The following is a 56,989-nucleotide window of genomic DNA, read 5'->3' as shown; positions in this document are numbered from 1 at the left end:
GTCGGGGTTGCCCATCGACAGGTCGATGATGTCTTCGCCACGACGGCGCGCCGCCATCTTGAGCTCGGCGGTGATGTTGAAGACGTACGGGGGAAGGCGATTGATGCGCGCAAAGCTGCGCGAGCTCTGGGAGCCTGACATGTTGATCCTGGAACGTAAGCGCCCGGAACCGTCCGAGCGACGCCGGTGTGCTGGCCACACCGTGACGGCGACTTTAGCAAGGCGGCGTGAGATTGCGCAAGACAATTTTGCGAGGGCTGTCGGTTATGATGGGCGGCCTTGAAAACCCGGAGGTTGGCGATGGCGTATCTGTACTTGCTGGTGGCGATCGTGGCGGAGGTGATTGCCACGTCGGCGCTCAAGGCGTCGGACGGCTTCTCGCGTGCGGGGCCGGTGGTGCTGGTGGTGGCGGGGTATGGCGTGGCGTTCTACATGCTGTCGCTCACGTTGCGCACCATTCCCGTGGGTATTGCTTATGCGATGTGGTCGGGGCTGGGCATCGTGCTGATCTCGATCGCGTCGCGCGTGCTGTTCGGGCAGAAGCTCGATGCGGCGGCGATGCTTGGCATGGCGCTGATTATTGCCGGCGTGCTGGTGATGAATCTGTGGTCGAAGTCGTCGGCGCATTAAGCCGTGACTTGCTCGGCTTCTGCTTCTGCGAGCACCGCCTTGAGCGCGCCGACACACATATCGATTTCAGCGCGCTCGATGATGAGTGGCGGGGCGAGGCGCAGCACGGTCGAGCGCGTCTCCTTCGCGAGGATATGACGACGCAGCAGCCGCACGGCGAGATCGTGGGCGTCGGCGAGTGCGGGATCGATTTCGATGCCGACCCAGAGGCCGCGTCCGCGTACTTCACGGATGACGGGCGAATGGATCGCCCGCAGACGTGAGAGAAAATATTCCCCCAATTCCGCACTTCTGCCGGGCAGGTCTTCGTCGGCCATGACGTCGAGCGCTTCGAGTGCGACGGTGGCCGCCAGCGCGTTACCGCCGAACGTTGACCCATGACTGCCGGGTTCGAACAGATCGATGATGTCGTGTATTGCGACAAATGCTGACACTGGCAGCAATCCGCCGCCGAGTGCCTTGCCCAGCATCACCCCGTCGGGGACGATGCCTTCGTGCTGATAGGCGAACCATCGCCCGGTGCGTCCGAGTCCTGATTGAATCTCGTCGAGCAACATCAGCACGTTCTGCTCTGTGCAAAGGTCGCGTAGCGAGCGCAGGAAGCCGTCGGGTGGCACGACGACACCGCCTTCGCCCTGAATCGTTTCGAAGAGGACGGCGCAGGTGTTGGGGGTGATGGCGGCGCGAACGGCGTCGATATCGCCGAACGGGACGCGTACGAAGCCGGGGGCGAAGGGGCCGAAATCGGCGCGATAGGCGGGTTCGGACGAGAAGCCGACGATGGTGGTGGTGCGGCCATGGAAATTACCGTCGGCGACGATGATTTCGGCTTTCTCTGCGGGAATGCGCTTGACGCTGTAGCCCCAGCGGCGGGCGGCTTTGATGGCGGTTTCCACGGCTTCGGCGCCGGTGTTCATCGGCAGGGCGCCGTCGAGCGTGGTGAGATCGCAGAGGCGTTCGAGAAAGGCGCCGAGCTTATCGGAATAGAAGGCCCGGGAGACGATGGCGAGCCGCTGCGCCTGCGCGGTGAGCGCCGCGACAAGGCGAGGGTGGGCATGGCCGTGGCTGACGGCAGAGTAGGCGCTCATCATGTCGAGATAGCGGGTGCCCTCGACATCCCAGACCCAGACGCCCTTGGCGTGCGAGAGCACGACGGGGAGCGGGGCATAGTTGTGTGCGCCGTAGCGTTGTTCGCGTTCGATCTCGTTCATGAGCGCGTCCCTCCACGTCAGTAGTCTAGATGGGAAGGGAGGGACACGTAAAGAGGACATCTCCTGAGGGCACGCGGATGAATTTGGCATGCGCGTGCGCTATAATCGCCGATTCCTCGGGCATTTCAGCGCATTCTTGCAATTGCGAATCATCCGCAGCAAAGTGCACTAGTCTCAGGAACCTTCCGGCAGCGACACTCGGTCGCCGCCAACACGCACTGCCCATAGCTCAGTTGGATAGAGCATCGGCCTTCTAAGCCGACGGTCGGGGGTTCGAATCCCTCTGGGCAGGCCAGCTACTCTCGCGAGCTGACCGCGTCATACCGCGAAGTCACCCCGCAGCACCTCCCGCATTCAGTACCCCGCAACGCCTCCCCCTGTCACATCCCCGACACACCGCACATCTAAGCTACCCGGTCATCGTGCTGGCGCGGCCACTTCTGCGCTGGCCTCTCTTGCGTACCCGCTCCCATTGTTTCGATGACCGACAAAGAAAAGAGCTGGGCGATTGCCGAGGATGTGGCGCGCATGGCCGGGGTGTCTCGCTCCGCCGTTTCGCGCACTTTCACGCCCGGTGCCAGCGTCTCTCCGAAGACGCGGGCCCGTGTGCTCGAAGCCGCGAAGACGCTGAACTACCACGTCGACATCAACGCCCGGAACATGATTCAGGGCCGCAGCACGTTTGTCGGCGTCGTCACCTCCGCGCTGGTGAGTCCCTTTCGCGCGCAACTACTCGCCCCGATCGCGCACCATCTGGCCGCTCGCGGCCTGCTGCCCATTCTTATGAATGCGGACGATCCGGACCAGACCAGCTACGCCCTGCAACGGCTGCTGAGCTACCGCATCGCGGGCGTCATCATGACCTCCGGCGCGCCGCCGCTCTCGCTGGCGCGCGAATACATCGAGCGCAAAGTCCCCGTCGCGATGATCAACCGTGCCCCCGAGTTGGAAGGCGCGGACGTCATCAACAGCGATAACCACGCTGGCGCCGCACTCGCCGCGCGCGAACTGTTCGATTCGGGCGCAACGCGCTTCGCCTTCATCGGCCCGCACGCCACGCACTTCAGCGGACGCCAGCGTTGCGAAGGTTATGTCGACGCACTCGCGCGTCTGGGCGTGCGCAAGAACCGGATCACGTTGTGCAACTCCACCATCTCGTCGTACGAAGCCGGGCAACTGGCCGCGCGTGAAGTGCTCGCCGATGCGTCGAGTGCACCAGACGGGGTCTTCTGCGCCACGGACATGGTCGCGCTCGGCTTCATGGATGAGGCCCGCCGCGCGTTCGGCCGCCGTTTCCCGGAAGACATTCGCATTGTCGGCTTCGACGACATCCAACACGCCGCACTCGACAGCTACCGCCTCTCGACCATTGCCCAGAACACCGACGCGCTAGCCCATAGCGTGGTCGACATGCTCACCCAACGCATCACCGACTTCTCGCGTGCCGCGGAAGTCCGCATCGCCCCCGTCACCTTCGTGCGCCGAGCCACCACCGGCTGACCCGCGCCCCACACGGACCGACTCCGACCCTTCCCATGCTGACGAAGCCCAAACCTCCCGCCATTTCGCCCAACATTGCAAACGAGTGCAACGTGCGAAAACACCGCGACCGCAGCGGCCTGACATCGCGTCTGCTGCGCGCCGCGCGCGGCTCGGTGGCCGCCGTCCTGAGCGTCGTCGCCGTCGCCGCGATGCTCCCGCCATCGACCGCCCACGCCGCCGATCGCCTGAGCCTGCTTTGCTCGGCAGATCTCGAATGGTGCCAACTGATGAAGAAGCGCTTCGAGAAAGAGACCGGCGTCGGTGTGGCCATGATCCGCAAGAGCGCCGGTGAAGCGCTGGCGCTGCTGACCGCGCAACGCGCACGCCCGCAGTTCGACGTATGGTGGGCTGGCTCCGGCGATTCGCATCTGCAAGCCGCATTCGAAGGCCTGACCGAGGCCTACCGCTCCCCGGCATTGGCACAGTTGCAGCCGTGGGCGCAACGTTTCGCACAGACCGGCCGCGACCGCACCGTTGGTGTCTATCAGGGGCTGCTCGGTATCGGCTACAACGCCGCAGAGCTGCGCAAGCGCCGTCTTGAACCGCCGAAATGCTGGCGCGATCTGCTTTCGCCCGCGTGGAAGGGCGAGATCCAGATCGCCAATCCGAACGCCTCCGGCACGGCCTACGTGGCGCTCGCCACCCTCGTGCAACTGATGGGCGAAGACGAAGCGTTCCGCTACCTTCGCGCGCTCAACTCGAACGTCAGCCAGTACACTGCAACCGGCGTCGCGCCGGGCGAAGCGGCATCGCGCGGCGAAGCGAGCATCGCCATCGAATTTCTGCACGACCTCGTAAAGCAACGCGTGGCTGGTTTCGACATCGCGACCGTCGCACCGTGCGAAGGCACCGGCTTCGAGATCGGCGGCATGAGCCTGATCGCCGGGGCAGCGCATCCGGCGCTGGCGAAGCAGTTCTACGAATTCGCGCTGCGTGCCGATGTTCAATCGCTGGCAGAACAGGCGCACGCTTACCAGATGCCGTCGAACCGCGATGCCGCTGTGCCGAAGCTGGCACCGCAGCCGTCAAGCATCAAGTTGATCGACTACGATGCCGCGCGATTTGGCGACCCGGCGACGCGCAAGCGTCTGTTGCAGCGCTGGAACACCGAAATCTATGCCCACGCTCGCTAAGCTGCCGCACGACGGCTTTACGCGCGGCGTGCTCATCGCCACAGTGCTGGCGTTGGGCGTATTCGTCGCGTGGCCGCTCGCAAACAGCTTCTTTTCGCTGGTACCGGCATGGCGTAACGCCGGGGGCGACCTGCCCGCCGCATGGTCCACGCTGGCGCCCGACGTCTGGCGGCTGGGCTGCGTGCGCGGCGCCGGGGCGTGTGGCAGTGGCTGGCACAGCATTGCGCTGGGCATCGCCTCCGCCGCGACTTCGACGATCCTTGGCGCCGCATTGGCGTTGCTCGCCACCCGTAGCGCGCTGACGCGCTCGCGCACCGGCGCGGCGTTGTTGCGCGGCGTTGCGATGTTGCCTGCCATCACTCCGCCGTTTGCCGTGGGCCTCGCACTGATTCTGCTGCTCGGCAGAAACGGCGCGATCACACAGGCTGTGGCCGATTGGCTCGGTGTAAAGCCCGGCCGCTGGCTGTATGGCCCGCTAGGACTCTGGTTAGCACAGTGTCTGGCCTTCACACCGGTCGCATTCCTCACGGTGCTGGGTGTCGTGCAGCGCTTGCCTGCCGTGCTGGAAGAGGCCGCTGCCACGCTGCGAGCGACGCATTGGCAGACCTTCCGCACCGTGACGTGGCCGATGATGCGTCCGGGTCTCGCCAACGCGTTGCTGCTGTGCTTCATCGAAAGCCTCGCCGACTTCGGTAACCCGCTGGTGCTGGGTGGCAACTTCCGTGTGCTGTCGTCCGATCTGTACTTCGCAGTCGTCGGTGCCGAACAAGACCCGGGGCGCGCCGCCGCGCTCGCCGTCTGGCTGTTGCTGATGGCGTTGGCGGCGTTCGCGCTGCAACGTCGATGGCTCGGCGAGCGCAGCTACGTCGCCGTGAACGGCAAGGGCGGCGGCGGTCGTGCGGCACCGCTCGACGCGCGTCTCTCGTGGTCGCTGGCGGCGCTCGTCACACCGTGGTGCCTGCTGACGCTGGCCGTCTACGGCACGTTGCTGGCTGGCGGCTTCGTCACACTGTGGGGCGTCGATTTTCATTGGACGCTGGCGCATTTGACGGATGTATTCGGCGTCGCGATGGAAGACGGCTCGATATCACTCACGGGGCAGGCATGGCCGTCTGCACTGGAAACCCTGCGCCTGTCGGCGATTGCCGCACCGCTGACCGCCGTCGCTGCTGTGTTCGGCGGCTGGCTGATCGCACGTCGTCAATTTGCGGGCCGCCGCTGGCTTGAGGGCGCTCTCGTCGCCGCGTTTGCGATTCCGGGCACTGTGATCGGGCTCGCGTACGCGCAGACGTTCAACGCCGCACCGTTGGCGCTCACCGGCACCGGCGCGATTCTCGTGCTGTCGTTCCTGTTCCGGAATATGCCGATGGGCTTGCGCACGACTGTCGGCGCGCTGGCGCAGATCGATCCGAGTCTGGATGAAGCGTCGGCCACGTTGCGCGCCGGTAGCTGGACGACGCTGCGACGCGTGCTGCTGCCGCTGCTGCGCCCCGCCTGTGCGGCCGCGCTGATCTACGGCTTCGTGCGCGCGGCAACGGCGGTGAGCGCCGTCGTGTTCCTCGTGAGTGCCGACCATGATCTCGCGACGACTTACCTGATCGGTCTCATCTCGAATGGCAGCTATGGCCCGGCGTTGGCGTATGCCGGCGTGCTGGTGGTCGCCTTGTTCACCATCGTCGTTTCGCTGGAAACCGCACTGCGTGTGAGTGAAACAAAACGCACACGGACTATGGCGTCGGCGATTGAATCGACGCCTGAGGGTCTCGGCAACACGCCACGCAATGGCCGGAAATCATTAGCATGAACGCAAACAAATCCGCATCCTCATCCACGCCGCGCGGCGCGCTTGTCTTTGAAAACGTCCGCAAAGGGTGGGGCACGCACGTCGCCATTCCCGACTTGTCTTTCACGGTCGCCCCGGGCACGCTGACGACGCTGCTGGGGCCGAGCGGCTGTGGCAAGACGACCACGCTGCGTCTGATCGCCGGGCTTGAGTTGCCGGACGCGGGACGCATCACACTCGGCGGCCGGGACGTGACACGTCTCGGTGCTCGTGATCGCGACGTGAGCATGGTGTTCCAGTCGTACGCGCTGTTTCCGCACATGAGCGTGTTCGAGAACGTGGCCTATGGCCTCACGGTCACGCGCGTGCCCCAGCAGGAACTGCGCGACCGTGTCTCCGAATCGTTGACGCGTGTCGGTCTCGCTTCCATGGCGCAGCGCATGCCCGCCGAACTGTCGGGCGGACAGCAACAACGTGTTGCCGTCGCCCGCGCGCTGGTGCTGGAACCCGAAGTGATGCTGTTCGACGAGCCGCTGTCGAATCTCGATGCGCGTCTGCGCGTGCGAGTGCGAGAAGACATTCGCGATCTCCAGACACAACTCGGCCTGACGGTCGTCTACGTCACGCACGATCAGGAAGAAGCGCTTGCCATCAGCGATCAGGTCGTCGTCATGCACGACGGACGAATTGCCCAGCAGGACGCGCCGCGCACGCTCGTCGAGCAGCCCGCCGATGCGTTCGTCGCCACATTCATCAGCAACGCCAACCTGATCGATCTGCCCGTCACCGAACAACGCGATGGTCACGCGCAATGCGATTTTCACGGACTGCCGCTGAGGCTTCCCTATGCCGGACCGGCGTTGACCAACGCTCGCGTCGCCATCCGGCCGGAAGCGTTGACGTTGCAGCCCGTCCCTCATACCGAAGACCGTGCCGACGCGCTGCACGGTCCCATCGGTGAAATCCGGCGCGCCACCTATCTGGGGCGCGCCACGCAGTACTTCGTTCAAACCTCCGCAGGAGACCTCGTGGTCTTGTCACATCAATTCGAACCCCCGTTCCCCGTCGGCACGCGCGTCGCCGTTGGCTTGCATGCGCGCGGCGCGGCTATCGTAGGAGCCGCGCAATGACCGGAACCACCCATCAAATAGGCTCACCGGAAAACGTCGGCAACAACGACGATTCCCTCGATGAGCGCTATCAACTCGCTCAAATCATCGCCCGTGAAGCCGGGCTGCGTGCACTCGCCATGTTTCGCACGCGCGATGCACTCACGGTGGAATACAAGGGCGTGCAGGATGTCGTGAGCGTGGCCGATCGCGCTATCGAGCAACTGGTGCGTGAGCGCGTAGCCGCCGCGTTTCCGACGGACGCCTTCCTCGGTGAAGAAAGCGCAGCCGCAGGCAACATGCCCGCAGCGTCACGTGTCACGTGGGTGGTCGATCCGATCGACGGCACCGCCTGTTTTCTCCACGGTATGCACGCGTGGTGTGTCTCAATCGCCGTCATCATCGACGGCGTGCCGGCCATCGGCGCGATCTACGATCCGAATGCCGACGAACTGTTTCACGGCGCAACCGGGCGGGGCGCATTTGTCGACAACGCAGTGATGGCCAGTGCCTCGACACCGCGCTTGCCCGATGGCGGCGAGCCTGATGTGCTTCGCGTCAGCACGGCGTTGAACGTCGCCGACGTGAATGCACCGACACAAGGCGTGCTGGGCGTGGGCGTGTCGCATCGCGTCGATCGCGCTGACTTTCTGGCGTTTCTCGACGGCTGGCTCGCACGTGGCGGCATGTTCGTGCGCATCGGCTCGGGCGCGCTGATGATGGCGTACACCGCAGCGGGACGGCTCATCGGCTATTACGAGCCGCATATTCATGCGTGGGATTGTCTGGCCGGTATCGTGCTCGTGCAGGAAGCAGGCGGGCAGGTCAGCGACTTCCTCGCCGACGATGGACTCACGCGCGGCAACCCGATTCTCGCTTCGAGTAAGGCGCTCTACAACACGCTGGACGATGTGGTGAACGCATCGACACAGCGGCATGCGTCATCTCCTGACTAAGCGTTTTCACGGCATTGATTTCACCGTGATTGCATTCGATTGCAATTTCTCGCGTGAGCAAGACGACGACAGACCCGATGCGAACGATGTCCGGACGACACGAAAAATTCACCGACCACGGCCAGCCATGTCACGGTGAGGTCACACTGAATTTCTACAATTCGTCTCGTTGTCCGAATCGCATTTCTTCTGCGTCGTTTTGCACACGTGTGCAAATGATTTGCAAAAACACGGAATGGGATTCGGTGCCGTTGATGACCTGCGTCTGCCTAGACGCACAAGGAGAGTTCGATGTCTGGAGCGAATGGCGTCATGCCGGCGCTGCAAGTCCCGGCGTTGCCCAGTTGGTTGGTGGCGCCGCGTGCTTCGCAAGCGCTGCGATTGGGTGGCGTGATCGCATTGCACGTTGCGGCCCTCATGCTGGCGCTGCAATGGCATAGCGAACCGACGGTGATCACGCCGCCTGCGCCCATTTACGCCACGCTCGTCCAAGACACCCCGGCACCCGCCGTCGCGCAGCCGCAGCTACAGCCACAGCCTCAACCCCAAAAGCCGGAACCGAAGCCACAAGTCACGCCGAAGGCAACGCCGCGCCCGGTCGCCCCGTCGCCGAAAAGCGAACCCGCGCCAAGTGCTCCGGCGACCGACCCGACACCGGCAGCCCCGGCAACGGCCGCGCCGAGCGCCGCAGCCGCACCGGCAGCAACGCCGTCACCCGTGGTCCCGGCGACACCGCGGACCATCACGCACGGCGTGCAGTACCTGCGCGCCCCGGTGCTCACCTATCCGGAGTCGTCGCGCCGCATGGGCGAGGAGGGTGTCGTGACGGTGCGCGTACTCGTGGGTGCCGACGGACTGCCGCGCGAAATTACGGTGCGCCAGTCGTCCGGCTCTGCCGCACTCGATGCCGCCGGCATTCGCGCCGTGCAGCATGCCGTGTTCAAACCCTATACCGAGGACGGCAAGCCGCAAGCCGTCTATGTGATCGTGCCGCTGCGTTTTTCGCTCGACACCTGACCTCACCTGACCCGCCTATTTCTACCGAGGCTTTTATGGCAACTCCTCAATTCGGATTCGAAACACTGTGGGCGCAAGCCGACGGCGTGATCAAGGGCGTCGCCCTTCTGTTGTTCGTGATGTCGGTGGCGTCGTGGTACGTCATCGTGACGAAGGCGTTCGCCAACTGGCGCTTGCGCCGCATGGCCGATCAGGCGACCGGCGCGTTCTGGAAGGCGGGCTCGCTGCGCGACGGTGTCGCCACGCTCGACGGCGACGCGCGCGGCAACCCGTTTGTCGAACTCGCGCACACGAGTCTGGACGCCACGCTGCAACATCATCAAGCCACCGCCGCCGGACGCACGCCGCCGGTACTGTCCGACTGGTTGACTCGTGCGCTGCGCGAGCGCATTGCGCGCCGTCAGGTGCGCATGCAAAGCGGTATGCCGGTGTTGGCTACCGTTGGTTCCAGCGCACCGTTCATCGGTCTGTTCGGCACCGTGTGGGGGATTTATCACGCGCTGATGACCATCGGTGCATCGGGGCAGGCCAGCATCGGAGAAGTGGCGGGCCCGGTCGGCGAAACGCTCGTGATGACCGCGCTCGGTCTGGCTGTCGCGATTCCCGCCTCGCTGGCTTACAACGCCTTGCTGCGCGCCAACAAGACGTCGGTGGCCGCGTTGTCCGCGTTCATCTACGAACTGCACGACATGATTGTCGTCGGACAGCGTTTGCCGGAAGGCGGTGAACGTATCGACGCCGGTGCCGACGCCGAGGTGAAGGCGCTCGTGACGGCCAAGGAATCGCGCCGCCGTGAAGCCATGCCGGAGGCTGCGTAAATGGCCGGTGCCGTGCATAACGACGTCGAAGACGACTTCAACCCCGAGATCAACACCACGCCGCTGGTGGACGTGATGCTGGTGCTGCTCGTGATCTTCATCATCACGATGCCCGCCCTGCAACACGCCGTGAAGATCGATTTGCCGCGTGCGGCGTCGGCACCCGCCGAAGTCAAACCGGAAACGATCGACGTGGCGATCGATGCCGCGGGCGTCATTCACTGGAACGACCGTGTCGTCGACCTCGACGGCATGCGTGCCTTGATTACCGACGCCGCCCGTGCGCAGCCGCAACCCGAACTGCATCTGCGCGCCGACCGCAAGACGGCTTACGAGGACGTCATGCAGGTGATGTCGGCGGCGCAGTCCGGCGGCCTCGCCAAGATCGGTTTCGTCAGCGAGGCGGCGAAACGCTGAAGGCCCAACGGCCGGAATCCAGATCTCGCGTCTTCGTGCGCGGCTTCGCAAAGACTCACCGAGTTCCATCCATTTCGATAAGGCACACCGGCCGCTGCTGCGGCACCGGTGGGGGCGTTTGCGCGCCCGCATCGGTGCCAACGGCAACACCAACGTAGCCGGTTGCCAGATAACCACAACCCTTCGCACACCACTTCGATCACCATGCGCCACGATCTATCGCAACGCCTGACGCATCGCAAGACTGCACCCGCGACCGCATTTGCCGCTTCACACGTGTCTCCCCATACTTCGACGCTGTACGCGCGCCTCGTCGCGGCTGGACTCTGTCTGGCAGGCTTGCTGCCGCTTGCCGCGCAAGCGCAGGCAAAGGCAGACGCCGCCGCCACAACCGTAGTGGCAGCGGCCGGCAGTGAAGCCACGCTGCCGGAAGTGAATGTCTCCGCCGCCCAGATCACGTCGCCCACGAGCCTCAAGCGCAGCGCCAGCGCCGGTGCACTCGGCGATCACCCGGAAATCGAAACGCCGTTCTCGATCAAATCGGTGTCCGGCGAAGAGATCGAAGACCGTCAGGCCAACATCCTCTCGGAAGCGGTCAAGTACGACGCATCGGTCACGTCGATCAGCACGAGCTACAGCACGCACCCGGCCACGCTCGCCGTGCGTGGCCTGCCGCTCGACGACCTCAACGGCTACAAGATCGACGGTCTGGCGAGCGTGAACCGTGGCGTGGAAATGCCGCTGGAAATGTTCGACCGCATCGAAGTGCTGAAGGGCCTGACCGGCTTCATGTACGGCTTTGGCAGCCCCGGCGGTATCGTCAACTACGTGACCAAGCGGGCGACCGAACAATTCACGCTGAGCTATGACCAGGGCTGGTCGGAAGACGGCGTGTGGAAGGAGCACCTCGACACGGGCGGGCGCTTCGGCAAGGACGACCGCTTCGGTTTCCGCTTCAACGCGGTGCACGAGGAAGGCAACGCGGCCGCCGACAGCGCCAAGATCAATCGCACGTCGGTGGGCCTCGGCCTCGACGCGCGCCTGACCAATGACCTGACCGTCACGCTCGACACGATGTGGCAAGAGCGCCGCACGTCCGGTGGCGTCGACATCATCACCAGCCCGAAGTACTCGGTGCCCGATCCGATTTCGGGCCGCTCGAAGCTGTATAGCAACGGCTCCTACACCGACGTGACCTACAAGATGGCCACGCTCGGCGTGCAGTACAAGATCGCGCCGGAATGGGTCGCCAAGGTGGCTTATCGCTACTCGGATTCGGTGCGCCAGTACAAGAAGGACCAGTACTACATTTCGAGCAACAAGGGCGACTACTCGGACCGCATCAGCGCTGAGTACCACAGCTACGAGTTCGATGAAGTGCAGGCAACGGTCGAGGGTAAGTTCAAGACCGGGCCGCTCACGCACGAAATCGTCCTCGGTGCGAGCAACCTGGTGCTGCTGTCGAACAAGTCGGTCAATACGCCGAAGGTGGTGGTCGGTAACGGCAACCTGTACTCGCCGACGATCTACTCGGCCAACAACGTGAACTTCAGCGGCGGCACGTACGGTGACGACAAGCTGACGCAACGCGCGATCTTCGCGAGCGACCGTATCTCGTACGGCTCGTGGTCGTTGCTCGCCGGTGTGCGTTACCAGACGTACGACGAAATCGCGCATGCGTCGGCAACGGCAGCGGCCACCACGTACCACGCCTCGCCGGTCACGCCGACCGTGGCGTTGATGTACACGCCGCGCAGCGATCTCACGTTCTACACCAGCTATGTCGAATCGCTGGAGCAGGGCGGCACCGCCGACAGCACGACGAAAAACGCCAACCAGCAGATGGCCCCGATCAAGAGCCATCAGTACGAAGTGGGCGTGAAGACGGATCAGGGGCGCTGGCGTGCGACGGCGGCACTGTTCCGTGTGGAGCGCGGGGCGGAGTACGTCAACAGCGCGAACTACTTCGTGCAGGACGGCAAGGTGCGCTATCAGGGTGTTGAACTGGGTGGCTCGGTCGACGTGCTGCGCAGTCTGACGCTCGATGCCAGCGTGATGGGGCTGAATTCGGAATACGTCAACGCGGCCGCCGGCGTGAACGGCAAGCGTGCCGTCGGTGCGCCGAACTGGCAGGCCGCTTTCCAGGCAACGTGGCGCGTGCCGGCCGTGCAAGGTCTGTACTTCCAGTTTGGCGTGCGCTACCTCGGCGGCATGGCGATCGACTCGGGCAACGTGAATTACATCAACCCGTCGGCATTGCTCGACGCCGGTGTGGGTTACCGCACGCGCATGTATGGCAAGCTCGTGACCCTGCGTGCCAACGTGACGAACCTGACCGATCGCCGCTACTGGTCGTACTACCAGGAGAACTACCTCCAGGTGGGGGCACCGCGTACGCTCAGCCTGAACGCGCGTATCGACTTCTGATGGGGAGACAGAAATCCATGCAACGACATTGCCGGAATAGCGGCGGAATGTGGGCGGCGCTGGCGGTGGTCATCGCCAGCGGCCTGACGACGGCGCTGGTGTCGCCGGCTGCGATGGCTGCGGAGGCATCCGCCGCAGATTCGGCGGCGAAGGCATGGGCGCCTTCGGGGATGCGTCTGGAGCGCGCCGTGATCGTGATGCGTCATGGCGTGCGCGCAGCAACCGACACGCCCAAGATGGACGCGGCGTCTGCGCAACCGTGGCCCGCCTTCGAAGTCGCCGATGGGCAACTGACGCCGCATGGCTACAAGGCGGTGACGTTGCTTGGCGCGTGGGAACGTCAGACGCTCAATCGCGCCGGGCTGCTCGGCAAGGCGGCCTGCGCGGGGGCGGCGGACACGTTCGTCTGGACGAGCCCGTCGCCACGAACGCAGGCGACGGCCAAGGCGATGCTTGACGGCATGTTCCCGGGCTGCGGTGTACCGGTGCGGCACACCACCAACGCGTTGGACACGCTGTTCCATGGCGCAGAGATCGGCCTCGGCACCCCGGATCCGAAGCAGGCGAACGAGGCCATTCTGCAAGCCATGGGCGGCTCTCCCGAGCTGGCGCGCAAGAAGTATGAGGCGGAAGTCGCAGCGATGGTCGCGGCGGTCGGTGTACCGGCGGACTGCGCCGCGAAACGGGGTGCGGATGCCTGCGGTCTGTATGCGAAGGCGTGGGGCGTGAAGGACAGCGGCAAGATCGGACTGACCGGGCCGGTGTCGGTCGGCGCGAGCATGAGCGAGACCATCCGCATGCAATACGCCGATGGCTGGCCGCTCGAGCGCATCGCCTTTGGGCATGTGAAGGGCGAAGACGATGTCATCCGTCTGATGGGCCTGCGCAGCGCCAAGTACGACCTCGTCAACCACACGCCTTATCTGGCGCGACGCGGTGCCTCGCAGTTGCTGAGTCAGGTGGCCATGGCCATCGAATCGGGCCCGGGCGTGGCGAAGGCCAAACCGGTGAAGGGCGGGCCGCCGCCCGCGCGCCTGACGCTGTTCGTGGCGCATGACACCAACATCTCGCAAGTGCGCGCGATGCTCGGTTTCGACTGGAAGCTGGGGGCGTATCGCGAGAACGATGTGGTGCCGGGCGGCATGCTGATGTTCGAGCGATTCGTGCGTCAGCGCGACGGCAAGCGTTTCGTGCGCGTGTCGTATGTTGCGCAGAGCCTCGACCAGACGCGCAATCTCGTGCCGCTTGACGAGGCGCATCCGCCGTTGCGCGCCGTCTATCGACCGAAGTCCGCCGGCAACGATTGGCTGACGTTGGCGCAGTTCGAATCGCTGACCGATGGCGTCATCGATCGGGAGGCTATCGCGCCGGAAGCTTACGTCGAGACGAAGTAAGCGGGTAAATTTGTAAGCCTCAATGCAATGGGCGGCGCTTTGTGCGTCGCCCATTGTTTTTATGGTGTGGCCGCGCTGCCACGCAGTAATTCCCCAAATCGACCTTCGCACCAGCGCATCACGTCGTTGGGTTCTCTCCCAAAACGCCACAGCATACGCACGGGCAGTTGCGGTAATCCCAAGTCGTCGCAGCGCAATTCGTGCAGGTCTTCGTACTGGGCGATGTCGATGGGCAGCACGGCCCAGCCGAGCTTGTCGACCACCATGCTGGCGATCACGTACGAGCTATCCGCCCGCCAGATCGACGGGCTCAACTGCAACGGCGTGAAGTCGCCCATCTGCAACAGAATCTGCCGGTATTTCGCCAGATCGCCACGCGTCACGTGATCGCGGAAGGCCAGCGGGTGGTCGCCAGCCACGAAGACGCCCTGCACGGCGGAGCCCACGTACTTGTGCCCGAGCGCCGATGAAATTGCACCACGGTCGACGTGAAAGCCAATATCTGCGCGCTGTTTCTCCACGTACTCGGCCACTTCCGTCGACGTGCCGTTAAGCAGCGTCAGCTCCAGATAGGCAAACTGGTGCGCGAGATCGCGAACCAGTTCGCTCACGGCCTGATAGGGCAACGCTTCGTCGATGGCGAGCGAGAGCTGCGGCTGCTCCCCGTACGCCAGCGCATTTGCCCGGTGATTCAGCCCTTCGGCCTGACGCAACAACTCTTTGGCTTCAAGCAACATGACGTCGCCCTGATCGGTCAGACGGGCATTGCGCCGGCTGCGGTCGAACAGCTCGAACCCCAAATCGGCTTCGAGCAAGGCAATGGCCGTGCTGACCGCCGATTGAGCTTTGCCCAGACGACGCGCGGCAGCCGATATCGAACCTTCTTCGGCCGCCGCCACAAAATAGCGCAATTGTTCAATTGTCCAGTTCATCCATCCATTCTATAGATAGGTTCCAACTTTTTCTAACATCGTTTTCAGGTCAGAATCGCGGTTCTCCTAGTGAAACGCCGAATTGAAACGCCGAAACAGGCGAGGCGGCAGACGACCGGATCTCCCGGTCCGGTGGTCTCAGGTTCAGACCCCTTCGCGCAACGCGCACCTGCCACCCACGGCGACCCATGAAAGAGACGCAGGTGCCCGGTTCCCCATCGCCGGCCCTGCCACCGGGTCGATGCAGCGCTCCCAACGCCGTGTCGACACCCCCCCGACCGGATGTCGTAAATCCAAGTTTCTACATGTCATCGAAAATCGAATACCGAACCCGCTTCGGAATGCTAACGGGCGCGCTCGCGGGCCTGCTCCTGCTCGCTGCCTGCACGGATCGCGGCAAAGAAGACAAAGCCGACGCTACGCCGGAGGCCGTCGTGCGCACGGTCGAACGTCGTGCCGAGCCACTCACGACCCAGCAGCCGGGACGCCTTGAGGCTTACCGCAGCGCCGACGTGCGCGCGCGCGCTGGCGGCGTGGTCATCGAGCGTCGCTATCAGGAAGGCCAGAAGGTCGCGCGCGGCGACGTGCTGTTCCGCATCGACCCGCAGCCGCTCTCGGCGGCGCTCGATGCCGCACGTGGTGCGCTCGCCAAGGCACAGGCCGAACATGACTCCGCCAAGGACAAGATCGAGCGCTATCGCGGTCTGCTCGAAGAGCGTGCCATCAGCGCCCGCGAAGACGCCGAATCACGTGCTGCGGAAGCCCGCACGCGTGCCGACGTGCTGGCCGCGCGCGCCGAAGTTCGTCGCGCCGAGTTGAATCTTGGTTACACGAGCGTCGTCTCGCCCATCGCGGGCCGCGTGCGTCGTGCCGAGGTGACGGAAGGCGCGTTGGTCGGTCTCGATTCGCCGACGTTGCTCACGCGCGTCGAGCAGATCGATCCGATCTACGTGAACTTCTCGCAACCGGCCGCCGAGGTGTACGCCATGACGCGCGATCTGCGCGCCGGCAAGTTGCAGAACGGCAACGAAGCGGCCGCGCCGAAGGTGCATGTCACGCTGCCCGACGGCCGCGAATACGACCTGCCGGGCAAGCTGCTCTTTACCGATCTCGCAGTCGACCCGGGCACCGACACCATCGCCATGCGCGCACTGCTGCCGAACCCGGACGGCGTGCTGCTGCCCGGCGCTTTCGTACAGGTGCGCATGCAGGGGGCGGTCAATCCGAACATCGTGCGGGTGCCGCGCGAGTCGCTGCTTCGTACGGGAAATGGCGCGGTTGTCCGCGTGGTCGATGCGCAAGGCAAGGTGCACGACACCAAGGTGCGCGCCGAAGCGATCGAGGGTCGCGACTGGCTCGTGACGGATGGCCTCAAGGGCGGCGAGCAGGTGATCGTGCACAACGTGGCGCAGTTCGCCGACGGCATGCAGGTCAAGGTGAAGGCAGACGGCGAGCCGAAGGTTGCCGCCAAGCCGGCCAGCGCTGCGGCAGCTGCTACCCGCGATACCTCCGAAGCCCAAGCCAAACTTGAAGCCGATCCGGCGCGTGCCGGACCGGCCTCCAAAGCGGAGACGCTCTAACAATGGCTCGTTTCTTTATCGATCGCCCGGTATTCGCTTGGGTGATCGCGTTAATCATCACGCTGGTCGGTCTGTTGTCGATCCGGTCGCTGCCGGTCGCGCAGTACCCCGACATCGCGCCGCCTGTCGTCAGCATCTGGAGCAGCTATCCGGGCGCGTCGGCCAAAGTGGTCGAAGATTCGGTGACTGCCGTGATCGAGCGCCAGATGAATGGCGCGCCGGGGCTGATGTACATGTCGGCATCGAGCGGCAACGGCGAATCGTCGATCAGCCTGTCGTTCCGTCAGGGCACCAGTCTCGATCTGGCCGCTGTCGAAGTGCAGAACCGACTGAAGACCATCGAATCGCGTCTGCCCGAAGTCGTGCGTCGCTACGGCGTGAAAGTCGAACGCGCGGCCGACAATGTGCAGATGGTGGTCACGCTCTCGTCGAGCAATCCGTCGGTCGATGAGTTCGATCTCGGCGAGATTGCTGCGGCGCAGGTCATGAACCAGCTCAAGCGCGTGCCCGGTGTCGGGCAGGTGCAGTTCTGGGGCACGGAGAAGGCCATTCGTATCTGGCCCGATCCGTCCAAGCTGGTGGCGCTTGATCTCACCGCCTCCGACATCGTCTCGCGAGTACGTGCTTACAACGCGCGTGTGACCATCGGCGATCTCGGTGCCGGGGCAACGCCCACGGCAGCCCCCATCAACGCCAACATCGTCTCCGACAGCGCGCTGTCGACACCGGAGGAGTTCGCCAATATTCCGTTGCGCGTGCGCGCCGACGGTTCGGCGATCCGGCTGGGCGATGTGGCGCGCGTGGAGCTGGGTGCGTCGGATTACAACTACTCGTCGCGCGTCGACGGTCTGCCGGCCACGGCCATGGGCATCAAGCTCGCCGCCGGGTCGAATGCCATCGAAGTGATGAAGGCCGTGCGTGCCGTCATGGACGAGCAGGCGAGCCTGTTCCCGGCCGGGGTGTCGTATCAGATCCCGTACGAAACCGCGTCGTTCGTGAAGGTGTCGATCCAGAAAGTCTTCAAGACCTTGCTCGAAGCCGTGGTGCTCGTGTTTCTGGTGATGTACCTGTTCATGCAGAACCTGCGGGCCACGCTGATCCCGACACTCGTCGTGCCGGTCGCGTTGCTTGGCACCTGCGGCGTGCTGCTCGGACTGGGCTATTCGATCAACACGCTCACGATGTTCGGGATGGTGCTGGCCATCGGCATTCTGGTGGACGATGCCATCGTTGTGGTCGAGAACACCGAACGGATCATGGTCGAGGAAGGGCTGCCGCCTTATGCCGCGACGGTCAAGGCCATGCGGCAGATCAGCGGCGCCATCGTGGGTATTACGGTCGTGCTGGTGACGGTGTTCGTGCCAATGGCATTCTTCTCGGGCGCCGTGGGCAACATCTATCGCCAGTTCGCGGTCACGCTGGCGGTGTCGATCACCTTCTCGGCGTTCCTCGCCCTCTCATTGACGCCCGCGTTGTGCGCCACGTTGTTGCGCCCGATCTCGGCCGATCACCACGAGAAACGAGGTTTCTTCGGCTGGTTCAACCGTACGTTTGCGTTGGGCACGGAGCGCTACACGCGAACGGTCAGCAATACGCTGCGTCGTCCGTGGCGTGCCATTGTGGTCTACGCGGCGGTGTTGATTGCCGTGCCGCTGGCGTTCATGCGCTTGCCGTCGGCCTTCATCCCGGAGGAAGACACCGGCAGCTTCATGGTGATGGCCTCGGAGCCGCAAGGCGCGACGCTGCCCGAAGCGATGACGGCTCTCACGCGTATCGAGTCCTATCTGATGAAGGACGAGCCGGTCAAACACGTCTTCGTGCTGGGCGGCTGGAACGAGTTCGGTGCCGGGCCGGGCGGCGGCATGTTGTTCGTCACGCTGAAAGACTGGCACGAGCGCACATCGAAGCACGACGGCGTGAATGCCATCGTCGATCGCGTGAATGCGAAGTTCGGCGGTCAGCCGGACCGCATGGTGCTGGCGATGAACAGCCCGGCGTTGCCGGAACTGGGTTCGTCGAACGGCTTCAGCCTGCGCTTGCAGGACCGTGCCGGGGTGGGCAACGAAACGCTCATCGCCGCCCGCGATCAACTGCTCAAACGCGCGGTCGACGACCCGGTGCTCAAGAACGTGATCTTCGCCGGTCAGGGCGACGTGCCCCAGATCGACGTCACGCTCGACCGTCGCAAGATGGAAGCGCTCAAGGTGAGCATGGACGAGGTGAACACCACGCTCGCGACGATGTTCGGTTCCGACTACGTGGGCGACTTCATGCTCGGCGCGGAGAACCGACGTGTGATCGTTCAGGCCGATGGCCGTCAGCGCGTGTCGCCGGAGAACGTCGGCAATCTGCGCGTGCGCAATGCCAGCGGCGAGATGGTGCCGCTGTCGTCCTTCGTGTCGCTCAAGTGGAAGCTCGGTGCGCCGCAGTTCAAGCGTTACAACGGCTATCCGTCGTTCACGCTGCAAGGGGAATCGGCACCGGGCAAGAGCAGTGGCGAAGCCATGGCGCGCATGGAGCAATTGATGGCCGACATGCCGAAGGGCATCGGCTACGAGTGGAGCGGCCAGTCGCGTGAGGAGCGTATTTCCGGCGCGCAGGCACCGATGCTGTTCGCGTTGTCGATCCTGGTGGTGTTTCTCGCACTCGCCGCGCTCTATGAAAGCTGGGCCATTCCGGCGTCCGTCATCATGGTGGTGCCGCTGGGGGTGATCGGTGCGTTGAGCGCAGTAAGCCTGCTTGGCATGCCGAACGATATTTACTTCAAGGTCGGTTTGATTGCGACCATCGGTCTGTCGGCGAAGAACGCGATTCTGATCGTGGAAGTGGCAAACGATCTGGTCAAGCACGGCATGAGCTGGATCGATGCGGCGGTGGAAGCCGCGCGTCTGCGCCTGCGCCCGATCGTGATGACGTCGCTTGCCTTCGGCTTCGGCGTGGTGCCGCTGGCGATCGCAACGGGCCCCGCGTCCGGCGCGCAGCGCGCGATCGGTGTCGCGGTGCTGGGCGGGATCGTGACGGCCACGGTGCTGGCGATCTTCCTCGTGCCGTTGTTTTTCCTGTGGGTCGGGCGCTTCGTGCGCCGGCCGAATCCGAATCAGGCGGACGCTGCGGTTGATGTGAAGCCGGCCGCCGAGGGGAATGTATGACGAAGTTTCGACCCCGCAATCGCGGGATGACCGTGGGCCGCATCGCTAGTCTGGCGCTGTTCGCCTTGCTGGCCGGTTGCACACTGGCGCCGACGTACGAGCGTCCGGCGGCACCGATGCCGACGACTTATGAAGCTTCGCCGGACGGCTCGGTGCCGGCTTCGGCGTCGCTCAGTTCGATGACGGCACTCACTGCCGCCCCGACGGCCGATGCCGATTGGGCGGAGGTGTTCACCGACCCGGGCCTGCAAGCGTTGATCCGCAAGGCACTGGTGCAGAATCGCGACCTGCGGCTGGCCTCGCTGCGTGTGCAGGAAGCGCGCGCGCTGTACGGCATCGAAGCCGCGAACCTGCTGCCGAGCGTGCAGGCAGGCGGTGCCTTCGGCCGCCAGCGGTATGCCGGGACGTCGGACGGCAACGGCGGCACGACGGGCAATTACGTCGCCAACGACTTGCGTGCGACGGTGGGCGTGAGCGCATTCGAACTCGACTTCTTCGGTCGTGTGCGCAGCCTGCGCGACGCGGCGCTTCAGGAATATCTCGCCAGCGAGGAAGCGCAGCGCGCGGCGCAGGTGAGTCTGGTCGCCGAGGTCGCCACGTCGTACATCGGTCTGGTCGCGCTCAGCGAGCAGATTTCCTATGCCCGCGACGTATTGGCGGCACGCGAGGAAGGCATTCGCGTCATCCGTCTGCGGGCCGAACGAGGTCTGGTCGACGATCTCGATCTGAACACCGAGACGACGCAGGTCGAAGTCGCGCGTGCAGCGCTTGCCGAACGGGAGCGCCAACGCAGTCAGGTCGTGCACGCGTTGCAGGTGCTCACGGGCGACGTCGGCACCCGGCCGGTGGCCGCTGCCACGCTTGACGACGCGTTCGTCGTGCCGGTGGCGGCAGGGTTGCCGTCGTCGCTGCTGATGCGCCGTCCGGACATTCGCCGCGCCGAAGCGCAGTTGCGTGCGACCAATGCCAATATCGGGGCAGCGCGCGCAGCGTTCTTTCCGTCGATCAAGCTCACCACGGAGATCGGCACGGCCAGCACGCGCTTTGCCGATCTGTTCGGTGCAGGCTCAGGCGTTTGGTCGTTCCTGCCGCAGATCACCGTGCCGATTTTCGACGGTGGCCGCAATATTCAGGGCCTGAACCTTGCCGAAGTGCGCAAGGAAATGGCCGTGCTCACGTACGAGCAGACCATCCAGACGGCGTTTTCCGAAGTGGACGATGCGCTGACGGCACAGACGCAACTGGCGCGTCAGTTTCAGGCGCAGAAGCGCGTGTCGGATGGCGAGCGCGAGCGGCTGCGGCTGGCCAAGCGCCGTTATGTCAACGGCGTAGCGAGCTACCTCGAACTGCTCGACGCGCAGCGCAGCGAGTTTCAGGCGGCGCAGCAGTTGATCGACGTGAAGCAGCGCGTGCTCGTCAATCACGTGGCGTTGTATCGCGCGTTGGGCGGTGGCTGGGAGCCGCAGCCGTCAGCGTCGTGATCTGCTGATCGACGCTCAAGCAGTCGCTGTCAAAGAAAAACCCCGCCGGTTCGAAAGACCCGGCGGGGTTTTTTTTTACATCAGGCGATGCGCTTTAGAACGCGAAGCGGCCTTCGGCAGCAATCTTTGCGAGCGGCTCACGCGGGCTCGGCACTTCACGCGAACGCAGGCCTTCCGGCAGCGTGGCGGGGTCGCCCGGGCGGCCGATAGCGACGGCGGCTTCGATCGTGTACTTCGACGACAGGTCGAGCTCGTTGCGGATCTTGTCGTGCTCGATGCCGGCCATGGCGTGCGTTGCCCAGCCCGAAAGCGAGGCTTGCAGGGCGAGGTAACCCCACGCGGCGCCCGTGTCGAGCGCGTGCGTCGGTGCCGGCACTTCCTGCTGCGAGCCCGGGGGCGTCAGCGTCGACTTCGAGATCACGATGACGATGGCGGCCGCGTGCTTGGCCCAGCTTTGGTTGAATTCGTTGAGAAAGCCGACGAACTGTTCCCAGTGCGGCGTGCCGCGACGGGCATACACAAAGCGCCACGGTTGCGCGTTGTAGGCCGACGGCGCCCAGCGGGCGGCTTCGAAGAACGTGTTCAGGGTGGCTTCCGGCAGCGTTTCGTCGGTGAACGCGCGCGGCGACCAGCGGGCCACGAATTGCGGGTCGATCGGATGGTCGGCTTGGCGGGGCGTCGTGTCGGTCATACGGAGAGTCTCGTAGGCAAAGAGAAGTCGAAGGATGAAGCTGGACTATCGGGGCGCTAGGATACCAAGCCGGCGCGCCGATCCCAACCAATATCGGGGCGCGTGCATATATCATGACGCTCCATGAACACCCTCAAGAACATGCGGATCTTCGTGCGCGTGGCCGATGCGGCAAGCTTTGCCGGTGCGGCGCGTGCGCTCGACATGACCACGCCACAAGCCTCGAAAGCGGTCTCGGAACTCGAAGCGCATCTGCGCACCCGCCTGCTCCATCGCACGACGCGAAAGCTGGCGCTGACCGACGCCGGTCATCGCTATCTCGCGCGTTGCCGCGAGATTCTCTCGATGGTCGAAGACTCCGAGGCGGAGGCCGGTGCCGCAAGCGCTGCGCCGAGCGGCACGCTGCGTCTGCACGCGCCTGCCAGCTTCGGGCAGGTATTCGTCATCCCCGCACTGGCGCGATTTCTTGAGCAACACCCCGACGTACAGGCCGATCTCATTCTGTCGTCACGGGTGCCTGACCTGCTCGAACAGAACATCGACGTGTCGCTGCGGCTGGCGACGGCGCAGTTGCCCGACTCTGGCCTCGTCTCGACGCGTATCTGCCGCATGGCTTCGGTGTTGTGCGCTGCGCCGCTCTATCTGGAAATGCACGGTGCCCCCGGCTCACTGGACGAACTGGCACAGCACACGCAAGTGCGGCTTATCGCGCCGCACTATTCCGTCGATCACTGGCATTTCGAAGGGCCCGACGGGCGCGTGAAGATCCCCGTGCCCGCAGGGCGTCTGCGCGTGAATACGGCCGACTCGCTGGCGGCCGCGCTGATCAGCGGTTGCGGCGTGGGCCCGGTGCCGTTGCTCTCGGCGTTGCCCGCCTTGCGCAGCGGCGCGTTGGTGCGGGTGCTGCCCGACTATGAATTGCAGGGCACCAACGTGTACGCCGTCTATGCCTCTCGGTTGTATCTCGACGCGAAGGTCAAATCGTGGATTGAGTTTCTGCGGGTGTTTGTGGAGCAGGCGCTCGCCGCACCTGACGCAGCAACGCTACTGCCGCGCACGCGATAAGCAGGCCGATGCCGAGCGATACCCAGAGAATGGCGAGATCGCCCCAGTGCTCTCGCGCCAGTGCATAGCCCCAAGGGGCAATGGCCGAGAAGGCAAACGCGGGCGTCAGCAACGTGCCTAGCGCACGGGCATAGGCACCGGGTGCAAAGAGTTCCAGCGGCAGGCTGGCGCGCAGCAGCGTGGCCAGCCCGTTGAGTGCGCCGTAAGTGAAGATGAACACGGCCGCCACCACCAGCGACGACATGCCCGCCAGTCCCAGCGCGAAGCACAACGGCAGGCCGCAGCCGACGATCACGTTGAGCCTCACCGCACTGGTCTGACGCGGTTGCAGCCACTCCAGCATGCGCGCACACACTTGCCCCAGCCCCCATAGCGCGGCGAGACCGACCGGCAGTCCTTGTGCGCCGAGCAACGCGGTCAGATGGGCGGCGAGTCCCGACGACAGGATCGACACCAGCGCCATGACGCTGCCGTAAAGCAGGGCGGGGTGCCACGGCAAGGCCGTCGATGCCCTGTGTGTCTCACCTGCCGTCGCTGCACGCGGTGGCGTCGGCGGCAGGCTGCACAGCAACCCCCACGCGATCAAACCGAACCCGCCGTACACCCACACCCCCGCGCGCCATCCCCATGCATCACCGAGCCAATTGCCCAACGGCCAGAACACGGTCGTGGCGAGCCCGCCCATCAACGTGATCTGTGTCATCGGCCGGCGTGCGGCAGCGCCATAAAGCGCGGCGAGCGTCGCGAAAGCGGCATCGTAGAGCGACAACCGCATGCCGACGCCAAGCAGGCACCACGCGCCATAGAACTGCACCAGCGTCGTGCTGGTGGCGAGCACCGCGCAGCCTGTCGAACAGATGAGTGTGCCGGCGCACATCACGCGCCGGCCACCGAAGCGTTCAAGCCAGCGGCCCGAATACGGCGAGACGGCGGCCATGACCAGCATGGCGAGCGACGGGCCGGCAAACACGACGGTCTGCGCCCAGCCGGTCGACTGCACGATGCGCCAGGCAAAGGCGCCGGGCAGATAGAAGCTCACGCCCCAGTTGATCAGTTGCGCAAGACCTAGCGTGACGACGGTGGGCATGGTGATGTAGGGCGCATGCCGGGACGGGCAGCAACGAATGGCTGGGGGAGGCTGCCATGGTGCGCGCAACCCATCTCTTGGTAAAGTCTTGGCATCTTATTCGATCCATAAGGAAAACTTTGAGATGCGCCGCCTGAATCTGGATCAACTTCATACCTTTGCCGAGGTCATCGAAGCCGGCAGTTTCTCCGCTGCCGCCGATCGCCTCGATCTCTCGCAACCGGCCGTCAGCCTTCAGGTGCGGCAACTGGAGCAGCGCCTGAACGTGCGCCTGATCGAGCGTGTGGGCAAGCGGCTCAAGCCGTCGTCGGCCGGACTGACATTGCTTGAACACGCGCGGCGTATCGATGCCGTCGTCGAAGAGGCTTTGCAGGCATTGTCCACACATGCCGAAGGTATCGCGGGAGAGGTCGCCATCGGCACGGGCGCCACCGCTTGCATTCACTTGCTGCCGCCCATGCTGCGAACGATGCGAAAGCGCCACCCGGCGCTCGACATTCGCGTGAGCACCGGCAACACCGATGATGTTTTAGCAGCCGTAACGGAGAACCGTCTCGACGTGGGGCTGGTGACGTTGCCCGCTGCCGGACGCAGCTTGCATATCACGCCGGTGTTGCGTGATGAGTTCGTCGCCATCGGTGCATCGGGCGCGCAAGACTGGCCTGAAGAAGTGACGCCGCATGCGCTGGCGGCGATGCCGATGGTGGCGTTCGAAACCGGCAGCAGCACACGGCTTTTGATCGATGAGTGGTTTTTGCAAGCGGGGTTGCGTGTGCGTCCGGTCATGGCGCTCGGCAGCATCGAGGCGATCAAGGAAATGGTCGCTGCGGGGCTCGGCTACAGCATCGTGCCGCGCATGGCCGTGAGCGCCGCGCACCATCGACGAGGCCTGCGCATTGCCGCGTTAACGCCGGAACTCTCGCGCACGCTGGCGATCGTCGTGCGGCAGGATAAACCGCTCGCGCCCGGTTTGCGCCGCGTGTTGCAAGCGCTGGAAGGTCTGGGCAGCGCGACATGATGTCGCATGTTAATAATTGGCAGTCCACGTCAATGGGGCGTGTTGTTTTACTGCTCAAAATAAACTATCCGCAAAATGCGAAGCTCGGACTACAATGCGCCAACATCGGCATCTAACAAGAAAGTGCAATTGGAAATGCATCACAATCTTTACCGATATGAGGGGCTCCTCAGCGCCCGCTCGGTCGAGGCGCTTGACGCAGAATTTCAGCAACTGACGCACGTACTGGGTTATCACGCGCTGTTCTATGCACCGTTGCTGCCGCGCCGCGAGCGCGAGGCGGCGGCGTTTCACGCGGGTGACGAGCGCATTACCGCCGAGGGCATGCCGAGCCGGCACATCTTCACGACGTTTCCGGGCGCGTGGATCGAGCGCTACCAAGTGGCCGGCTACGCGGAAGTCGATCCGGTGCTCATCGCCGCGAACCTGTCGCCGCTGCCGATTCTCTGGCGCTCGTTTCTCACACAGAAACGGCCACATCCGATTTTCGCGGATGCGCGTGAGCACGGGCTCGGCTGCGGTGTGACCGTGCCGCTGTACGGTGCGGCCGGCGAGCGTGCCATCTTCACTGCGGCAACTTCACAATCGCCGGACGAGTGCGCCGAACACGAAGCGCGCATGATGGGCGAGATTTATCTGGGCGCGTTGTATTTCCATCAGGCCGTGCAGCAACTCGACATGCAGTGGGTGGCCAGCCGCAGTGCGGGCAAATTGAGTCCGCGCGAGATCGAGAGTCTGCTGTGGGCGGCGCGCGGCAAGACGGCATGGGAAATCGGACTGATTCTGAAGATATCCGAGCACACCGTGACGTTCCACATCAATAACGCCAAGCGCAAACTGGGTGCCGTCAATCGGCATCAGGCCATTGCCGCAGCCATTAGCAGCGGATTAATTGCCCCCTGAATTCACGGGCGACGTTGATGCATCGCCCTGAATTCCCCTGTATTTCCCCGGAAACTTCGCCTTCCCATTCCCATGGGATGAAATGGCTCGATCTTCGAGAGATCGATGCCATCTGGCCGTCGCTTGTTCGCCATTCCGGCGCCATTTAGCGCGCAATTCGCCCCGATTTAACAGCTTTTGCGAAACAGTGTGTTGTCGCAATCGGGCTGGCTCATTGCTAGGGGAAAACTATAATTTACTCAGGACGAAAGCTGGCTCGCATGCGGTTTTCGCTCCCTGAGCGTCAAATTAACGATAAAAGGAGTTTTCCATGAAAATGAACCTGCTGACTGCCGTCGCGCTCGTTGGCTTTGCCATGGCCGCCGGTTCGGCATTTGCCGACCAGACGCAAACGGGTGGTGTGACGCGTGCGCATGTACGTGCCGAACTGCAAGCCGCGCGTGAACTCGGTCTCTCGCCGGTGACGGAATTCAACTTCCCTTACACCTACGAGCAGTCGATTCAACTGCAAAAACGTACGGCCGAAATTGAAGCCGCACAGCAAGGTGTCGCAACGCAACCGATGACCAACTAAGCACGCAAGCCTACGTTGTCAGTTTGACCCGCTGTTAGCTGCACCCGATTCGCCGACGGCCCGCCTGACCTTTGCGTCCCGCCCGCGCCGCGCGAATCAACCCGACGCCGTACCGCGTCACTTACCACAGCCCCGCCCGAGGATTCGTTCCCGACGGGGCTTGTGTGTTTCTGGGGCCCGGTGTTTGAGGCCGAGGCAAAGAGAAAGCGGATGTGTCTTGCGACGACATCCGCTTTTTTGCGTCCGGCTTTCCCGGTCGGCTCAGTTTGTCTTGACGACCGGTGCCTCGGGGGCGTTCTGCGAGCTTTCCGCCTTCTCGTGCTTTGCGTGCGATTCCGCCAGCGAAGTCGCATCGTTGGCGGCACTTGATTGCCAGCCACCGCCCAGGGCCAGAAACAGGTTGATCTGGTCCATGGCGACTTGTGTCTGCGAGGCGGCCAGTGCCGCTTCCGTGCTGGCGTGCGTGCGATCGGCGTCGAGACTCGTGAGGTACGGCGCGCGCCCGGCCTGATACAGCCTGCGGTTCTGATCCGCCGCGAGACTCGACTTGTCGCGGGCGTCGCGCAGGGCGTCGTCGCGTTCGAGTTCGTGGGTGTAGGCCGACAGGGACGTCTGCGTTTCCTGCAAGGCCTTGAGCACCACGCCGTCGAAGTGCGCGAGCGCAGCATCGGCGCCGGCTTCCATGCCCTTGATGTGGGCGCGCACGCCGTTGGTCGGCAGCGACCACGAGATCATCGGGCCCACGCTCCATTGTTCCGTACGGCCTTGCCCGAAGTGTTCGAGCATGCCGCTGGCACCCACCGACGCGCCGATACGGATGGTCGGATACAGGTCCGCCGTTGCCACGCCGATCTTGGCCGTGGCCGAGGCCAGCTCGCGCTCTGCCTGACGCACGTCGGGGCGGCGTTTGAGCAGCGCCGTACCGTCACCGACGGGCAGGGCCTGCTTGAGTTGCGGAATCTGACGGCACTCGGTCACCTTCGGATCGAGCGAGCCCGGCACCTTGCCGAGCATCACGGCGAGCCGGTACGTGGCGGCTTCGTGCTGCGCCTTGAAGTGGGGCAGGGCAGCGCGCAGCGTGTCGGCCTGCGACTGGGCGCGCAGCAGATCGGTCGGTTGATCGCGGCCGACGTCGACGAGCTTGCGCGTGATCGCCACGCTCTTTTCCTGCAACTTCAGTTGATCGTTGGCAATGTCGAACTCGTGATTGGCCGCGCAGCTTTGCACGTAGGCGCGCACGGTTTCGGCGGCCACGCTGACGCGGGCCACATCGAGCGCGGCGTGGCTGGCTTCGGCGGCGGCGAGCGCGGCTTCATCCGCACGGGCGAGTCTGCCGAAGAAGTCGATCTGATACGAAATCGACAGCGCTGCGGCGGCCAGATTGATCACCGGCAGCTTTTCTTCCTGAAGGAAGCTCTCGCCCGAAAGCTGCGCACGCGCCGCGTTGGCTTCGACGCCGCCTTGCGGCAGATTTTCCGATTCGACTTCGTGATACATCGCAATCGCGCGCTGCACGTTGGCCACGGCCACGCGCACGTTGGTGTTCGCGGCGAGGGCCTGCTTCACGAGCGCGTCGAGCTTCGGGCTGTCGTAGAGTTGCCACCAGTCGTCCGGCACCTCACCGATCGACACGGCACGCTGGTTGGCCGTCGCGATCGGGCCATTGGCTTGCGCCGAGCGCATCACCGAGTTCTCCGGCAGATGGTAGTCGGGACCGACGGTGGTGCAGCCCGCGACGAGTGCTGCGGCCGCAGCCACTGCACTCATCAAGATCAATCTGGTTTTCACTGCTGTGCTCCCTGAAGGGAACCTGTCGTGCGCGCGGCGGCAACGGTGGTGTGCGCAGCGCTGTCAGTGGCCTCGGCGGCCTTGGTGGACTTCGACGGATTGCCTTCTTTCGATCCTTCTTCCGATTTATGGCCCTGTGCTTCCACGACCGTCACGGTGGCGGTGCGGCCGGCGACGAGCCGCATGTCCTTGGGCACATCGTCGAGCGCGATGCGCACCGGAATGCGCTGGGCAAGACGCACCCAGTTGAACGTCGGGTTGACGTTCGGCAGCATCGACGCGCCGCTGGTACGGTCGCGGTCTTCGATGCCGGCGACGATGCTCTGCACATGACCGTGCAGCACGTGACGCTCACCCATCAGGCGCACTTCGACTTTGTCGCCGATGTGGATGCCGCGCATCTTCGTTTCTTCGAAATAACCTTCCACGTGCAGCGAATTCGCATCGACCATCGAGAGCACCGGACGGCCCGTGCTCACGTAGTCGCCCACGCGCGGCAGGCGATCGTTCAGATAGCCGTCGGCCGGTGCCAGCACGCGGGTGCGTTCGAGATTGAGCTTGGCGAGTTGCACGGCGGCATTGGCTTGCGCCACCGCAGCTTCACCTGACTCGACCTTGGCCTGACCGGCTTCGACGACTTCCTTCGCGACGACTTCGGTCAGTTGATGATTGCGGGCGTTTTCGCGGCGCGATTGCGCCAGCGTGGCGCGCAGTGCGGCGGCGTTGGCTTCGGCCTGTTGCAGCGCCAGCGTGTAGCGGTCGCGGTCGATCACGAACAGCAGGTCGCCGCGATGCACGGGCTGGTTGTCCTTGACCTCGACATCGGTGATGAGGCCGGAGACGTCGGGCGCCACCTGCACGATGTCGGCGCGAATGCGGCCGTCGCGGGTCCACGGGGCGACGGTGTAGTAGTCCCACAGATGCAGGAGAACAAAGACCGCAACGACCGAGACGGCGAGCGTCAGGATGACGGGCCCAAGGGAGCGAAGTTTCAGTTTCATGATTGGCAGGCGCGCACGATAGCGACAATGCCGCCCAGCGCAATGATGTACACAGCAAGGTTGAATAACGAACGGTGCCAGACCAGCTTGTAAAAGCCGGTGCGCGCAAGCACGAAGCGCAGCGCACCTGTCAGCACGAAGGCCACGATCATCAGGGCCAGCAGCATCGGCACGAATACGCCGTAGATGTCGATCTCTCCGCTCATTGGGCACTCTCAGGTCGTGTGGCCGGGAACAGCGCAATGTGGATATCCATGAGCGAGGCGCGCGCACTGCGCGAGGCCTGATCGCTATGGGCAACCAACGAGCGCACAGCGCCCAGCAGTTTGTCGTGCAGCGTGGTGTCGGGCTGGCTCACTTGTTCGTCGAGTCGCGACTGATAAAAGCGCGCCACGTCGGTGAGCACGGCCTGTACGGCATCGCGCTGCGAGGAATTCAGATGCGGCAGCTCTCGCTGCAACGCCAGCGCCGAGAGTTCGACGCGCACTTCGGTAAAGCCGTCGCTCGACGTCTCGCTCTCGCTGGCGGCGAGTCGCGGCACCAGTTGACCGAGCCGGTCGAGCAGGCGCGCACGCAGGCGGCCGTGTTCGGCCACCGAGCGGCCGACGGCGTTCTTCGCAATGTCGCGCCAGCTCGAATGAATCAGCCGCCGCATCGCCACGCGTGTGCCGAACGGGCGCGTCTGCAAGGTCCAGAGCAGCGCGAACAGCACGCCGGCAAGGCCCGCGATGTTGCTGTTGAAGAACGCCGAGAAGTCGGCGCTGTAGCCGCCCTGAATGCCGACGAAGCTCGCCGTGTTCACGGCAACGAGCATCGCGACCATCGTGAAGCGCGGCTGCGGGATGAACGTGCCGAGCAAGAGATACGGCACGGCAAACATCGCCACCAGCAGACCGAAGTCGTGCGCATTCGTCAGGATGAAGAACACGTACACGGCAGCGAAGACCACGCACACGGCCGTCGCCCAGAAGAATGAGCGGATGAACGGGGCGGGCTCATCCATCGCCGCGAAGAAGCAGCAAGCCACGGCACCGAGCGAGACGCCGGCGGCGCCGTCGTTCCAGCCCGTATAGATCCACGCCATGCCCATCAGGAACGTGCACAACGCTGCCGACACCGTCGAGAACAGCAGCAAGCCGTGGTCGTAGTGGCGGGCACCGCCCAGTTCCCAATACGGAAACGCCGGTTTCCACTCGGGCGCCTCGTCGGTCTGACCGAAACGGCGTTGCAGCGACACGCAGTCCTGCCACAACTGCACGAGCGAGCGCAGGCGGTCTTCGGTCGCCGAGACGAGCGCGGCATACCAGTCGGAGGCCTCGCCGGGCAACGCCGCAGGCTTGAGCAGATGCGCCGGTGCCGGTGACGGTGCGCCCTGACGCAGCCATGCGACCACGTCGGCCATCTTGGCTTCGAGCGCCTCAGGGGCACCCTGCGGGTGCTGGCGAAGCGTCTGCACCAGCGATGCGACGGTCGAGAGCACCGGCATCATCATCGTCATGCGCCCGCGCAGTTCTTGCGCATCGCGCACGCGCGCCGAGGTATCGGCGTCGTACGAGAGCTGGCTGATCAACTGATCGAGCGCCAGAATGTCGGCCGCCATCCGGTGGCGGCTCATGTGGCGCGAGGCCTTGCCGTCGGGGTCGGCCGAGAGCATGTCCATGGTCCAGCGCGCGGCATCGACCAGCCAGCGGCCCGAGCGGTCATGCAATACCTTCGCCACACTGGTGGGCAAGATGACCGCGCCGACGACGCTCGCACAGACGATGCCGAGAATGATCTCTTCCGAGCGCGCCACGGCGATGTCGAAGATACCGTCGGGCGTCCCCACCGCAGGCAGGGCGATGAGCGGCAGCGTGTACGACGCGAGCAAAAACACATAGCTGCGCGGCGAGCGATGGAGCAACGAAATATAGAGCAGCGTGCCGGTCCAAAGGCCGACGGCTGCCATCAGCAATTCAGGCGTATTGACCAGCGCGGGAACGAAGACGATCGACGCGGCTGCGCCGAGCAGTGTGCCCAGCACCCGGTACAGGGCCTTGGAGCGCGTGGCGCCCGTGAGCGGATGCGACACGATGTAGACCGTGGCCATCGCCCAGTAGGGGCGGGGCAGGCCGAGCGCGAGCGCGATGTAGAGCGCCAGCATCGAGGCGACAAACGCCTTGATCGAGAAAATCCAGTCGCGTGAGGATGGCCAATTGAACACGGTTTACTTCTTGGGGGGCACCATCGCGAGAATGGTCGCATCGGGACCCGTCGCGCTGGAGAGGATTTCGAACACGCGCAACACCGCTTCGAAATCCTCGCGGGGCACGTTGGCGAAAACCTTCGCGCGCAACTGGCTGAGTTCGATTTCGAGCTTTTCGGCGAGCGCTTCGCCGGCCTCCGTCAGCCGCAGCGCGTTGGCGCGCCGGTCGCTGGCATCGACTTCGCGCAGCACGAGCCCGGCCGCGCACAACTGATCGAGCAGCCGTACCAGCGAGGCGCCTTCGAGCCCGACATATTCGGCGAGCTCGACCTGACGCACACCCTGGCCAAGACGGCGGATGAACAGCAGCGGCCCGGCGCTGGCGGCAGAAATGCCGTACTCGACGATTGCGCTTTGCGATAACTGGCGCCACTGCTTACCGGCCAGCAACAGGTGGCTGGTGAAAGCGAAGCGGAGCGATTCTAGGGAGGTCATGGAGAAAGATTATATGTTAACTAATAATTAGGATGCTAGTTAATATGGTATTGCTTCAGACGAAGGAATGCCATCGCCCACACCCGTGGGTAAGATACAGACACTAAAATGGCGCCACAGGCACTCAGGAAACACGGCTTATGACATCGAAAGGACTGGATAGCGAATCGTTCGCGCTGCTGCTCGCGACCGTGCAACGTTTTATTCGCGAGCGGCTCGTGCCCGCCGAGAACGACGTCGAAGAACACGACGAAGTGCCTGCCGCACTGGTCGAGGACATGAAGGCCATGGGCCTCTTCGGCCTGTCGATTCCCGAGGAATACGGCGGCATCGGCCTGTCGATGGCACAGGAAGTGCGCGTGGCCTACGAGTTCGGTCAGACGTCGCTGGCGTTTCGCTCGGTCTTCGGCACCAACGTCGGCATCGGCTCGCAAGGCATTCTGATGGACGGTACCGAAGCGCAGAAAAGCGACCTGCTGCCGCGCGTGGCGAGTGGCGAACTGGTCATGTCGTTCGCGCTGACAGAACCCGATGCCGGCTCCGATCCCGCCGCACTCAAGACGCGCGCTGTGCTCGACGGCGACGCCTATGTCATCGACGGCGTGAAGCGCTTTATCACCAACGCGCCGCGCGCCGGAGCGTTCACGTTGATGGCGCGCACGGGCGGCGAGGGGGCGGGCGGCATCTCGGCTTTCATCGTGCCGGCCGATACGCCGGGGCTCTCGCTCGGCAAGCCCGACAAGAAGATGGGCCAGCGCGGCACGAAGACCTGCGACGTGGTGCTCGATGGCGTGCGCGTGCCAGCAGCCAATATCATCGGCGGCGAGGCAGGCAAGGGCTTCAAGACGGCCATGAAGGTGCTCGATCGCGGCCGCCTGCATGTGGCGGCGCTCTCCTGCGGCATGGCGCAGCGCATTCTCAATGAGGCGGTGGCGTATGCGCGCGAGCGCAAGCAGTTCGGTCAGCGCATCGGTGACTTCCAACTGGTGCAGGCCATGCTGGCCGACAGTCAGGCCGAGCTTTATGCCGGCTGGTCGATGGTGCAGGACTGTGCGAATCGATACGACGCGAAACCGGCCGGCAAGCGCGACGCCGAGGTGAGCATGCTGGCGTCGTGCGCCAAGCTGTTCTGTACCGAGATGGTCGGGCGCGTGGCCGATCGCGGCGTGCAGGTGCATGGCGGCGCGGGCTACATCAACGAGTACAAGGTCGAGCGCTTCTATCGCGACGTGCGCCTGCTGCGCCTTTACGAAGGCACGACGCAGATTCAGCAACTGATTATCGGCCGCGCGTTGATGCAGGACGATTGACGTTTCAGGCGGCATTCGCCCTGATACACTCGCTGGCGTTCGCTGCCCCCAAGAGCTGCCGTCGTGTCCGACCCGTCATCGCAAGGCCCGCAATCGCCATCAACATCCCAGCCGCCGGCACCATCCGCCCGGACGGTGTCGCAAACGGCCTTGCCGTTGCTCGTCGCGTCGACCTTCTTCATGGAGAACCTCGACGCGACGATTATCACCACGTCGCTGCCCGCCATGGCGCACGACTTCGGCGTTGCCCCTTCCTCGCTTTCCATCGGCTTGTCGGCCTATCTGGTCGCACTGGCCGCGTTTATTCCGGCGAGCGGATGGCTGGCTGACCGGCTCGGACCGCGCCGCGTGTTTCCGTCGGCGATTGCCTTGTTCACGCTCGCCTCGGTGCTGTGCGCGATGAGCACCAGCCTCGACATGTTCACCGTGTGCCGTGTGTTGCAAGGGCTGGCGGGCGCGATGATGGTGCCCGTCGGACGGCTCGTCGTGTTGCGCAACACCCCCAAACCGGCGCTCGTTCGCGCCATCGCCACCATCACATGGCCCGGGCTCGCCGCGCCGGTGCTCGGGCCTGCGTTGGGCGGTTTCATCTCGTCGACGTGGAGCTGGCACTGGATCTTTCTTATCAACGTGCCGCTGGGTATCGCTGCGTTTGCGGCGGCCTTGTGGCTGGTGAAGCCGTCGCCGGGGCAGCGTAAGCCGTTCGACTTCGCGGGCTTCGTCGCGAGCGGGGTCGGCGCGAGTGCGCTGATGTTCGGCGTGGAACTGGCCAGCCGCACACCGGCGGACTGGCCGATGGTGATCGGTTGTCTCGTCGTGGGCGGTGTCGCCATGGTGTGGTCGGTGCGGCACTTCCTTCGCACGCCGCATCCGCTGATCAATCTGGGCGCGATTCGGGTGCAGACGTTCGCGGTGGTGGTCTGGGGTGGCTCGCTGTTCCGGATTGCCATCGGCAGCGCGCCGTTTCTGCTGCCGCTCATGTTCCAGTTGGCGTTCGGCATGAGTGCGGTGACGTCGGGGCTGCTGATGCTGGCGCTGTTCGCGGGCAACCTTGGCATCAAGCCTGCTACGACGCCGATCATGCGGCGCTTCGGTTTTCGCGGGGTGTTGCTCGGTAATGGCGTGCTCGTGGCGATCGGCTTCGCGTTGTGTGCGCTGCTCACGGCAACCACGCCGCTCTGGATCAGTGCGCTTGTGCTGCTCTTCGGCGGTATCTGCCGTTCGGTGCAGTTCACGACGTTGGCGACCATGGGTTTTGCCGACGTACCGCCCGAGGACATGAGCGGGGCATCGACCCTCTTCTCGGCGTTGCAGCAGATGACCTCGGGGCTGGGCATCGCGCTCGGTGCGCTGGTGCTCAAGATGACCGAAGTGGCCGGCGCCACGCCCTACAGCGCGGCAAGTTTCCGGTGGACGTTTGTCGTGATGGGCGGTCTGGCGTTGCTCGGCCTGATCGATGGCGCACGCCTCCCGGCAGATGCCGGCGCGCAAGTCAGCGGACATTCACCCCGCACCGCTCGCTGATCAAGGCGTGCAGCATCATGGTTCGCCCGCGTCATCGTGGTGCGGGCGAACCGGGTTGTGCACTGCTGCGGTGCAGCATGTTGCCCCTGCCTCTTGCCTCGCTCCCTCTGTTCTTCCTCCCCTCCTGCCTTATCCGGCAACGCTTTGCCGATGACCGCACCCTCGCTGGCATGCTTGTTGCGTAGTGACTAACGCTAGCGGCAAAGGCGTCGCGAGCATTGATACCGGTGCGACGTCAGGGGCAAGCCTGCGTTGCACCCAACGGACAACGGCGTCCCTCCGTGCTGCGGCACGGACGGACGCCGTTTTGTTTTTCGGGCGCTGCCACAGGAGCTGTCAACATGCGCAAACCTCGTCTGGTCGTCATCGGCAATGGCATGGCCGGTATCCGCACGCTCGAGGAGCTGCTGGAGATCGCGCCGAATCAATACGACATCACCGTGTTCGGGGCGGAGCCGCATCCGAACTACAACCGCATCCTGCTCTCGCCGGTGCTCGCGGGCGAACAGGCGTTCGCCGACATCGTGCTCAACCCGCTCGATTGGTATGCCGGGAAGGGCATCACGCTGCACTTGGGCAAAGAGGTCACGCAAATCGACCGCCCGCGCCGCGTCGTGCGCTGTGCCGACGGCAGCGAAGCGCCTTACGATCGCCTGCTGATCGCGACCGGATCGAGCCCGTTCATCCTGCCGGTGCCGGGCAAGGATCTCGATGGCGTGATCAGTTATCGCGACATTCGCGATACCGAAACCATGATCGAGACCGCACGCGTCAAGCGTCACGCGGTGGTCATCGGCGGCGGCCTGCTCGGTCTGGAAGCGGCCAACGGTCTGAAGCTGCGCGGCATGGAGGTCACGGTGGTGCATCTGGCCGAGACGTTGCTTGAGCGCCAGCTCGATGCCACGGCGGGCAAGCTGTTGCAGCAGTCGCTGGAAGAACGCGGCCTGACGTTCCGGCTGTCGCATCAGACGGCAGCAATTCTCGGCGACGGTGAAGACGGCACGGCCGGTGCTGTGCGCGCCGTGCGCTTTGCCAATGGGGAAGAGATCGCGGCCGATCTGGTGGTGATGGCCGCCGGCATTCGCCCGAACACGACGCTCGCTGAAGCGGCGGGCTTGTACTGCTCGCGCGGCATTGTCGTCTCCGACACGCTCCAGACTTACGACCCGCGCATCTACGCGGTCGGCGAATGTGTGAGTCATCGCGGCGTGGCCTACGGTCTCGTCGCGCCGCTGTTCGAACAGGCCAAGGTCTGCGCGAATCACCTTGCGTTGATGGGCATCGGCAGCTATCGCGGCTCGGTGCTCTCGACCAAGCTCAAGGTCACCGGCATCGATCTGTTTTCCGCAGGCGATTTTCTGGGTGGGGACGGCACCGAAGAAATCGTGTTGTCCGACCCGGCCGGTGGCGTCTACAAGAAGCTCGTGATTCGTGACGACAAGCTCGTCGGGGCCTGCCTCTACGGCGACACCGCCGACGGTGCGTGGTACTTCAAGCTGCTGCGCGAAGGTCGCGCGCTGGGTGAGTTGCGCAATAGCATCATGTTCGGCGAATCGAGCGTGGGCGACGTCGGCACACAAGGGCAAAGCCGCGCGGCAGGCATGGCCGATACGGATGAGGTGTGTGGCTGCAACGGCGTGTGCAAGGGCACCATCGTCAAGGCCATCACCGAGAAGGGGCTGTTCACGCTCGACGACGTGAAGAAGCACACGAAGGCCGCCAGCTCCTGCGGCTCGTGCGCCGGATTGTGCGAGCAGATTCTGATGAGCACGCTGGGCTCGACCTACGACGCCGCACCCAAAGAAAAGGCGATCTGCGGCTGCACCGACCTGTCGCATGCCGACGTGCGTCGTGCCGTGCGCGAGCATCGGCTGACGTCGCATCGGGCAGCCTACGACTTTCTCGAGTGGCGCACGCCCAACGGTTGTGCGACCTGCCGTCCGGCGCTGAACTACTACATGCTCAGCACGTGGCCCAAGGAGGCCGTTGACGATCCGCAAAGCCGCTTCGTCAACGAGCGTGTGCACGCCAACATTCAGAAAGACAACACGTTCTCGGTCGTGCCGCAGATGAAGGGCGGCGTGACGAACGCAAGCGAACTGCGTCGCATCGCGGACGTCGCGGACAAGTACCAGATTCCGATGGTCAAGGTCACGGGTGGGCAGCGTATCGACTTGCTCGGCGTGAAGAAGGAAGACCTCGTGAGTGTGTGGCGCGATCTGGGCATGCCGTCGGGACACGCCTACGGCAAGTCGATCCGCACCGTGAAGACTTGTGTGGGCAGCGAGTTCTGCCGCTTCGGCACGCAGAACAGCACGCAGATGGGTATCGATCTGGAGACCATGCTCGCCAACATGTGGTCGCCGCACAAGGTGAAGCTGGCCGTGTCGGGGTGTCCGCGAAACTGCGCCGAGGCGGGTATCAAGGACGTGGGTGTGATCGCCGTCGACTCGGGCTGGGAACTGTATGTGGGCGGCAATGGTGGCATCAAGACGGAAGTCGCCGAGTTTCTTGTCAAGGTGAAGACGGCCGAAGAGGTCAAGGAATACACCGGCGCTTTTCTTCAGTTGTATCGCGAAGAAGCCTATTACCTCGATCGCACGGTGCACTACCTCGCGCGCGTGGGACTCGATTACGTGAAGCAACGCGTAGTGCACGACGCGGCGAACCGTCGCGCGCTGTATGAACGGTTGCTCTATGCACTCGACGGTCTGCCCGACCCGTGGCAAGCGCGTATCGACGGCAAGCAGGCGAATGAGTATGTGCCGCTCAAGCCGGTCATTCCCATCACACCGGTCGCCGTGAAATCTGCGGCTGCCCCCGCCACCGCCTGAGGACGACGCCATGGAAATGTCTCAACCTATCTGGCTGCATGTGTGCGACATCAACGCGATTCCGCGTCTGGGCACGCGTGTGTTGCCGCATCCCGACGGCAACATTGCGCTGTTTCGCACCGAGAGCGACAAGGTTTTCGCGCTGCGCGACCAGTGTCCGCACAAGGGCGGCGCGCTCTCGCAGGGCATTGTTCACGGCGAGCGTGTCACCTGCCCGCTGCACGCGTGGAACATCGATCTCGCGACGGGGCAGGCCTGCGCGCCCGATGTGGGCTGCGCCGAGCGCTTCGCCGTGCGGCTCGACGGCAGCGACGTGTTGTTGTCGTTCGACAAGACGAGCGACAAGACAGTCCACGCGCCAGCGGATGCCGACGTGTCGGCCACCGTCTGAACACTACAGGGCACTCGACATCATGTCCGCGCCGGAGTCTGTCATGAATCTGCTGACCCCAGCCTCCCCATCGGTGGCGGCACCTGCCGTGACGACGGTCACGAAGACGACCTGCTGCTACTGCGGCGTGGGCTGCGGCATGCTGGTCGAAAACGATGGTGAGCGCATTGTCGGCGTGCAGGGCGACCCGGCACACCCGGCCAACTACGGACGCCTGTGCAGCAAGGGCATGACGCTGCCGCTCACCGCGCAGTCGCTGGCCGGGCGCGTGCTCATGCCCGAGCTGCGCACGGCGCGCGACGCGGTACGTGTTCCCGCCACTTGGGACGACGCGCTCGGCACGGTCGCGTCGCGCTTCGCCGACATCATCCGCGAGCATGGGCCCGATGCCGTGGCGTTCTACGTGTCGGGGCAGTTGCTCACCGAGGACTATTACGTCTTCAACAAGCTCGCGAAAGGGCTGGTGCGCACCAACAACATCGATACGAACTCGCGGCTGTGCATGTCGAGCGCCGTGAGCGCGTACAAGATGGCGCTCGGTGCCGATGGCCCGCCCACGTGCTACGAGGATCTCGAAGCGGCAAAAACGGTGATCTTCGCGGGCAGCAATATGGCGTATGCGCATCCGGTGCTGTTTCGCCGGCTGGAGGCGGCCCGGGCGGCCGATCCGTCGATTCGCTGGATCGTGATCGACCCGCGCCGCACCGATACCGCTGCGATGGCGGACCTGCATCTGCCCATCGTGCCCGGCACCGACGTGGCGTTGTTCCACGGCATGCTGCATCACCTGATCTGGGAAGGGCGCATCGACCGCCGCTACATCGATGCGCACACCGAGGGGTTCGATGCACTCAAGCAAATCCTGCGCGCCTATCCGCCGCAGCTCGTCGCGGATGTGTGTGGCATCGAGGAATCTGCACTGCGTCAGGCGGCGGACTGGTTCGGCGAAAGCCCGGCGGCGCTGTCGCTGTATTGCATGGGCCTGAATCAGTCGAGCCACGGCACGGAAAAGAATCTGGCGTTGATTCATCTGCATCTGGCGACGGGTCAGATCGGGCGTGCGGGTGCGGGCCCGTTCTCGCTCACCGGGCAACCCAATGCCATGGGCGGTCGCGAAGTCGGCGGGCTGGCAACCATGCTCGCCGCACATCGCGACATCGGCAATGCGGCCCATCGTGCGGAAGTCGAACAGTTGTGGGGCATGCAGGGGCTGTCCGATCGCCCCGGTCTGCCAGCCGTCGAGATGTTCGACGCCGTGCGCGACGGGCGCGTCAAAGCCATCTGGATCGCCTGCACGAACCCCGTGCATTCGATGCCCGACAGCGCACGGGTGCGCGAAGCGCTCGATGCCGCAGAGTTTGTCGTGGTGCAGGAGGCCTTCCATCAGACCGACACCGTGCCTTACGCCGACGTGCTGCTGCCCGCTACCAGTTGGGGCGAAAAGGCGGGCACGGTGACCAACTCCGAGCGGCGTATCTCGCGCGTGCGTGCGGCGGTCGATGCGCCGGGGGCGGCACGCGCCGACTGGTGGATTGCGAGCGAAGTCGCGCGTCGTCTTGCGCCGAAGCTCGACATGCCGGTCGAGCGGTTTGTCTTCGATTCGACAGAAGCGGTTTTCAACGAGCATCGCGCACTGACGCTCGGCCGCGATCTCGATATCGGTGGCATTGACTACGCGAAGCTCGAACAACAGGGGCCGCAGCAATGGCCGTTTCCGGCCGGTGCGACGCAAGGGCAGGCGCGTCGCTACGAAGACGGCGTCTTTGCCACGAGCGATGGCCGTGCGCGCTTCCATGCGTTCGAGTACCAGCCGGTGGCCGAGCCGATCAATGCGCGTCATCCGTTCCGGTTGATTACCGGGCGGCTGCGTGACCAGTGGCACGGCATGAGCCGCACGGGCCGCGTCGGGCAATTGTTCGAACATGCGCCGGAGCCCACGCTGACGATGCATCCGACCGACGCCACCCGGCGCAGCTTGCGCGCGGGCGACTTCGTACGGCTGTCCAGCCGTCGCGGCGAGCGCGTGCTGATGCTTGCCGTGAGCGACGACGTGGCGTCGGGCACGGTCTTTGTGCCGATGCATTGGAGCGGCCAGTTTCTCGGCGGCGGCGGTGTCAACGACACGACGACGGGCGCTGTCGACAAGTATTCGAAACAGCCTGAATTGAAGCATGCGGCCGTGCGGGTCGATCCGATGACGTTGCCGTGGCGTGTGTCGGCGGTGCGTCGTGGCGACGCGCTGCAACTGCACGCGGCGGTGCAGCCGTTGCTGGCCGAGCGGCGCTTCGCGACGGTGCGTCTGGAAGGCGAGGACCGCTTGGTGGTCTGCGCCGCAGACGATCAGGCGGATGCCGACTGGCTTGAGCGGCTGCATACCGCGCTGGGGCTGCCGCGAGACGAGGCGTTGCTCGAATACCGCGACGCGCGCCGTGCCATGACGAAGCGGGTGGCATGGCGAGACGCCGTGATCGAGGGCGTGCTCGTCGCCGGGAGCGAAGCGGATGTGGCGGGATCGGCGTCGTTGCTCGCGCGGGTGCGCGAGGGCACGCCGTGGACACGGGCGCGTCACGCCGTGTTTGTGGCCGACAGCGCCGCGACGGCCGGTGCCGCGCGCGACCGCACGGTGTGTCAGTGCAAGCAGATCAAGGCGTCGAGCATCGCTGCGGCGATTGCGACGGGCGCAGACGTATCAAAACTTAAGGCGACGCTCAGCTGCGGCACGGTCTGTGGATCATGCGTGCCGGAGTTGCAGCGCATGTGTGTGGCATCGAAGGCGTCGTCGTTCGCACCGGAACCCTCGGCCACGGCCGGGGCAGTGTGATCGACATGACATCGACATGACGCTCGCCAGCGTGCGCAGTACCTCACCAACAGGACATGGAAGAATTGACGGAGAACGATCATGAAGCTCGGCAAAGTTACCCTGCTCAGTGCGGGCCCCGGCGCGCTCGATCTGCTCACGCTGCGCGCCGCGCGGGTGCTCGGCGAGGCCGACGTGCTGCTGGTCGACGATCTGGCCAACCCGGAAATCGCGACCCTCGCGCCGCAGGCCCGCGTGATTGCCGTGGGCAAGCGCGGCGGCTGCCGGTCCACGCCGCAAGCGTTCATCGAACGGCTGATGTGCCGGTTGGCGCGGCGCGGCGCGCATGTGGTGCGCGTGAAGGGGGGCGACGCGCTGATGTTCGGGCGGGCCGGGGAAGAGATGAGCGCGCTGCGGCGTGCTGGCGTGCCGGTGGACATCGTCAACGGCGTGTCGGCGGCCTTTGCGGCGGCGGCCGGGCTCGGCATGTCGCTCACGCACCGCGATCATTGCGCGGGCGTGACCTTCGTCACCGCGCACCGGCAGGACGGCACGGCACCGAACTGGACGGCACTGGCCGCGACAGGCACGACGCTGGCGATCTACATGGGCGTGCAGCGGGTCGAGGGCCTGTGTGCGACGCTGCTCGCGCATCTCGACGCCGCGACACCGGCAGCCGCCGTGCAGTGGGCGGGCACGGCGCACGAACGGCGCTTGCTGACGACGCTGGGTTGTCTGGCACAGGACGTGAGGGCGGGCGATTTCGCCAGTCCGGCCATTTTGCTCGTTGGCGGCGCGGTCGGTGAGGCGTTACTCGCATCGAGTGTGGACACCATTGCCATCGCCGCCTGATTGGCGTGCCTATACTACCGATACCTTGATTTCCCCCTGACTCTTGGCCCCCACGATCTTGCCAAAACGACCGGATGCCGGGGATCGCGATCCCCCCGTCGACACGTCACCGATAACGGCTCCTGCCACCTCTGCTGCCGCGCCTGCCGGCGTGGGTGGTGTGAGTGGTGCGGCTGGCGTATTGCGCGTGCTGCTCGTGACCGATACCGACAAGCCGATTGGCGACTTGCGGGCGGCGCTCGCGCGTCTGGGCTGCGAAATGCTCGCCGAAGTGGCCAAGCCGCAGGCGTTGCCGCGCGTGGTCGAGAGCGAGCGCCCGGACGTCATCATCATCGACACTGAATCGCCGTCGCGTGACACGCTGGAGCAGTTGGCCGTCATGAACGCGGCGGCACCGCGCACCGTGTTGATGTTCTCTGCCGACGGCAACCAGTCGCTGATTCGCGCCGCCGTCGATGCCGGGGTGACGGCCTATTCGGTGGAAGGACTTGCCGCCGACCGGCTGGCACCGATTCTCGAAGTAGCGTTGGCCCGCTTTGCGCACGAGGAGAAGTTGCGTGCACGGCTGACCAAGGCCGAGAGCGAACTGGCCGACCGCAAGCTGATCGACCGGGCCAAGCGTCTGCTGATGGACCGGCGCAAGATTTCCGAGCAGGAGGCCTATGCCCTTCTGCGCAAACGGGCAATGGATCAGGGCGAGAAGCTCGTCGAAGTGGCGCGCCAGCTCGTCTCGATTGCCGAATTACTGGGATAGACACTGCTCATGTCGACGTCATCATGGAAGGATTTCGGCGCGGGGCGCGCTGACACGCTGGGGGCGGCATCGGGAGGCGGGCCGGAGAAGCGCCATTTGCGCGTGGGCTTCGTGGCGCTGTCGGACGCCGCGCCGCTGGTGGTCGCGAAGCGGCTGGAACTGGGGCACGAGCACGGACTGACGCTGGAGTTGAGCCGCGAGTCGTCGTGGGCTGCCGTGCGCGACAAGCTGCTCACGGGCGAATTGGATGCCGCGCATTCGCTGTACGGCTTGGTGTACGGCGTGCAACTGGGTATCGGTGGCCCGCGCGAGGACATGGCCGTGCTCATGGTGCTCAATCGCAATGGTCAGGCCGTGACGGTGACGCCGTCGCTGGCGGAGGCGATGACGCAGACCGGGAGCTTGCGAGAGGCATTGGGCACGCTGGGGCGCACGCCGGTGTTTGCGCAGACGTTTCCGACCGGCACGCACGCGATGTTTCTCAATTACTGGTTTGCGGCGCAGGGTATCGATCCGCTCTCGGAGATCGCGCGCATCGTGATTCCCCCCGCCCACATGGTGGCGGCGATGGAGGAGGGCGGGCTGGATGGCTTTTGTTGCGGCGAGCCGTGGCATGCCGTGGCGCAGGCGCGCGAGCTGGGGCGTACGGTCGCGGTGTCGAGCGACATCTGGCCGAATCATCCGGAGAAGGTGCTCGCGTGCCGGCGAGATTTCGTGACCCGCTACCCGAATACGGCGCTGGCGCTGGTGCGCACGTTGCTCAGTGCCTGCCGGTGGCTCGATATGCCGGGGCACCTTGAAGAGGCCGCCGGGTGGCTGGCCGAACCGGCGTGGGTTGGCGCCCCGCGCGACCTGATCGCCGCCCGCCTGCTTGGCGACTTCGGCAAATTGCAGGGCCGGCACGCGTTGCTTCCGGTGAGCTTCTTTGACGATGGCGCGGTGACTTATCCGCGCCTGTCGGACGGGATGTGGTTCATTTCGCAATATCGCCGCTGGGGCATGATTGGCGACGACGCGCTGGCCGAGGCGGCGTACATCGCGGCGCAGGTCAATCAGATCGGGCTTTACGAGGCAGCCGCGCAAGCCGAAGGGGTGCCGGTCGCCGATGTCCGCGTGCGCGAAGTGCTATGCGATGGCCGCGTCTGGGACGAAGCCGCCTGGGGGCCGGGGGCGGATCTGCGTGACTACGTCGAAGGGTTTCCGATTCGGGTGAAGCTCACCTGACCCCGTGTTGGCGGACGCGTTCGACGCTTAGCGCGCGAAGGCGTCGCAGTCGCCGCCCGACGTGCAGAGTGCGCGCATGCCCGGGCGGTGATGCAGGTGCAGGTGGCAGACCAGCGCGACCAGTACGAGCTGACGCGAGAGGTTGGCGAACACCGGCTCAAGGCCGGCGGCCCGGGCGAGTTCGCGCCGGAGCGTCGGGTGCAGGCAGACCAGCGCGAGAATCGCGAAAGATCCGGGGACTGCAAGGAAGGCCGCTAATGCGATTTTTTTTGTCATGACCGTCGTGTGTGGCGCGAGCGCACCGCACTCGCGGCGCACTTCATGGAGACGGCAGGGGGTGTTCAACGGAAACCGGCGCACTCGGGAGTACGCCGGAAGCTTTGCGGGTGCGGGCGCCTCCTCCCGACTCGCAACATGACTGCAAGTTTAAGAGACCACGCGCGACGGATAAATACGCAGATTGGAAAACATCTGTTGTGAAATCTGAACAAAATCTCTGGCAGCTGTCCGGCGCTGCCGTCAAATCCACTGATCGTTAGCCACCGTGCGTTCGCCGCCGTCGCCGTCACCGGTGTTTCGTACCCCACGCGGTTCGATCAGCAGCAGCTTGGCTTCCTTCGGCGCGAAAGGCTTGTGCTCCGTGCCTTTGGGCACCACGACCATCTGGCCGGCCGGTACGACGATGGTGCACTCACCCTCGGGGCCGCCGCGCACGTCGATGTTCAATTCGCCCTCCAGAACGATGAAGGTCTCGTCGGTGTCGCCATGGGCGTGCCAGACGAATTCGCCAATCACCTTGACGACCTTGAACTGGTAGTCGTTCATCTCGGCGACGACGCGAGGCTGCCAATGGCCGTCGATCTGGGAGATTTTGGCTATCGGGTCGATAGCTTGGGACTGTCCGCGATGTGCCGGGGCACCGGCGGCGTTGTAGTGGGAGGAGGGCATCGTTGGCTCCGGTCGTGAGGGGATGCATCGAGCCTACGCGCCCGGCCTGTGGCCGTATTGAACGTTTGTGCGGGGCGGGGCCTCGCGCTTGCCTGCTTATCCTCCGGCGGCGCTGCGGGCGGCCTGAAGCCAGCGGCCCGGCGTCAGGCCGAACGTCTTGAGGAAGTGCCGTGACATATGGCTCTGGTCGGCAAAGCCCGCGTCGGCGGCCGCATTGGCCAGCGGTTGGCCAGCCATCAGCAGGCGCCGGACGACGTCGAGCCGGCGCATCGTCAGGTAGCGGTACGGGCTGGTGCCGTAAAACTGCCGGAAATCGCGCGACAAGCTCCAGCGATCGCGGCCGGTGGCGGCTTCGAGCATGTCCAGCGAAACGGCTTGGGTGCAGTTCGCATGCAGAAAGTCCAGCGCACGGCGCGCCGCGAAATAGTCCCCCGTGGGGTGGCGTCGAGGGTCACCCGCCACGGTCGCCAGTGCATGGGCGAGTTCGGTGAGCGCGTCGCTTTGTTCCAACGGTTCAAGCGTGTCGCCGACCTGCTGGAGCAGAGTCTCGGCGGCAGCGGCCAGTCGCGGATCGGTCGACAGGCCGCCTTCTACGAACGGCAGCGAATGCCCGCCAAGCACGGCTTGAAACAGCGACGGCTGCACGTAAATCATGCGATAGCGAAAGCCTTCGTCCGTCCCGGCCTGCCCGTCGTGGGCTTCGTCGGGATGCAGCACCATGGTGTGGCCCGGCAGGCTGTCGCGCCGGTCTCGCCGGTAATTGAAGCTTTGTACGCCCGCCAGCGTGCGTCCGATGGCATAGGTGTCGTGGCGATGCATCGCGTACGCATTGCCGTGAAACCACGCTTCAATGCGTTCGACGCCATCGACCGGGGTGGCGCGTTTGACCCAATCGGCGGTGGCAGGTTTGGCTGGTTGCGGCATAGGCGTGGGGGCGTACGGGTGTTCCGATGATCGTGAGTGTGATCCAGAACCGCAGATTAGCCGATCTTGGCCGCCTGCCCGGCAATGACCCGCCATGTCGCCCCATGCGGCCGCCAGAGTCGCGTGTAGGCGAACGTGCCATCGAACGTCATCGTCCCGTACTGGCCGGCGAGCGTCGCTTTGGTCGTGGTCAGATACAACGTGTCGATGCGGCGGATCTGGGTATCGAAAAAGTCCAACTGCTTCAGATGCAATTGCCCGTCGCGATGCACTGTCAGGTCTTCCTGTTTGGTGAGCACGCGTCCGTCCGGGGTGGTGAACACCAGATCGTCGTCCAGCAGGCGCTCCAGCGCGGCAACGTCGCTGGCGAGCATCGCGGCGCGCAGTTCGGCTTCCAGTGCGGTAATGGCAGCGATGGCGGCCGTGTCAGCGCTGGTCTTGTTGTCGTCCATGGTCAGGCGTCCTTTAGTCGTCTTGCTGATAACCATTCCCGAAGCGGGAAGAAAGTGTCCGGCATCGACCTTCATAATGGCGCGAACATCATTGCCATTCGTTGATGAAACCGATCATGCAGACCTTGTCGCTCGCGCCGCTTCAGCGGTTCTCCGCGGTCCAGTTCGTTTTAACCGATATGGACGAAACGTTGACTTACCGGGGGCGCTTGGCCGCCGCCACCTATTCGGCGCTCGAGCGTTTGCAGGATAGCGGTATTCGCGTGATTCCGGTGACCGCCGCGCCTGCTGGCTGGTGCGACCAGATGGCGCGCATGTGGCCGGTCGATGGGGTGATCGCCGAGAACGGCGGCCTGTTCCTCACCCGGGGGAATGACGGGCACAGCGTGACGCGCACGTATTGGCACGCGCCGGAAGGCGTTGACGAGGTTCAGCGTCGACTTCAGTCGATTGCGGCGCAGATCGAAGTGAGCCTTCCTCACGCGCAACGCGCCGACGATCAGGCTTTTCGGCTCACCAGTCTGGCGTATCGCCGAAGCGGGACGGAACAGGACCAGCAGATTGTCCGTGCGCTCATCGATGCCGGCGCCGATGCCACGATCAACAATCTCTGGGTGCTGGGCTGGCTCGGCGGCTATGACAAGTTATCGATGTCGAAGCGGGTACTGGCCGAAGCCTTTGGCGTAGACGCCGAGACCGCTCGCGATGTGGTCGCTTATTCGGGCGATTCCACCAATGACGCACCCATGTTCGCGTATTTCAAACATACGGCGGGGGTAAGCACGGTCGTCGACTATCTGCCGCAACTGCCCGTGCCGCCTGCGTGGATCACGCAGGGGCCCGGTGGCGCCGGTTTCGTCGAATTCGTCGACGCGATCCTGCGCGGGCGAACGGCCGCCTGACCTTGACCGGTCAGTGGCTGCGCCGTGCGAGGACTTCGTCGCGCGGGCCTGCATCCACCACGCGCCCGGCTTCCATGACGACAATAGTGTCGAAGCGGCTGAGCAAGCTCGGCCGATGCACCGAGGCCACGATGCAGGCCGATGGGAAGGCGGCGTCCATGCGATCGAACACGCGGGCTTCGGCTTGCGGATCGAGCGCGCTGGTCGGCTCGTCGAGCAACAGCAACGAACTTCCCTGTGCCGCGAGTGCGCCGCGTGCGAGTGCCAGACGCTGACGCTGGCCGCCTGACAGATTGCCGCCGCGTTCACTGAGGGCGCTGTTCAGACCGTCGGGGAGTCGCTGCAACACGTCGTCGAACGCGCCGGTATGCACCGCCGACTGCACGAGGGCGTCATCGGCGGGTTCGCCGAAGGTCAGGTTCTCACTCACGCTGGCTTCGAAGACATCAGCTTCCTGCGGGATCAGCGTCGCCAATGTGCGCAACTCGGTCCATGCCACCGCTTGGCCATCGCGTCGCAACTCGCCTTGTTGCGGCGGATAGAGACCGGCGAGCATGCGCAGCAACGTGCTCTTGCCGCCGCCGCTCGGGCCGATGAGTGCCACGCGCGCGCCACGTTGCAGCACGAGATCAATGTGATGCAGGCCGCCCCGGCTGTTGTTGGCGTAGTGCCACGTGGCATCGTGCAGCGACAGCGTCTGCCACGCGGCGTCGGGGTCGACGGCGGGCACGGTGGCATCAGGGTCGCTCGGCGCGTCCCAGATGGGCTCGGCACTGCCGTAGTCGGTATGCATGCGCGCGAAGCTCTGGAAGTTCGACGCCATGGCGCCGACGACCGTCGCGGCCTGCTGTGCATATTGATAAATCATGAAGACGGTACCGAGCAGAATCGCCTGCCCCGGCTGCCGCGTTTGCAGCACGTACTCCACTACCAGAATCCACGTGAGCCCCATGCCGAGCAGGTCGACGGCAAACCACTTGCCCTCGTTGACGAGTACCGTGCGGCGTAGCGGCACCATCACTGCGTCCATCCGGCGCCCGAGCACTTTGCGCGACGCGGCTTGCAGCCGCAGCCCGATAACGGTGCCCGCGTTGCCGACGAAATCGAGCAACGCGGCGGCGTAGCGGCGTTCTGCATCGTTCTCGGCGCGTGCAAGCTGCATCAGCACGCGGTCGAAACGCAGGATGATGACGGCGATGATCACGTAGCCGGTCACCGCGATCGCGCCACTGACGCGCGACAGCAAGGCGAGTGCGACCAACGGCCCGACAAAGTTGAAGGCGCTTTGCAGGTAGCCAAATTGGTTCTGGGCGAAGTCGGACAGCGCGCGGCTCGCTTGCACCACGCGGTGCTGTAGCTCGCCCGAATGTCTGCCGTCGCGCCAGACCAGCGGCGCGGCAGCGATGCGCGCGTAAAGCTCGTCGGCGAGCCGTACTCGCACGCGCACACCGACGTTGCGTTCCAGTATCCGGCCCGGGCCGTGCAGCAGCCACGACAGCAGATAGATGCCGACGAGGTAAATAATCCAGCGGCCGGCCAGCGGCATGTTGTCCTGCTGGAGCGCGTTGATGGCCTGCGCAGCGAGCCATGGCATGGTCAGCCGCAGTAACTGGGCGGCCGACAGCAGGCCGGCAGCGCCGAGCATTTGCGGGCGCACGCCGGCGGCATGGTGCCAGAGCGCACGGTAAAGGTCGCGTGCCGCGCTGCCCAGGCCGATGGCGGCTGGCGCTGAGGTGGACTCGGGCGCCGTCATGCGTCGTTGGGGGCGCCGAACCAACGCGATGCGGCGTGCGCGAGGGCGTCGAGGGCGTCGAGGTCGGACGACGTGTCGCTGCGGGGATCGCTGGTATCGCTCCTGTCGCTCATATTGCTCGTATTGCTGGCCCATGCGACGAAGCCGTCGGGGCGCAACAGGACGGCACGCAAACCGAAGCGATCCTTGGCGTCGCAGCCGTAGTACGCGATGCGGTCGCTCCAGCGGCTCGCGAGGGTCTTCAATGGCGCATCGGCATCGAAGTCCAGCAGCAAGCCCTTGCCGTTCGTGAGCAACGCACCGAGCTTCTTGCCATCGGCGAATTCGAAATCCGGCGCGCTGCGACCCACTAAAGGATGCTCGCTGCCGAGGTCATAGCGCAGCAATGCCCCCCACACCCGTTCGGCAAAGTAGGTCGCGCCGTCGCGGGTGTCGAGAACGTCGCGGAGGATCGCTTCGAGCGCGCGGGAGCTCGGGGCCGGGCGCATGATGGCGATCTGCGCGCGCGACCAGTCGAGCACCTGCGCGCCGACGGGATGCCGTTCGGTCGTATAGGTGTCGAGCAGCTCAGGTGGCGCGTCGCCCCGGACGGTCGCGGCGAGTTTCCACGCGAGGTTCATCGCGTCGCCGAGCCCCAGATTCAGTCCTTGACCGCCCATGGGCGAATGAATGTGGGCCGCGTCGCCCGCGAGCAGCACGCGCCCCCTGCGATAGGTGGTGGCTTGATGGGCGCGATCGGTCCAGGTGGTCGCCAGCGAGAGGGCGTTCACGGTGACGTCAGTGTTGGAGACGTGGCGTAGGACCGTCTGTATGTGCTCGCGCGTGATGGGCTGCGTGCGGTGGAAGGCGCCGCCGTCGAAGTCGGCCATCGCGACGGTGCCGGGCGGCTGGTAGGTGTACATGCCCGTGGGCGTGTAGTGGCGGCCGGGCGTGAGTTTGTCCGGATCGGCCAACTCGACCTGCACCGAGTAGCCGGTGAACTCGGGATCGGTGCCGGTGAATTCGATGCCGGCGGCTTTGCGCACGGCACTGCGTGCGCCGTCGCAGCCGATCAGCCATTGCGCGCGGAAGTCTTCGCCGCCCGCGTGAACGGTGACGCCGTCATCGGTGGTGTCGAAGCCGTCGACGCCGCAAGCCCGCCGGATTTGCGCGCCCGACGCAATGGCACGAGCCGCCAGCACCGTTTCGATGTGTTCCATGTCGACGGCAACGATGGTGCCCGCCGGATTGGGCTGGAAGTATGGCCACTTCGAGGTGTCGATATCGTCCTGAAAGAACTGGATGCCCGCGAAATGCCCGCCCGGGCGGCGGGCTTGTTGCATCCAGTGCGGGACGCTTGCGTTCGCATTCGTGCCGGTGTTGGCCTTCGCGCGTTGCGGTGCGGTGATGTCGTCGAGCAGGCCGCGACGATAGAAAGCATCGAGCGTGGGCATCGACAGGCCGCGCAATCCGAACGGCAGCCGTTTTAACGGCGATTCCGGTGTTTCGGCTTGCTCCAGCACCAATACCGACAGGCCCGCGAGGCGTAGCTCGCAGGCGAGAAACAAACCGACGGGGCCCGCGCCGGCAATGATGACTTCGTAGATCAAGGTGAATTCCTTTATTGCGTTCGGACGCGGTGGTCACTCATTTTCGCGATTATAGGCATCCTGTGTTGGGGAAAGCACAGCAGCGGCGCTGCGCTTCGTTCGGCATCCGTTTCATGTAGAATCGGCCACGGCGTGCAACCGCGCCTCCATTCCGCGGAAAGGGTTCTGCCCAGGTAAAGCGTTTCACCGCATTTTTCATGCGACTCCCGGCCAATGAGCGGATACGGCTATCTTTGGAGATCGTATGCCTCAAGACCTTCGCGCCACGGCGCAAAACGGTTACATCGACCTTGCGCAGCTGCGCAAGCGTGCCAAGCAACGCCTCAGACAATTGCAGGAACAAGGCCCGTCCGTCGGGCAAAACGCGCTGCTGCATCGTGGCGCATCGCCGGTGCTCGCGGATGCGCAATGGCTGATTGCGCGTGAACTGGGTTTCACCAGTTGGCCTAAGCTCAAGGCCCATGCCGATGCCATTGAGTTCGCCGCGCGGCATCCTCAGTTTGCCGCCGACGATGAGGCCGGCACGCAGCATTGGCGTTGCGGAAACGACATTGCGCACAGCCTGCGTGTGGCCGGGTTTCAAGGCGAATTCCACATGTTCGCCGACCCGTACTGCATGGGGCCGGTGCCCGATGTGCCGCTGGCGGCGCTGATTGAGACGCGCTGTGAGTTCATCAGTCAGTGCTTTGCTATCCCGCTGCAAGCTGCGCGGCAACGTGCCCAGAGCGAGTACGGCGCGTTGTCCGAGACGTCTCGGGCCAAGCGTGTGGTGCTTTGGTGCGAGGCCGATGCCTACGACCAACTGTTTCTGATTGCCGTGCTGGCGAACATGACGCGGCGGCCCGAGCGGTTGGAATTGATCGAGATCGACCGTGTCCCGGGCGTGGAGCGATTTGTCGGCATGGGGCAATTGGCGCCCCAGGTGCTGGCGTGGCTCTGGCCGCGCCGCCGGGCGCTGCATGACGACGCATTTTCGTTGGCGCGCACCGCGTGGGATGCTTATCGGGCTTCGACGCCGCTGGCTTGGGCGGAACTTTGTCAGGAAGCGAATTCCGCGCTTACGCTTCCACTTCCGCTACTCGCGCCCGCGCTCAAACGCCAGTTGCAGGAGTTGCCGTCCCTGCACGATGGTTTGGGGCTGACCGAGCGCCTTGCGCTGGAAGTCATTCGCGAGGGCGAGGGCATCACGCTGGCGCAGGTATTTTCCGAACTGACGCTGCGCCGTGATCCGCTGCCGTTTCTCGGGGACACGATGTTCTACGCGATGATGCGTGGCCTGACTGAGGGGCGGCATCCTCTTATTGCACCGTTTGATGCTGAGGCGCAGCTGGCGCGCGAAAAGCGCATCGTTGGTTTGACCCCGCTAGGCGAGCAGGTGCTGCATGGCACGGCCTATTGGCTGGATCATGCCGAGACCACGCGATGGGTCGGTGGCGTGCGGATCGAGCCTCGCGCTGCGCATTGGGCGCTGGATGAGAATCTCACGCCGGTGCTGAGGCAGCCTTCCCGCTGATGACGACGTAATGACGCACGGCGGTGCGGCTGCCGATCGCTTGGTTGCCGCACCGTCCACATGGGGCGTTAAACCTTTTTGACGAATTCCGTTTTCAGACTCATGGCGCCGAAGCCGTCGATCTTGCAATCGATGTCGTGATCGCTGTCCACCAGACGGATGTTCTTTACCTTGGTCCCCATCTTGATCACGCCGCCGGAGCCTTTCAGCTTCAGGTCTTTGATGACGGTCACGGTATCGCCGTTTTGCAGCACGGTGCCGGTCGAGTCGCGATAAACCTTCTCGGTCGGCTCGGCCGTCGTGGCCGCTTGCGCAGACCATTCGTGTGCACATTCCGGGCAGATGCAGAGGCCGCCGTCTTCATACGTGAACTCGGAATTGCATTTCGGACAGGGAGGCAATGCGCTCATAGCGGGATCCTTGGGGCAGACGGAAGCATTTAGAGCGCGAGAGTATAACGCCAGCGTTGGCTAGAGAACCTGACGTCCGGATTACCAGTTCGCAGTAGTATCGGACGACGGCATTCTTTGCAGATCATCCAGTGCGAATCGATCATTCTCCACAGCTGAATATCGCTGGCATTTCTCTCCGGCAACTTGAGCGTGCCGATCTGGGCGCCTGGTATTCCTATTTACAGCTACCCGGCGTCGTCGAACACACCAGTTGGAATCTGCAATCTTCCCAAGACCTGATGCCGATGTTTGATTCGTTGGAATCGACGTCCGGCGAATCCATTCGTCGTATGGCGGTCATCGACAATGCCTCGAACGAACTGATCGGCACGATCGGGTTTCACACGATTTCCGAGCGAAACAGGACAGCAGAAATCGCCTATGACCTTGCGCCGTCTCATTGGGGCCGCGGCATTGCGCGGGTAATTTGTTCCGCGGTGACACAGTGGGGATTCGAGGTGAATAATTGGGTCCGTATTCAGGCCGTGGTTCTCGAAACCAATGTGAGATCGGCGGCCGTGCTTAAGGCTTGCGGATATCAGCCGGAGGGTTTGTTGCGTGCCTATCGAATGGTTCGCGGCACGCCGCGCGACTTTGTCATGTATTCACGGCTGGCGACGGATAAGTAAGTCGCCGATGCGACAGTAGCGTTGCGGATTTGCGGGCGAAGCGCCATGCCTGCCGATTCGCGAAGATTGTCAGTGCGGGGTGTCTGGTAGGAGGTGAGTGCTTATGTCCGATACCAATGTGTTACGTCCGTTCGCGTTCGTGCTTGCCGTGCCGAGCATTGAACGCAGCGCGGCATACTTCAGCGACGTGCTCGGTTTTCAGGTGGAGTGGGCGGAGGCGTCCGATTGGCGGCTCGTTTCGCGAGGTGCGGTTCGCATCATGCTGGGCGGCTGTCCGAATGCCCAGCCGCCGTCGCAGATTGGCGATCATAGCTACTTCGGCTATATGGAAGTCGATGACGTCGATGCGCTGTACAAAGAGTTCGCGCTGAAAGAGGCGATTCTTTTGATGCCGCCTACGGACCGCCCCTACGGCATGCGGGAGTTCACCATCGCGACGCCCGACGGACATCGATTCGTTGTGGGGCAGGTGATCGGACAGCGAAAGGCTGACGAATGAGGTTTTAGCGTTCCCGCTAACGAATTTCGATCGTGGAATAACAAAAGCCCGTTGATCTTGCGATCAACGGGCTTTTCGTATTTGGTTGCGGGGACAGGATTTGAACCTGTGACCTTCGGGTTATGAGCCCGACGAGCTGCCAGACTGCTCCACCCCGCGTCTGAGAGATAGAATAATACGGGAATAACGCGCATCGTGTCAAACGTTTATGACATTTATTTTAAGGACACCCGCAATCTCGTGCGCGACACGCGCATTTCTCCCGCCTCTTACGCATGTTGTTCAATCGGTATACAGAAGGCGTAAAGGCACAGGTCCGGGCGCTGACCGTGGCTGAGCGTGAGGCGTCCAATCACCAGCGAATCGTGACCCCTGCCTGCACGGAGTGGTCCAACGATGCTGGATTCAAGCCGCGTTTGTAACCCACGTCGAGATCGAGATCTTTCGTCGGGCTGTAAATGGCACCGACCAGTGCATAGGCGGGGCGCGTTGTCGACGTCGGGTCCGTGTTCGTTTGATAGCCGAAGTCCAATGCCACTCGGAACTTGTCGGTCACATTGAACAGCATTGCTGCCGAGGCGTTCCACAGGTTTTTCCGATTCCCGTCCCGGTTGTCGTTCCAGACGTAACCCGCGTTGGCGAGAAACGTCCAGCGGTCGAGATCGTATTGCATCAGCAGATTGGCGCCGGTGGTTGCCCGGCCGTTGCCAAGCCCGCGATCATGACTCGCCGTTGGCAGCGTCACGAACGGCTTCAGGCCGAGACTCCAGTGATCCCCTTCCAGAAAACGCCACTTGGCCTGCAATTGCGGATCGGCAAACCCGTTGGTCCACCCAGCCCCATCGGGACGATTCCGCTGATACGGCGCCTGAATCGCAATATCCAGATTCGGCAACACGCCGTAGGTCAGCGTCGAATTCCATTGCTGCTGGCGTGCGCTGACAAGCGTCGTCCACTCACTGCTGAGTTCCAACTGCCAGTTGCCGGTGTCTTGGGTGCCGGTGTCATCGGTCACGAGCGGGTTCATCGCGTTTGCACCAAGCGGGGCGAGGGCTGCGGCGAGGATCAGAAGCTTCTTCATTGAAAACTCCGGCTGGCAATTCGTCGGCCAGACGTTGGATATTTTTGCGCCGCCACGTGCGGTGTGGGCCAGACGTGGTGTTGGGGACGGCTTATCGGAAAACGAAACAGTCGGGCGGATCGTACGTGGCGGCGCTGGGCAGCGTCAACCGCGTTTGAATGACATGAGGCATTCCTGAGGGGCTGACCTCGTGCGAGTCACGGTGATGTCACGGCAATGTGTTCGCGGAACTTGCGTCGTGGTCGAAACGTCGTAGGAAGCCGCCCGCGTCGGTGATAGACTCCGCCGCCCTTCACGTCGTGGCGCATCTCGTGTGCAAGCAGGGCGTCGCGATACCTTGTCTTTTTGCTGATGGCGAGTGTCGAGGATGTTGTGTCATGGCTTTTCCCCTCTCTTCTTCCTCATGCAAGCCAGAAGTCATCTTATTTTCGGTATCGGCGCGACGTGGCTGATGCACCGCACCGGCTGGGCGGCCAGTGTTCATGCGTGGCCGTTGACGCTCGTCGGCGCGCTGCTGCCCGATATCGATCATCCCAAAAGTATGTTGGGACGACGGCTTGCCCCCGTGTCCTTTGCGATTTCGAGTGTGTTCGGACATCGAGGCATGACGCATTCGCTGCTGCCGCCGATGTTGTTCGTGGCGGCGTGCATTTACGGTTGGGGCCATGTGCCGCCTTGGGCATTGGCGCTTTGTGCCGGGTATTTGTCCCATTTGCTTGCCGATTGGCTGACGCCTTCGGGTGTGCCGCTTTGTTGGCCGTTGCGCACACGATTTCGCTCGCCGCTGTATGTGACGACGGGATCGTCGGCGGAGTGGTGCGTCGCCGCTGCGCTCGCCTTCGCTATGTGGCGATGGTGGTGAGCGCGAGCGGTTAGGACTTAGCGCCAGACGAGAGGCGGTTCCTCCATCAGGGCGACTTGTTCGCGCAGTTCCAGAACGCGGTCTTGCCAGTAGCGTTGCGTGTTGAACCACGGAAATGCGAACGGGAACGCGGGGTCGTCCCAGCGGCGTGCCAGCCAGGCGCTGTAGTGGAGCAGGCGCAAGGTTCGCAGAGCTTCGGTCAGGTGCAGCTCGCGCACATTGAACTCGGCGAAATCTTCATACCCGCTCAGGACTTCGTCGAGCTGCATCGTCATCTCGCTGCGCGTGCCGGAGAGCAGCATCCACAGATCCTGCATCGCCGGTGCCATACAGGTGTCGTCGAAGTCTACGAAGTGGGGGCCGGCATCCGTCCACAATACGTTGCCACCGTGGCAGTCGCCGTGGACCCGAAGTAGTTTCACATCGCCCGCCCGTTCATAGGCGCGGGCAACCCCGTCCAGCGCCAGATCGACGATGGCGCGCCATGCGTCGCGCAGATCGGCTGGGATGAAGTTGTGTGTCCATAGATAGTCGACCGGGCCGCGACCGTAGGTGTCGATGTCCAGTGTCAGGCGATGCTGGAATGGCTGCGTTGCGCCGACGGCGTGAATGCGGCCCAGAAAGCGGCCGAGCCAGTTGAGCGTGTCCGGGTCCTGAAGTTCTGGTGCGCGTCCACCGCGCCGGGGGAATACGGCAAAGCGAAAACCGTCGAAGTGATGCAGGGTCTTGCCGTCGATGACGAGCGGTGCCACGACCGGAATCTCGCGTTCCGCCAGTTCCTGCGTGAAAGCGTGCTCCTCGAGAATGGCGTCATCGGTCCAGCGGGCCGGACGATAGAACTTCGCGATCAACGGCGGCCCGTCTTCCATGCCCACCTGATAGACGCGGTTCTCATAACTATTGAGCGCGAGCAGGCGCCCGTCGCTATAGCTGCCGAGATGCTCGACGGCGCTGATCACCGTGTCGGGAAGGAGTGCCGCGAACGGATGGGCGTGGCTGGGGGCTTGCTGGGAAAGATCGGAGTTCATGCGCGCTATTGTGCCAAAGGCGTGGATGCCGGGGCGCACTGAGGCATCTATATATAGGGAAGCCGGGAATTGGCCGTGCCGGATCGGCGGGAAATTGGCCAGAAGCGGACTATTTTCAAAATAGTTTCACAAACCCCTTGCCAGCGTCGCCGAACCTGACTAATATTCCGTCTCTCGCAACGACAGCGACGCAGCGAAAGCAGCGAAGCGGAAGGAAGCGACGGGCTGGAAAGCCCGGTGGTTAGTGGTTTTAGAGCTTGTGAGTCGCTACGGCGACGAGCG

At 64.2% G+C, this 56,989-nt stretch carries 50 protein-coding genes and 2 tRNA genes (1 of these 52 cut by a window edge); 32 read left to right on the top strand and 20 right to left on the bottom strand.

Annotated features, from left to right (window positions below):
• Positions 1-141: the 5' portion of an alanine transaminase gene (gene alaC, locus CDV46_RS09995; protein ID WP_087722460.1), read on the bottom strand. Its footprint begins 1,077 nt before the window's first position; the window shows 141 of its 1,218 coding nt (coding positions 1-141); its start codon is at positions 139-141; the stop codon falls past the left edge of the window.
• Positions 142-300: 159 nt separating this feature from the next.
• Between alaC and CDV46_RS09990 the strand changes: the two genes are divergently transcribed.
• Entirely contained in the window at positions 301-630 is a 330-nt protein-coding gene (locus tag CDV46_RS09990) for a DMT family transporter (RefSeq protein ID WP_058375695.1), read from the top strand.
• On the opposite strand, the gene rocD is transcribed toward CDV46_RS09990, so the two are convergent.
• Positions 627-1,841 carry an ornithine--oxo-acid transaminase gene (gene rocD, locus CDV46_RS09985; RefSeq protein WP_087722459.1) on the bottom strand — a complete coding sequence of 405 codons (1,215 nt, stop codon included), beginning with the start codon at positions 1,839-1,841 and terminating at the stop codon, positions 627-629. The genes CDV46_RS09990 and rocD overlap by 4 nt on opposite strands.
• 218 nt (positions 1,842-2,059) lie before the next feature.
• Here rocD and CDV46_RS09980 point away from each other — a divergent pair.
• The 11 genes from CDV46_RS09980 to CDV46_RS09930 all read left to right on the top strand — a co-directional run bounded on the left by CDV46_RS09980 (position 2,060) and on the right by CDV46_RS09930 (position 14,437).
• A tRNA-Arg gene (locus CDV46_RS09980) sits at positions 2,060-2,136 on the top strand.
• A 185-nt stretch (positions 2,137-2,321) separates the two neighbouring features.
• Complete coding sequence (locus tag CDV46_RS09975) at positions 2,322-3,341, top strand: LacI family DNA-binding transcriptional regulator (RefSeq protein WP_058375693.1); 1,020 nt, start codon at positions 2,322-2,324, stop codon at positions 3,339-3,341.
• A gap of 92 nt (positions 3,342-3,433) precedes the next feature.
• Positions 3,434-4,516, top strand: coding sequence for an ABC transporter substrate-binding protein (locus CDV46_RS09970; RefSeq protein WP_254915989.1), 1,083 nt, complete (start codon positions 3,434-3,436; stop codon positions 4,514-4,516).
• The gene (locus CDV46_RS09965) at positions 4,500-6,320 is read left to right on the top strand and encodes an ABC transporter permease (RefSeq protein WP_176399049.1); all 1,821 of its coding nucleotides are present in this window, start codon (positions 4,500-4,502) and stop codon (positions 6,318-6,320) included. Before CDV46_RS09970 ends, CDV46_RS09965 begins: the two co-directional genes overlap by 17 nt.
• Positions 6,317-7,429, top strand: a complete 1,113-nt coding sequence (locus tag CDV46_RS09960) for an ABC transporter ATP-binding protein (protein WP_087722457.1) — start codon at positions 6,317-6,319, stop codon at positions 7,427-7,429. Before CDV46_RS09965 ends, CDV46_RS09960 begins: the two co-directional genes overlap by 4 nt.
• On the top strand, positions 7,426-8,364 hold the full coding sequence (locus CDV46_RS09955) for an inositol monophosphatase family protein (protein ID WP_087722456.1): 939 nt from the start codon (positions 7,426-7,428) through the stop codon (positions 8,362-8,364). The genes CDV46_RS09960 and CDV46_RS09955 overlap by 4 nt, the downstream gene beginning before the upstream one ends.
• 291 nt (positions 8,365-8,655) lie before the next feature.
• On the top strand, positions 8,656-9,381 hold the full coding sequence (locus CDV46_RS27570) for an energy transducer TonB (RefSeq protein WP_087722455.1): 726 nt from the start codon (positions 8,656-8,658) through the stop codon (positions 9,379-9,381).
• Between the two features lie 35 nt (positions 9,382-9,416).
• Positions 9,417-10,199, top strand: coding sequence for a MotA/TolQ/ExbB proton channel family protein (locus CDV46_RS09945; protein WP_087691473.1), 783 nt, complete (start codon positions 9,417-9,419; stop codon positions 10,197-10,199).
• Positions 10,200-10,616, top strand: coding sequence for an ExbD/TolR family protein (locus CDV46_RS09940; protein ID WP_087722454.1), 417 nt, complete (start codon positions 10,200-10,202; stop codon positions 10,614-10,616). It begins immediately after the preceding gene.
• A gap of 204 nt (positions 10,617-10,820) precedes the next feature.
• The gene (locus CDV46_RS09935; RefSeq protein ID WP_087691475.1) at positions 10,821-13,043 is read left to right on the top strand and encodes a TonB-dependent siderophore receptor; all 2,223 of its coding nucleotides are present in this window, start codon (positions 10,821-10,823) and stop codon (positions 13,041-13,043) included.
• A gap of 17 nt (positions 13,044-13,060) precedes the next feature.
• Positions 13,061-14,437, top strand: coding sequence for a histidine-type phosphatase (locus tag CDV46_RS09930; RefSeq protein ID WP_176399048.1), 1,377 nt, complete (start codon positions 13,061-13,063; stop codon positions 14,435-14,437).
• A 59-nt stretch (positions 14,438-14,496) separates the two neighbouring features.
• Here CDV46_RS09930 and CDV46_RS09925 read toward each other — a convergent pair whose 3' ends face one another.
• Positions 14,497-15,369 carry a LysR family transcriptional regulator gene (locus CDV46_RS09925; RefSeq protein WP_170936107.1) on the bottom strand — a complete coding sequence of 291 codons (873 nt, stop codon included), beginning with the start codon at positions 15,367-15,369 and terminating at the stop codon, positions 14,497-14,499.
• A gap of 305 nt (positions 15,370-15,674) precedes the next feature.
• On the opposite strand from CDV46_RS09925, the gene CDV46_RS09920 reads away from it, so the two are divergent.
• From CDV46_RS09920 to CDV46_RS09910, 3 genes are read left to right on the top strand one after another with little or no spacing between them, the layout of a single operon-like run.
• Positions 15,675-16,949, top strand: coding sequence for an efflux RND transporter periplasmic adaptor subunit (locus tag CDV46_RS09920; RefSeq protein WP_176399047.1), 1,275 nt, complete (start codon positions 15,675-15,677; stop codon positions 16,947-16,949).
• 2 nt (positions 16,950-16,951) lie between these two features.
• Positions 16,952-20,098 (top strand): multidrug efflux RND transporter permease subunit, encoded by a 3,147-nt coding sequence (locus tag CDV46_RS09915; protein WP_087691477.1) that lies wholly within the window; start codon positions 16,952-16,954, stop codon positions 20,096-20,098.
• Entirely contained in the window at positions 20,095-21,579 is a 1,485-nt protein-coding gene (locus tag CDV46_RS09910) for an efflux transporter outer membrane subunit (RefSeq protein ID WP_087722452.1), read from the top strand. Before CDV46_RS09915 ends, CDV46_RS09910 begins: the two co-directional genes overlap by 4 nt.
• A 94-nt stretch (positions 21,580-21,673) precedes the next feature.
• Here CDV46_RS09910 and CDV46_RS09905 read toward each other — a convergent pair whose 3' ends face one another.
• Complete coding sequence (locus tag CDV46_RS09905; protein WP_058375681.1) at positions 21,674-22,270, bottom strand: nitroreductase family protein; 597 nt, start codon at positions 22,268-22,270, stop codon at positions 21,674-21,676.
• Positions 22,271-22,393: 123 nt separating this feature from the next.
• Here CDV46_RS09905 and CDV46_RS09900 point away from each other — a divergent pair, with 123 nt between their 5' ends.
• A complete protein-coding gene (locus CDV46_RS09900; protein WP_087691479.1) occupies positions 22,394-23,335 on the top strand; it encodes a LysR family transcriptional regulator in 942 nt (313 codons plus the stop codon).
• Here the strand turns inward: CDV46_RS09900 and CDV46_RS09895 are convergent.
• The gene (locus tag CDV46_RS09895; RefSeq protein ID WP_087722451.1) at positions 23,247-24,422 is read right to left on the bottom strand and encodes an MFS transporter; all 1,176 of its coding nucleotides are present in this window, start codon (positions 24,420-24,422) and stop codon (positions 23,247-23,249) included. The two genes, CDV46_RS09900 and CDV46_RS09895, sit on opposite strands and share 89 nt — an antisense overlap.
• 124 nt (positions 24,423-24,546) lie before the next feature.
• On the opposite strand from CDV46_RS09895, the gene CDV46_RS09890 reads away from it, so the two are divergent.
• The 3 genes from CDV46_RS09890 (at position 24,547) to CDV46_RS09880 (ending at position 26,917) form a co-directional block, all read left to right on the top strand.
• On the top strand, positions 24,547-25,440 hold the full coding sequence (locus CDV46_RS09890) for a LysR family transcriptional regulator (protein ID WP_217896728.1): 894 nt from the start codon (positions 24,547-24,549) through the stop codon (positions 25,438-25,440).
• 135 nt (positions 25,441-25,575) lie between these two features.
• Positions 25,576-26,343, top strand: coding sequence for an autoinducer binding domain-containing protein (locus tag CDV46_RS09885; RefSeq protein WP_064675125.1), 768 nt, complete (start codon positions 25,576-25,578; stop codon positions 26,341-26,343).
• A 310-nt stretch (positions 26,344-26,653) separates the two neighbouring features.
• A complete protein-coding gene (locus tag CDV46_RS09880; RefSeq protein WP_087722449.1) occupies positions 26,654-26,917 on the top strand; it encodes a DUF4148 domain-containing protein in 264 nt (87 codons plus the stop codon).
• 261 nt (positions 26,918-27,178) lie between these two features.
• Here the strand turns inward: CDV46_RS09880 and CDV46_RS09875 are convergent, their stop codons facing one another.
• Genes CDV46_RS09875 through CDV46_RS09855 form a run of 5 tightly spaced genes read right to left on the bottom strand, consistent with a single transcriptional unit; the run spans position 27,179 to position 32,386 of the window.
• Positions 27,179-28,684, bottom strand: coding sequence for an efflux transporter outer membrane subunit (locus CDV46_RS09875; protein ID WP_087722721.1), 1,506 nt, complete (start codon positions 28,682-28,684; stop codon positions 27,179-27,181).
• 17 nt (positions 28,685-28,701) lie between these two features.
• Positions 28,702-29,706 (bottom strand): efflux RND transporter periplasmic adaptor subunit, encoded by a 1,005-nt coding sequence (locus tag CDV46_RS09870; protein WP_087691483.1) that lies wholly within the window; start codon positions 29,704-29,706, stop codon positions 28,702-28,704.
• On the bottom strand, positions 29,703-29,912 hold the full coding sequence (locus CDV46_RS09865) for a DUF1656 domain-containing protein (protein ID WP_058375673.1): 210 nt from the start codon (positions 29,910-29,912) through the stop codon (positions 29,703-29,705). Before CDV46_RS09865 ends, CDV46_RS09870 begins: the two co-directional genes overlap by 4 nt.
• Entirely contained in the window at positions 29,909-31,909 is a 2,001-nt protein-coding gene (locus tag CDV46_RS09860) for an FUSC family protein (RefSeq protein ID WP_087722448.1), read from the bottom strand. The genes CDV46_RS09865 and CDV46_RS09860 overlap by 4 nt, the downstream gene beginning before the upstream one ends.
• 3 nt (positions 31,910-31,912) lie before the next feature.
• The gene (locus tag CDV46_RS09855; protein WP_058375671.1) at positions 31,913-32,386 is read right to left on the bottom strand and encodes a MarR family winged helix-turn-helix transcriptional regulator; all 474 of its coding nucleotides are present in this window, start codon (positions 32,384-32,386) and stop codon (positions 31,913-31,915) included.
• A 140-nt stretch (positions 32,387-32,526) separates the two neighbouring features.
• Here CDV46_RS09855 and CDV46_RS09850 point away from each other — a divergent pair, with 140 nt between their 5' ends.
• The 8 genes from CDV46_RS09850 (at position 32,527) to CDV46_RS09815 (ending at position 44,075) form a co-directional block, all read left to right on the top strand.
• The gene (locus CDV46_RS09850) at positions 32,527-33,696 is read left to right on the top strand and encodes an acyl-CoA dehydrogenase family protein (RefSeq protein WP_087691485.1); all 1,170 of its coding nucleotides are present in this window, start codon (positions 32,527-32,529) and stop codon (positions 33,694-33,696) included.
• Positions 33,697-33,759: 63 nt separating this feature from the next.
• Positions 33,760-35,220, top strand: a complete 1,461-nt coding sequence (locus tag CDV46_RS09845) for an MFS transporter (protein ID WP_254915988.1) — start codon at positions 33,760-33,762, stop codon at positions 35,218-35,220.
• A gap of 341 nt (positions 35,221-35,561) precedes the next feature.
• Positions 35,562-38,054 (top strand): nitrite reductase large subunit NirB, encoded by a 2,493-nt coding sequence (nirB, locus tag CDV46_RS09840; RefSeq protein WP_087722447.1) that lies wholly within the window; start codon positions 35,562-35,564, stop codon positions 38,052-38,054.
• 10 nt (positions 38,055-38,064) lie between these two features.
• Positions 38,065-38,445 (top strand): nitrite reductase small subunit NirD, encoded by a 381-nt coding sequence (gene nirD, locus CDV46_RS09835; protein ID WP_087722446.1) that lies wholly within the window; start codon positions 38,065-38,067, stop codon positions 38,443-38,445.
• Positions 38,446-38,488: 43 nt separating this feature from the next.
• Complete coding sequence (locus tag CDV46_RS09830; protein WP_176399046.1) at positions 38,489-41,266, top strand: nitrate reductase; 2,778 nt, start codon at positions 38,489-38,491, stop codon at positions 41,264-41,266.
• 81 nt (positions 41,267-41,347) lie between these two features.
• Entirely contained in the window at positions 41,348-42,097 is a 750-nt protein-coding gene (gene cobA / locus CDV46_RS09825) for a uroporphyrinogen-III C-methyltransferase (protein ID WP_087722445.1), read from the top strand.
• A 160-nt stretch (positions 42,098-42,257) separates the two neighbouring features.
• The gene (locus CDV46_RS09820; RefSeq protein ID WP_058375665.1) at positions 42,258-42,851 is read left to right on the top strand and encodes an ANTAR domain-containing response regulator; all 594 of its coding nucleotides are present in this window, start codon (positions 42,258-42,260) and stop codon (positions 42,849-42,851) included.
• A 9-nt stretch (positions 42,852-42,860) separates the two neighbouring features.
• Entirely contained in the window at positions 42,861-44,075 is a 1,215-nt protein-coding gene (locus CDV46_RS09815; protein ID WP_087722444.1) for a CmpA/NrtA family ABC transporter substrate-binding protein, read from the top strand.
• Between the two features lie 27 nt (positions 44,076-44,102).
• On the opposite strand, the gene CDV46_RS27085 is transcribed toward CDV46_RS09815, so the two are convergent.
• From CDV46_RS27085 to CDV46_RS09795, 4 genes are all read right to left on the bottom strand, one after another.
• Positions 44,103-44,351 (bottom strand): hypothetical protein, encoded by a 249-nt coding sequence (locus CDV46_RS27085; RefSeq protein WP_087722443.1) that lies wholly within the window; start codon positions 44,349-44,351, stop codon positions 44,103-44,105.
• Positions 44,352-44,594: 243 nt separating this feature from the next.
• Positions 44,595-45,023 (bottom strand): cupin domain-containing protein, encoded by a 429-nt coding sequence (locus CDV46_RS09805; protein ID WP_087722442.1) that lies wholly within the window; start codon positions 45,021-45,023, stop codon positions 44,595-44,597.
• A 96-nt stretch (positions 45,024-45,119) separates the two neighbouring features.
• The gene (locus tag CDV46_RS09800; RefSeq protein WP_087722441.1) at positions 45,120-45,947 is read right to left on the bottom strand and encodes an AraC family transcriptional regulator; all 828 of its coding nucleotides are present in this window, start codon (positions 45,945-45,947) and stop codon (positions 45,120-45,122) included.
• 56 nt (positions 45,948-46,003) lie between these two features.
• Positions 46,004-46,399: a nuclear transport factor 2 family protein gene (locus CDV46_RS09795; protein WP_087722440.1), complete on the bottom strand. Its 396-nt coding sequence runs from the start codon at positions 46,397-46,399 to the stop codon at positions 46,004-46,006.
• Positions 46,400-46,515: 116 nt separating this feature from the next.
• Between CDV46_RS09795 and CDV46_RS09790 the strand changes: the two genes are divergently transcribed.
• Positions 46,516-47,301, top strand: a complete 786-nt coding sequence (locus tag CDV46_RS09790) for an HAD-IIB family hydrolase (RefSeq protein WP_087722715.1) — start codon at positions 46,516-46,518, stop codon at positions 47,299-47,301.
• Between the two features lie 10 nt (positions 47,302-47,311).
• On the opposite strand, the gene CDV46_RS09785 is transcribed toward CDV46_RS09790, so the two are convergent.
• Together CDV46_RS09785 and CDV46_RS09780 are read right to left on the bottom strand one after the other, a co-directional pair.
• Positions 47,312-49,054 (bottom strand): ATP-binding cassette domain-containing protein, encoded by a 1,743-nt coding sequence (locus CDV46_RS09785; protein ID WP_087691494.1) that lies wholly within the window; start codon positions 49,052-49,054, stop codon positions 47,312-47,314.
• Entirely contained in the window at positions 49,051-50,643 is a 1,593-nt protein-coding gene (locus tag CDV46_RS09780) for an FAD-dependent monooxygenase (RefSeq protein WP_217896727.1), read from the bottom strand. Before CDV46_RS09780 ends, CDV46_RS09785 begins: the two co-directional genes overlap by 4 nt.
• 244 nt (positions 50,644-50,887) lie before the next feature.
• On the opposite strand from CDV46_RS09780, the gene CDV46_RS09775 reads away from it, so the two are divergent.
• Positions 50,888-52,156 carry a DUF1835 domain-containing protein gene (locus CDV46_RS09775; RefSeq protein WP_087722438.1) on the top strand — a complete coding sequence of 423 codons (1,269 nt, stop codon included), beginning with the start codon at positions 50,888-50,890 and terminating at the stop codon, positions 52,154-52,156.
• Positions 52,157-52,224: 68 nt separating this feature from the next.
• Here CDV46_RS09775 and CDV46_RS09770 read toward each other — a convergent pair whose 3' ends face one another.
• Positions 52,225-52,566: a zinc ribbon domain-containing protein YjdM gene (locus CDV46_RS09770; RefSeq protein WP_087691497.1), complete on the bottom strand. Its 342-nt coding sequence runs from the start codon at positions 52,564-52,566 to the stop codon at positions 52,225-52,227.
• A 131-nt stretch (positions 52,567-52,697) separates the two neighbouring features.
• Here CDV46_RS09770 and CDV46_RS09765 point away from each other — a divergent pair, with 131 nt between their 5' ends.
• A complete protein-coding gene (locus tag CDV46_RS09765; protein WP_087722437.1) occupies positions 52,698-53,237 on the top strand; it encodes a GNAT family N-acetyltransferase in 540 nt (179 codons plus the stop codon).
• 103 nt (positions 53,238-53,340) lie between these two features.
• Positions 53,341-53,736: a VOC family protein gene (locus CDV46_RS09760; protein ID WP_087691499.1), complete on the top strand. Its 396-nt coding sequence runs from the start codon at positions 53,341-53,343 to the stop codon at positions 53,734-53,736.
• Between the two features lie 82 nt (positions 53,737-53,818).
• Here the strand turns inward: CDV46_RS09760 and CDV46_RS09755 are convergent.
• Positions 53,819-53,895: transfer RNA gene (locus tag CDV46_RS09755), tRNA-Met, on the bottom strand.
• Between the two features lie 193 nt (positions 53,896-54,088).
• Positions 54,089-54,817: a transporter gene (locus tag CDV46_RS09750; RefSeq protein WP_087722436.1), complete on the bottom strand. Its 729-nt coding sequence runs from the start codon at positions 54,815-54,817 to the stop codon at positions 54,089-54,091.
• 367 nt (positions 54,818-55,184) lie between these two features.
• Here CDV46_RS09750 and CDV46_RS09745 point away from each other — a divergent pair, with 367 nt between their 5' ends.
• A complete protein-coding gene (locus CDV46_RS09745) occupies positions 55,185-55,679 on the top strand; it encodes a metal-dependent hydrolase (protein WP_369597104.1) in 495 nt (164 codons plus the stop codon).
• 17 nt (positions 55,680-55,696) lie between these two features.
• Here the strand turns inward: CDV46_RS09745 and CDV46_RS09740 are convergent, their stop codons facing one another.
• Entirely contained in the window at positions 55,697-56,707 is a 1,011-nt protein-coding gene (locus CDV46_RS09740; RefSeq protein ID WP_087722435.1) for a serine/threonine protein kinase, read from the bottom strand.
• Positions 56,708-56,989 lie beyond the last annotated feature (282 nt).

This window comes from Pandoraea sp. PE-S2T-3 (assembly GCF_002179965.1).
Taxonomy (GTDB): Bacteria; Pseudomonadota; Gammaproteobacteria; order Burkholderiales; family Burkholderiaceae; genus Pandoraea.
This window is presented reverse-complemented; position numbering and strand designations above follow the sequence as displayed.

Excerpts from the sequence above, each read along its gene's own strand:
- CDV46_RS09990 (WP_058375695.1), top strand. The coding sequence starts at position 301 with ATGGCGTATCTGTACTTGCTGGTGGCGATCGTGGCGGAGGTGATTGCC.
- rocD (WP_087722459.1), bottom strand. The coding sequence starts at position 1,841 with ATGAACGAGATCGAACGCGAACAACGCTACGGCGCACACAACTATGCC.
- CDV46_RS09975 (WP_058375693.1), top strand. The coding sequence starts at position 2,322 with ATGACCGACAAAGAAAAGAGCTGGGCGATTGCCGAGGATGTGGCGCGC.
- CDV46_RS09965 (WP_176399049.1), top strand. The coding sequence starts at position 4,500 with ATGCCCACGCTCGCTAAGCTGCCGCACGACGGCTTTACGCGCGGCGTG.
- CDV46_RS09960 (WP_087722457.1), top strand. The coding sequence starts at position 6,317 with ATGAACGCAAACAAATCCGCATCCTCATCCACGCCGCGCGGCGCGCTT.
- CDV46_RS09955 (WP_087722456.1), top strand. The coding sequence starts at position 7,426 with ATGACCGGAACCACCCATCAAATAGGCTCACCGGAAAACGTCGGCAAC.
- CDV46_RS27570 (WP_087722455.1), top strand. The coding sequence starts at position 8,656 with ATGTCTGGAGCGAATGGCGTCATGCCGGCGCTGCAAGTCCCGGCGTTG.
- CDV46_RS09945 (WP_087691473.1), top strand. The coding sequence starts at position 9,417 with ATGGCAACTCCTCAATTCGGATTCGAAACACTGTGGGCGCAAGCCGAC.
- CDV46_RS09940 (WP_087722454.1), top strand. The coding sequence starts at position 10,200 with ATGGCCGGTGCCGTGCATAACGACGTCGAAGACGACTTCAACCCCGAG.
- CDV46_RS09935 (WP_087691475.1), top strand. The coding sequence starts at position 10,821 with ATGCGCCACGATCTATCGCAACGCCTGACGCATCGCAAGACTGCACCC.
- CDV46_RS09930 (WP_176399048.1), top strand. The coding sequence starts at position 13,061 with ATGCAACGACATTGCCGGAATAGCGGCGGAATGTGGGCGGCGCTGGCG.
- CDV46_RS09925 (WP_170936107.1), bottom strand. The coding sequence starts at position 15,369 with ATGAACTGGACAATTGAACAATTGCGCTATTTTGTGGCGGCGGCCGAA.
- CDV46_RS09920 (WP_176399047.1), top strand. The coding sequence starts at position 15,675 with ATGTCATCGAAAATCGAATACCGAACCCGCTTCGGAATGCTAACGGGC.
- CDV46_RS09915 (WP_087691477.1), top strand. The coding sequence starts at position 16,952 with ATGGCTCGTTTCTTTATCGATCGCCCGGTATTCGCTTGGGTGATCGCG.
- CDV46_RS09910 (WP_087722452.1), top strand. The coding sequence starts at position 20,095 with ATGACGAAGTTTCGACCCCGCAATCGCGGGATGACCGTGGGCCGCATC.
- CDV46_RS09905 (WP_058375681.1), bottom strand. The coding sequence starts at position 22,270 with ATGACCGACACGACGCCCCGCCAAGCCGACCATCCGATCGACCCGCAA.
- CDV46_RS09900 (WP_087691479.1), top strand. The coding sequence starts at position 22,394 with ATGAACACCCTCAAGAACATGCGGATCTTCGTGCGCGTGGCCGATGCG.
- CDV46_RS09895 (WP_087722451.1), bottom strand. The coding sequence starts at position 24,422 with ATGCCCACCGTCGTCACGCTAGGTCTTGCGCAACTGATCAACTGGGGC.
- CDV46_RS09890 (WP_217896728.1), top strand. The coding sequence starts at position 24,547 with ATGCGCCGCCTGAATCTGGATCAACTTCATACCTTTGCCGAGGTCATC.
- CDV46_RS09885 (WP_064675125.1), top strand. The coding sequence starts at position 25,576 with ATGCATCACAATCTTTACCGATATGAGGGGCTCCTCAGCGCCCGCTCG.
- CDV46_RS09880 (WP_087722449.1), top strand. The coding sequence starts at position 26,654 with ATGAAAATGAACCTGCTGACTGCCGTCGCGCTCGTTGGCTTTGCCATG.
- CDV46_RS09875 (WP_087722721.1), bottom strand. The coding sequence starts at position 28,684 with ATGAGTGCAGTGGCTGCGGCCGCAGCACTCGTCGCGGGCTGCACCACC.
- CDV46_RS09870 (WP_087691483.1), bottom strand. The coding sequence starts at position 29,706 with ATGAAACTGAAACTTCGCTCCCTTGGGCCCGTCATCCTGACGCTCGCC.
- CDV46_RS09865 (WP_058375673.1), bottom strand. The coding sequence starts at position 29,912 with ATGAGCGGAGAGATCGACATCTACGGCGTATTCGTGCCGATGCTGCTG.
- CDV46_RS09855 (WP_058375671.1), bottom strand. The coding sequence starts at position 32,386 with ATGACCTCCCTAGAATCGCTCCGCTTCGCTTTCACCAGCCACCTGTTG.
- CDV46_RS09850 (WP_087691485.1), top strand. The coding sequence starts at position 32,527 with ATGACATCGAAAGGACTGGATAGCGAATCGTTCGCGCTGCTGCTCGCG.
- nirB (WP_087722447.1), top strand. The coding sequence starts at position 35,562 with ATGCGCAAACCTCGTCTGGTCGTCATCGGCAATGGCATGGCCGGTATC.
- nirD (WP_087722446.1), top strand. The coding sequence starts at position 38,065 with ATGGAAATGTCTCAACCTATCTGGCTGCATGTGTGCGACATCAACGCG.
- CDV46_RS09830 (WP_176399046.1), top strand. The coding sequence starts at position 38,489 with ATGAATCTGCTGACCCCAGCCTCCCCATCGGTGGCGGCACCTGCCGTG.
- cobA (WP_087722445.1), top strand. The coding sequence starts at position 41,348 with ATGAAGCTCGGCAAAGTTACCCTGCTCAGTGCGGGCCCCGGCGCGCTC.
- CDV46_RS09815 (WP_087722444.1), top strand. The coding sequence starts at position 42,861 with ATGTCGACGTCATCATGGAAGGATTTCGGCGCGGGGCGCGCTGACACG.
- CDV46_RS27085 (WP_087722443.1), bottom strand. The coding sequence starts at position 44,351 with ATGACAAAAAAAATCGCATTAGCGGCCTTCCTTGCAGTCCCCGGATCT.
- CDV46_RS09805 (WP_087722442.1), bottom strand. The coding sequence starts at position 45,023 with ATGCCCTCCTCCCACTACAACGCCGCCGGTGCCCCGGCACATCGCGGA.
- CDV46_RS09800 (WP_087722441.1), bottom strand. The coding sequence starts at position 45,947 with ATGCCGCAACCAGCCAAACCTGCCACCGCCGATTGGGTCAAACGCGCC.
- CDV46_RS09795 (WP_087722440.1), bottom strand. The coding sequence starts at position 46,399 with ATGGACGACAACAAGACCAGCGCTGACACGGCCGCCATCGCTGCCATT.
- CDV46_RS09790 (WP_087722715.1), top strand. The coding sequence starts at position 46,516 with ATGCAGACCTTGTCGCTCGCGCCGCTTCAGCGGTTCTCCGCGGTCCAG.
- CDV46_RS09785 (WP_087691494.1), bottom strand. The coding sequence starts at position 49,054 with ATGACGGCGCCCGAGTCCACCTCAGCGCCAGCCGCCATCGGCCTGGGC.
- CDV46_RS09775 (WP_087722438.1), top strand. The coding sequence starts at position 50,888 with ATGCCTCAAGACCTTCGCGCCACGGCGCAAAACGGTTACATCGACCTT.
- CDV46_RS09770 (WP_087691497.1), bottom strand. The coding sequence starts at position 52,566 with ATGAGCGCATTGCCTCCCTGTCCGAAATGCAATTCCGAGTTCACGTAT.
- CDV46_RS09760 (WP_087691499.1), top strand. The coding sequence starts at position 53,341 with ATGTCCGATACCAATGTGTTACGTCCGTTCGCGTTCGTGCTTGCCGTG.
- CDV46_RS09750 (WP_087722436.1), bottom strand. The coding sequence starts at position 54,817 with ATGAAGAAGCTTCTGATCCTCGCCGCAGCCCTCGCCCCGCTTGGTGCA.
- CDV46_RS09745 (WP_369597104.1), top strand. The coding sequence starts at position 55,185 with ATGTTGTGTCATGGCTTTTCCCCTCTCTTCTTCCTCATGCAAGCCAGA.
- CDV46_RS09740 (WP_087722435.1), bottom strand. The coding sequence starts at position 56,707 with ATGAACTCCGATCTTTCCCAGCAAGCCCCCAGCCACGCCCATCCGTTC.